Origin of the sequence: Allocatenococcus thiocycli, from assembly GCF_921292965.1 — a bacterium.
GTDB classification, from domain to species: Bacteria; Pseudomonadota; Gammaproteobacteria; order Enterobacterales; family Vibrionaceae; genus Vibrio; species Vibrio natriegens.
Genome location: NZ_CAKLCK010000041.1, coordinates 57,672 through 115,342 on the forward strand (window position 1 = coordinate 57,672; position 57,671 = coordinate 115,342).

At 47.2% G+C, this 57,671-nt stretch carries 53 protein-coding genes (2 of these 53 cut by a window edge); 27 read left to right on the top strand and 26 right to left on the bottom strand.

The window, feature by feature from the left end:
• Positions 1 to 169 carry the start of an ABC transporter permease gene (locus tag L9Q40_RS16620; protein WP_014230570.1) on the bottom strand. The gene continues 875 nt to the left of window position 1, outside the view, so only the first 169 of its 1,044 coding nucleotides appear in the window; its start codon is at positions 167 to 169; its stop codon lies off the left edge, out of view.
• Between the two features lies 1 nt (position 170).
• Positions 171 to 1,196 carry an ABC transporter permease subunit gene (locus tag L9Q40_RS16625; protein ID WP_014230569.1) on the bottom strand — a complete coding sequence of 342 codons (1,026 nt, stop codon included), beginning with the start codon at positions 1,194 to 1,196 and terminating at the stop codon, positions 171 to 173.
• Positions 1,197 to 2,015: 819 nt separating this feature from the next.
• Between L9Q40_RS16625 and L9Q40_RS16630 the strand changes: the two genes are divergently transcribed.
• The 13 genes from L9Q40_RS16630 (at position 2,016) to L9Q40_RS16690 (ending at position 17,773) form a co-directional block, all read left to right on the top strand.
• Positions 2,016 to 4,616, top strand: a complete 2,601-nt coding sequence (locus L9Q40_RS16630; RefSeq protein ID WP_498793999.1) for a TonB-dependent receptor plug domain-containing protein — start codon at positions 2,016 to 2,018, stop codon at positions 4,614 to 4,616.
• 72 nt (positions 4,617 to 4,688) lie between these two features.
• Positions 4,689 to 5,453, top strand: coding sequence for a DUF3450 domain-containing protein (locus L9Q40_RS16635; protein WP_014230567.1), 765 nt, complete (start codon positions 4,689 to 4,691; stop codon positions 5,451 to 5,453).
• A gap of 3 nt (positions 5,454 to 5,456) precedes the next feature.
• Positions 5,457 to 6,818: a MotA/TolQ/ExbB proton channel family protein gene (locus tag L9Q40_RS16640; RefSeq protein WP_020335707.1), complete on the top strand. Its 1,362-nt coding sequence runs from the start codon at positions 5,457 to 5,459 to the stop codon at positions 6,816 to 6,818.
• A 9-nt stretch (positions 6,819 to 6,827) separates the two neighbouring features.
• On the top strand, positions 6,828 to 7,355 hold the full coding sequence (locus tag L9Q40_RS16645; protein WP_005458945.1) for a MotA/TolQ/ExbB proton channel family protein: 528 nt from the start codon (positions 6,828 to 6,830) through the stop codon (positions 7,353 to 7,355).
• Positions 7,356 to 7,380: 25 nt separating this feature from the next.
• Positions 7,381 to 7,788: an ExbD/TolR family protein gene (locus L9Q40_RS16650; protein WP_014230564.1), complete on the top strand. Its 408-nt coding sequence runs from the start codon at positions 7,381 to 7,383 to the stop codon at positions 7,786 to 7,788.
• Positions 7,789 to 7,792: 4 nt separating this feature from the next.
• A complete protein-coding gene (locus L9Q40_RS16655) occupies positions 7,793 to 8,425 on the top strand; it encodes an energy transducer TonB (RefSeq protein WP_498794000.1) in 633 nt (210 codons plus the stop codon).
• Positions 8,426 to 8,437: 12 nt separating this feature from the next.
• Positions 8,438 to 9,649, top strand: coding sequence for a tetratricopeptide repeat protein (locus tag L9Q40_RS16660; protein WP_498794001.1), 1,212 nt, complete (start codon positions 8,438 to 8,440; stop codon positions 9,647 to 9,649).
• A gap of 334 nt (positions 9,650 to 9,983) precedes the next feature.
• Entirely contained in the window at positions 9,984 to 10,607 is a 624-nt protein-coding gene (gene gmk / locus L9Q40_RS16665; RefSeq protein WP_014230561.1) for a guanylate kinase, read from the top strand.
• 195 nt (positions 10,608 to 10,802) lie between these two features.
• Entirely contained in the window at positions 10,803 to 11,075 is a 273-nt protein-coding gene (gene rpoZ / locus L9Q40_RS16670) for a DNA-directed RNA polymerase subunit omega (RefSeq protein WP_005379346.1), read from the top strand.
• Between the two features lie 39 nt (positions 11,076 to 11,114).
• The gene (gene spoT / locus L9Q40_RS16675) at positions 11,115 to 13,235 is read left to right on the top strand and encodes a bifunctional GTP diphosphokinase/guanosine-3',5'-bis pyrophosphate 3'-pyrophosphohydrolase (protein WP_014230559.1); all 2,121 of its coding nucleotides are present in this window, start codon (positions 11,115 to 11,117) and stop codon (positions 13,233 to 13,235) included.
• Positions 13,236 to 13,291: 56 nt separating this feature from the next.
• Positions 13,292 to 13,975, top strand: a complete 684-nt coding sequence (trmH, locus tag L9Q40_RS16680) for a tRNA (guanosine(18)-2'-O)-methyltransferase TrmH (protein ID WP_498794002.1) — start codon at positions 13,292 to 13,294, stop codon at positions 13,973 to 13,975.
• A 109-nt stretch (positions 13,976 to 14,084) separates the two neighbouring features.
• The gene (recG, locus tag L9Q40_RS16685; RefSeq protein ID WP_065301834.1) at positions 14,085 to 16,166 is read left to right on the top strand and encodes an ATP-dependent DNA helicase RecG; all 2,082 of its coding nucleotides are present in this window, start codon (positions 14,085 to 14,087) and stop codon (positions 16,164 to 16,166) included.
• Positions 16,167 to 16,384: 218 nt separating this feature from the next.
• Positions 16,385 to 17,773, top strand: a complete 1,389-nt coding sequence (locus tag L9Q40_RS16690) for a uracil-xanthine permease family protein (RefSeq protein ID WP_498794003.1) — start codon at positions 16,385 to 16,387, stop codon at positions 17,771 to 17,773.
• Positions 17,774 to 17,859: 86 nt separating this feature from the next.
• Here the strand turns inward: L9Q40_RS16690 and envZ are convergent, their stop codons facing one another.
• The 5 genes from envZ to L9Q40_RS16715 all read right to left on the bottom strand — a co-directional run bounded on the left by envZ (position 17,860) and on the right by L9Q40_RS16715 (position 23,093).
• On the bottom strand, positions 17,860 to 19,152 hold the full coding sequence (gene envZ / locus L9Q40_RS16695; RefSeq protein ID WP_014230555.1) for a two-component system sensor histidine kinase EnvZ: 1,293 nt from the start codon (positions 19,150 to 19,152) through the stop codon (positions 17,860 to 17,862).
• A 127-nt stretch (positions 19,153 to 19,279) separates the two neighbouring features.
• Positions 19,280 to 19,999: an osmolarity response regulator transcription factor OmpR gene (gene ompR / locus L9Q40_RS16700; protein ID WP_014230554.1), complete on the bottom strand. Its 720-nt coding sequence runs from the start codon at positions 19,997 to 19,999 to the stop codon at positions 19,280 to 19,282.
• 183 nt (positions 20,000 to 20,182) lie between these two features.
• Positions 20,183 to 20,482, bottom strand: coding sequence for a DUF1090 family protein (locus L9Q40_RS16705; RefSeq protein ID WP_014230553.1), 300 nt, complete (start codon positions 20,480 to 20,482; stop codon positions 20,183 to 20,185).
• Positions 20,483 to 20,580: 98 nt separating this feature from the next.
• Entirely contained in the window at positions 20,581 to 21,084 is a 504-nt protein-coding gene (greB, locus tag L9Q40_RS16710; protein WP_498794004.1) for a transcription elongation factor GreB, read from the bottom strand.
• Between the two features lie 128 nt (positions 21,085 to 21,212).
• A complete protein-coding gene (locus tag L9Q40_RS16715) occupies positions 21,213 to 23,093 on the bottom strand; it encodes a putative ATP-dependent zinc protease (RefSeq protein WP_498794005.1) in 1,881 nt (626 codons plus the stop codon).
• Positions 23,094 to 23,301: 208 nt separating this feature from the next.
• On the opposite strand from L9Q40_RS16715, the gene L9Q40_RS16720 reads away from it, so the two are divergent.
• Positions 23,302 to 25,632 carry a Tex family protein gene (locus tag L9Q40_RS16720; RefSeq protein WP_409391506.1) on the top strand — a complete coding sequence of 777 codons (2,331 nt, stop codon included), beginning with the start codon at positions 23,302 to 23,304 and terminating at the stop codon, positions 25,630 to 25,632.
• Positions 25,633 to 25,714: 82 nt separating this feature from the next.
• Here the strand turns inward: L9Q40_RS16720 and L9Q40_RS16725 are convergent, their stop codons facing one another.
• Positions 25,715 to 26,179, bottom strand: coding sequence for a hypothetical protein (locus L9Q40_RS16725; protein ID WP_020335700.1), 465 nt, complete (start codon positions 26,177 to 26,179; stop codon positions 25,715 to 25,717).
• Positions 26,180 to 26,290: 111 nt separating this feature from the next.
• Positions 26,291 to 27,058, bottom strand: a complete 768-nt coding sequence (gene bioH / locus L9Q40_RS16730) for a pimeloyl-ACP methyl ester esterase BioH (protein WP_024372767.1) — start codon at positions 27,056 to 27,058, stop codon at positions 26,291 to 26,293.
• 84 nt (positions 27,059 to 27,142) lie between these two features.
• Between bioH and L9Q40_RS16735 the strand changes: the two genes are divergently transcribed.
• From L9Q40_RS16735 to cysQ, 4 genes are all read left to right on the top strand, one after another.
• Entirely contained in the window at positions 27,143 to 27,865 is a 723-nt protein-coding gene (locus tag L9Q40_RS16735) for a phosphoribosyltransferase family protein (protein WP_498794006.1), read from the top strand.
• A gap of 96 nt (positions 27,866 to 27,961) precedes the next feature.
• Positions 27,962 to 28,546: a Fe-S biogenesis protein NfuA gene (gene nfuA / locus L9Q40_RS16740; protein ID WP_014230546.1), complete on the top strand. Its 585-nt coding sequence runs from the start codon at positions 27,962 to 27,964 to the stop codon at positions 28,544 to 28,546.
• A gap of 158 nt (positions 28,547 to 28,704) precedes the next feature.
• Positions 28,705 to 29,268 (top strand): ADP compounds hydrolase NudE, encoded by a 564-nt coding sequence (gene nudE, locus L9Q40_RS16745; RefSeq protein ID WP_498794007.1) that lies wholly within the window; start codon positions 28,705 to 28,707, stop codon positions 29,266 to 29,268.
• A gap of 44 nt (positions 29,269 to 29,312) precedes the next feature.
• The gene (gene cysQ / locus L9Q40_RS16750; RefSeq protein WP_498794008.1) at positions 29,313 to 30,140 is read left to right on the top strand and encodes a 3'(2'),5'-bisphosphate nucleotidase CysQ; all 828 of its coding nucleotides are present in this window, start codon (positions 29,313 to 29,315) and stop codon (positions 30,138 to 30,140) included.
• Between the two features lie 283 nt (positions 30,141 to 30,423).
• Here the strand turns inward: cysQ and L9Q40_RS16755 are convergent, their stop codons facing one another.
• The 12 genes from L9Q40_RS16755 to gspC are packed head-to-tail and all read right to left on the bottom strand — an operon-like array spanning position 30,424 to position 41,715.
• On the bottom strand, positions 30,424 to 31,185 hold the full coding sequence (locus L9Q40_RS16755) for a type II secretion system protein N (RefSeq protein ID WP_243975602.1): 762 nt from the start codon (positions 31,183 to 31,185) through the stop codon (positions 30,424 to 30,426).
• Position 31,186: 1 nt separating this feature from the next.
• Positions 31,187 to 31,678 (bottom strand): type II secretion system protein M, encoded by a 492-nt coding sequence (locus L9Q40_RS16760; RefSeq protein WP_020335694.1) that lies wholly within the window; start codon positions 31,676 to 31,678, stop codon positions 31,187 to 31,189.
• A gap of 7 nt (positions 31,679 to 31,685) precedes the next feature.
• On the bottom strand, positions 31,686 to 32,885 hold the full coding sequence (gspL, locus tag L9Q40_RS16765) for a type II secretion system protein GspL (RefSeq protein WP_498794009.1): 1,200 nt from the start codon (positions 32,883 to 32,885) through the stop codon (positions 31,686 to 31,688).
• Positions 32,854 to 33,864, bottom strand: a complete 1,011-nt coding sequence (gspK, locus tag L9Q40_RS16770; protein ID WP_065299013.1) for a type II secretion system minor pseudopilin GspK — start codon at positions 33,862 to 33,864, stop codon at positions 32,854 to 32,856. The genes gspL and gspK overlap by 32 nt, the downstream gene beginning before the upstream one ends.
• Positions 33,857 to 34,522 carry a type II secretion system minor pseudopilin GspJ gene (gspJ, locus tag L9Q40_RS16775; RefSeq protein ID WP_020335689.1) on the bottom strand — a complete coding sequence of 222 codons (666 nt, stop codon included), beginning with the start codon at positions 34,520 to 34,522 and terminating at the stop codon, positions 33,857 to 33,859. The genes gspK and gspJ overlap by 8 nt, the downstream gene beginning before the upstream one ends.
• Positions 34,509 to 34,898 (bottom strand): type II secretion system minor pseudopilin GspI, encoded by a 390-nt coding sequence (gspI, locus tag L9Q40_RS16780; RefSeq protein WP_176290579.1) that lies wholly within the window; start codon positions 34,896 to 34,898, stop codon positions 34,509 to 34,511. Before gspI ends, gspJ begins: the two co-directional genes overlap by 14 nt.
• A complete protein-coding gene (locus tag L9Q40_RS16785) occupies positions 34,885 to 35,484 on the bottom strand; it encodes a prepilin-type N-terminal cleavage/methylation domain-containing protein (protein WP_498794010.1) in 600 nt (199 codons plus the stop codon). The genes gspI and L9Q40_RS16785 overlap by 14 nt, the downstream gene beginning before the upstream one ends.
• A gap of 32 nt (positions 35,485 to 35,516) precedes the next feature.
• Complete coding sequence (gspG, locus tag L9Q40_RS16790) at positions 35,517 to 35,960, bottom strand: type II secretion system major pseudopilin GspG (RefSeq protein ID WP_014230536.1); 444 nt, start codon at positions 35,958 to 35,960, stop codon at positions 35,517 to 35,519.
• Positions 35,961 to 36,020: 60 nt separating this feature from the next.
• Positions 36,021 to 37,238 carry a type II secretion system inner membrane protein GspF gene (gene gspF / locus L9Q40_RS16795; RefSeq protein ID WP_014230535.1) on the bottom strand — a complete coding sequence of 406 codons (1,218 nt, stop codon included), beginning with the start codon at positions 37,236 to 37,238 and terminating at the stop codon, positions 36,021 to 36,023.
• A complete protein-coding gene (gene gspE / locus L9Q40_RS16800) occupies positions 37,238 to 38,740 on the bottom strand; it encodes a type II secretion system ATPase GspE (RefSeq protein ID WP_014230534.1) in 1,503 nt (500 codons plus the stop codon). Before gspE ends, gspF begins: the two co-directional genes overlap by 1 nt.
• Positions 38,740 to 40,761, bottom strand: coding sequence for a type II secretion system secretin GspD (gspD, locus tag L9Q40_RS16805; protein ID WP_014230533.1), 2,022 nt, complete (start codon positions 40,759 to 40,761; stop codon positions 38,740 to 38,742). The genes gspE and gspD overlap by 1 nt, the downstream gene beginning before the upstream one ends.
• A 36-nt stretch (positions 40,762 to 40,797) precedes the next feature.
• Positions 40,798 to 41,715: a type II secretion system protein GspC gene (gene gspC, locus L9Q40_RS16810; RefSeq protein ID WP_498794012.1), complete on the bottom strand. Its 918-nt coding sequence runs from the start codon at positions 41,713 to 41,715 to the stop codon at positions 40,798 to 40,800.
• Between the two features lie 250 nt (positions 41,716 to 41,965).
• On the opposite strand from gspC, the gene hslR reads away from it, so the two are divergent.
• The 4 genes from hslR (at position 41,966) to L9Q40_RS16830 (ending at position 47,428) form a co-directional block, all read left to right on the top strand.
• Positions 41,966 to 42,352: a ribosome-associated heat shock protein Hsp15 gene (gene hslR / locus L9Q40_RS16815; protein WP_264903390.1), complete on the top strand. Its 387-nt coding sequence runs from the start codon at positions 41,966 to 41,968 to the stop codon at positions 42,350 to 42,352.
• A gap of 31 nt (positions 42,353 to 42,383) precedes the next feature.
• Positions 42,384 to 43,259, top strand: a complete 876-nt coding sequence (hslO, locus tag L9Q40_RS16820; protein WP_014230530.1) for an Hsp33 family molecular chaperone HslO — start codon at positions 42,384 to 42,386, stop codon at positions 43,257 to 43,259.
• Between the two features lie 336 nt (positions 43,260 to 43,595).
• Positions 43,596 to 45,224 carry a phosphoenolpyruvate carboxykinase (ATP) gene (pckA, locus tag L9Q40_RS16825; protein WP_498794013.1) on the top strand — a complete coding sequence of 543 codons (1,629 nt, stop codon included), beginning with the start codon at positions 43,596 to 43,598 and terminating at the stop codon, positions 45,222 to 45,224.
• A gap of 143 nt (positions 45,225 to 45,367) precedes the next feature.
• A complete protein-coding gene (locus tag L9Q40_RS16830) occupies positions 45,368 to 47,428 on the top strand; it encodes an AsmA family protein (RefSeq protein WP_498794014.1) in 2,061 nt (686 codons plus the stop codon).
• Here L9Q40_RS16830 and L9Q40_RS16835 read toward each other — a convergent pair.
• The 3 genes from L9Q40_RS16835 to L9Q40_RS16845 form a co-directional block, all read right to left on the bottom strand.
• The gene (locus L9Q40_RS16835; RefSeq protein ID WP_014230527.1) at positions 47,414 to 48,331 is read right to left on the bottom strand and encodes a bifunctional GNAT family N-acetyltransferase/hotdog fold thioesterase; all 918 of its coding nucleotides are present in this window, start codon (positions 48,329 to 48,331) and stop codon (positions 47,414 to 47,416) included. The genes L9Q40_RS16830 and L9Q40_RS16835 overlap by 15 nt on opposite strands.
• Positions 48,332 to 48,437: 106 nt before the next feature.
• The gene (gene dtd, locus L9Q40_RS16840; protein WP_237315998.1) at positions 48,438 to 48,872 is read right to left on the bottom strand and encodes a D-aminoacyl-tRNA deacylase; all 435 of its coding nucleotides are present in this window, start codon (positions 48,870 to 48,872) and stop codon (positions 48,438 to 48,440) included.
• Complete coding sequence (locus tag L9Q40_RS16845; RefSeq protein WP_498794015.1) at positions 48,844 to 49,788, bottom strand: virulence factor BrkB family protein; 945 nt, start codon at positions 49,786 to 49,788, stop codon at positions 48,844 to 48,846. Before L9Q40_RS16845 ends, dtd begins: the two co-directional genes overlap by 29 nt.
• 35 nt (positions 49,789 to 49,823) lie before the next feature.
• Here L9Q40_RS16845 and L9Q40_RS16850 point away from each other — a divergent pair, with 35 nt between their 5' ends.
• The gene (locus L9Q40_RS16850; RefSeq protein ID WP_498794017.1) at positions 49,824 to 50,465 is read left to right on the top strand and encodes a DUF2959 domain-containing protein; all 642 of its coding nucleotides are present in this window, start codon (positions 49,824 to 49,826) and stop codon (positions 50,463 to 50,465) included.
• 22 nt (positions 50,466 to 50,487) lie between these two features.
• Here the strand turns inward: L9Q40_RS16850 and L9Q40_RS16855 are convergent, their stop codons facing one another.
• The gene (locus L9Q40_RS16855) at positions 50,488 to 51,045 is read right to left on the bottom strand and encodes an AAA family ATPase (RefSeq protein ID WP_498794018.1); all 558 of its coding nucleotides are present in this window, start codon (positions 51,043 to 51,045) and stop codon (positions 50,488 to 50,490) included.
• 79 nt (positions 51,046 to 51,124) lie between these two features.
• On the bottom strand, positions 51,125 to 52,954 hold the full coding sequence (typA, locus tag L9Q40_RS16860; protein WP_498794019.1) for a translational GTPase TypA: 1,830 nt from the start codon (positions 52,952 to 52,954) through the stop codon (positions 51,125 to 51,127).
• A 537-nt stretch (positions 52,955 to 53,491) separates the two neighbouring features.
• On the opposite strand from typA, the gene glnA reads away from it, so the two are divergent.
• The 4 genes from glnA to glnG form a co-directional block, all read left to right on the top strand.
• Positions 53,492 to 54,901, top strand: a complete 1,410-nt coding sequence (glnA, locus tag L9Q40_RS16865) for a glutamate--ammonia ligase (RefSeq protein ID WP_014230521.1) — start codon at positions 53,492 to 53,494, stop codon at positions 54,899 to 54,901.
• A 195-nt stretch (positions 54,902 to 55,096) separates the two neighbouring features.
• Complete coding sequence (locus tag L9Q40_RS16870) at positions 55,097 to 55,678, top strand: DUF4124 domain-containing protein (RefSeq protein ID WP_498794020.1); 582 nt, start codon at positions 55,097 to 55,099, stop codon at positions 55,676 to 55,678.
• A gap of 130 nt (positions 55,679 to 55,808) precedes the next feature.
• A complete protein-coding gene (gene glnL, locus L9Q40_RS16875; protein WP_014230519.1) occupies positions 55,809 to 56,855 on the top strand; it encodes a nitrogen regulation protein NR(II) in 1,047 nt (348 codons plus the stop codon).
• Between the two features lie 50 nt (positions 56,856 to 56,905).
• Positions 56,906 to 57,671 carry the 5' portion of a nitrogen regulation protein NR(I) gene (gene glnG / locus L9Q40_RS16880; protein WP_014230518.1) on the top strand. 638 nt of this gene lie beyond the right edge of the window, so 766 of the gene's 1,404 nt are visible here — the first part of the coding sequence; the start codon lies at positions 56,906 to 56,908; its stop codon lies beyond the right edge, outside the window.

The window sequence follows — 57,671 nt, forward strand, 5'->3', positions numbered from 1 at the left end:
AGTAGAAACTGCCGTCATACTTCACGACGAGAGCTTTACTGTTGATCAACAGCTCTGCAAACAGAGAGAGGATCAACATGATTGATAACACCACGAATGACCAGTAACCACGTTTGATCTCTTTAAAGTGGCGAATTTTCTTTTGAGTTAATGGACTGACTGTAAACATCTTACGCTCCAAACTTCACACGAGGGTCGACTAAAGCAACACAGACATCTGAAATGATGTTACCGATCAACAACAAGATCGCGTTGATGGCAACAATGCCCATTACTACAGGATAATCACGCTCCATGATGGACTCGTAGCCCAGCAGGCCAATACCATCGATGTTAAAGATAACCTCGATCAGGAATGCGCCCGTCATAAAGAAAAGTAAAGAGTTACCGAAATGGCTCGCAATCGGGATTAAACTGTTACGCAAAGCATGTCGGCGAACGGCTTTCTTGAACGGCAAACCTTTTGCGATTGCAGTACGGATGTAATCTGATGACAAGTTTTCCATCAGGTTATTTTTCATCGTCATTGTCAGCGTGGCAAAGTCACCAATCAGATAACAAATCAATGGCAACACAGCATGCCACATGATGTCCTTGGCTCGCTCAAAGAAGGTTTCATAGTCATCGAAGTCATCGCCAACAAAGCCTCCCATAGGGAACCACTCGAGGTGATAACTGAACAAGGTAATGAGAAGCACGCCCACTACATACCCAGGTAAGGCATAGCCAACAAATATCAATATCGAGGAAGAGGAATCAAACACGGAGCCATGCTTGAGCGCCTTGTAATAACCGAGAGGAATGGAGATGAAGTAACTGATAAAGAACGTCATCCCTCCGTAAAACAGAGAAACAGGCAGGCGTTCTGCAATCATCTCAGATACTGGCTCGTAGTAACGGGTTGATTCGCCAAGATCTAACGTGACCAAACGGCTTAACCACTCGACGTACGCTTCCATTACTGGCTTGTCCAAACCATAGAAAGCATTTAACTCTGCGATTTGATCGTCAGAAAGCGCGGTGTTACCACCCGCAGACGTCATAGAAGCGGCGCCATCTCCCTGTGATTGCATTTGAGACAACATACGCTCAACAGGACCACCCGGTACAAAACGAGTAATGGCGAAAATAAGAATGGTAATTCCGAGAAACGTCGGAATCACTAACGCTAAACGGCGTAAAAAGTACGACAGCATATACAACTTGCTCCTTGTCTACTGTCCAATTTAGACCGGCGTAACAGAAAAAATACCGGCCCCAAATGGTGCATATCTATCTTGCAGAAATTCAAATCACTGAAGCACGTTCCATGTGGGTCAATAACTTGTTTTTTATCACTGCAATAATGTCAGCGTCATATTTAGCTTGAATCCACATTGGCTTCAAGTGTTTAAAAACAAAACATGACGCACTTCGTCCACTATCAAAAAAAACGCAATATTTTGGTAAAAAATGATAAAAAACCACAAAAAATAATTCATACAGAATATCAATCTGACTAAATTAGAGCCAAAACCCTACATAAAAATGCAGAAATTAAGAATAATAAGACAATCCCTAACCAAGCATATTGACTCGAAATCACGAGTGAGCCCTTTGGTAGCAACGGGTATCATATTTTGATACCACCCTACGTGCTAGAGCTAACTTGATTAGCTTTACATATAAAACCCATGTCAGAATTATTCACTGGAAAAATACTTTTTTTCAGATTCAATTACCCGCTTAAAAACCATACACAACATAACCCATTAAAGTTTACAAGAAAGACAAAACACGGTGTTTTATCGAGGTTTAATGTCATTTTTTTATTATTACTTGGTTAATTATTCTGCAATTCACAATCCCTTCAGATTTTTACATCTTTTTTACATTTGACCATCCTAGTTTACCACTGGTTTGACTTCCTTTTTTGACCTCGGTTATACATTGGCCGCACGTTAACGAAACATTAACGTCACATTTGGTCGTTTACGACCAGACACAGGAAATAATAATAAATTGGAGCAACAAGGATGTATAAAAACACAACAGCTTTATCTGTTGCGATCAGCCTTGCTTTGGGTACGGCGACGGCTTTCGCACCTGTAGCAGCTCAGGCAGAAGAGCAGCAAGTTGAAAAACTTCAAAAGATGAAAGTTACTGGTTCGCGCCTTACGCGCGCATCAATGGAAGGAAGCACTCCGATAGCAGTGATCGGTCGTGCGGAGATCGAACGTGCTGGTGACGTATCGATTGCAGACGTTCTACGTAAATCTTCATTCAACTCATTTGGTTCTTATAGTGAAAGCTCTGGTAGCTCATGGCAAAGCCAGGCAACCATGTCTCTGCGTGGTTTAGGCGCTTCACGTACTTTGGTTCTTGTTAACGGTAAACGTCTTCCTGGTTCTGCAACCATGGGTGGCGGCGCTGCGAACATCAACGCAATTCCATCTGCGATTGTTGAGCGTGTTGAAGTAATGGCCGACGGTGGCTCTGCGGTATACGGCTCTGATGCGGTTGCTGGTGTCGTTAACATCATCCTGAAAGAAGAGTTTGATGGCATTAACGTAACGGTTGGTTCAGGCATCCCTAGCCAGGACGGCGGTGATGAAGGAAACGTTGCGCTTGTGATGGGTACCAGCGGCGAGAAAGGTAACATCATGTTCTCGTTTGAGCATGACAGCAAAGATGAAATCTACCAACGCGATCGCGATTACCTAAGCTCAACGAATACTGACGCAGCGAACTACTTCGATATGTCTGGCGTAAGTATTTACGGCCGTAACGTGTACCATGACGGCGAACTAAAAGCGCTAAACGGTTACAACACTGACGCCTCATGTACATCAAAAGGTTTTGTTGGTCTAACAAACTACCCAGGTCTGGGTGACATTTGTGGTTACGACTACACTGGCGAAGCGGCTCAAACTGCCTCTCTAGAACGTAACACGGTATTTGTTAACGGTAATATCTTCCTGACTGACGACACTACGTTTAACTCACAGTTACTGTTGAACCGTAACGAAAGTTTTGGCCGTTTTGCACCTGCTGCAGGTTACTTTACCGTTGATCCTACAACTAGTGGCGGTGCTGATTTCTTCACTGAAAATGGTCTTGATCCAACGAAAGGTCCAGCTGCAGTCTACTACCGTTTCAACAACGTTGGTACACGTGATAATACCGTTAAAGATTTCCAGGCTGACTTCAAAGCAGGTTTAGATGGCACGCTTTACACTGACACATTCGGTGACGTGATTTGGGAAGCTGGCTACCATATGAACTACTCCAACGGTAGCGAAACAGGTACTGGTTATGTCTTTGGTTCAGCAGCATCACAACTGGCTGAGTCAGGCCAATTTGTAAATGGTGAGTTCAGCGCAGACGCGACAGACCAGCTTTCTGCAGGTACTGGCCGTGAAACAGAAATGGAAATGCACCAATTCTCTGGCGGTCTTCAGTTTGACCTTGCGCAAGTGGGTGACGTAACGATTCCACTGTACCTTGGTGCCGAGTTCACAACTTACGATTACTCAGACATCTACGATCCACAAAGTGAAGCGGGTAACATCATCGGTAGTGCGGGTAACTCTGCTGCAGGTGATCGCGAAACTTACGCATTCTACGCGGAATCTTTGATCGCATTCACTGATGAGCTAGAAATGAACATCGCGGCTCGTTACGACCACTACAGTGACTTCGGTGATGAAATCTCGCCAAAAGTATCATTCCGTTACCAGCCTCTTGATAACCTGATGTTCCGCGCTGGCGCTGGCATGGGTTTCCGTGCTCCAACACTATCTGACCTTTACGCGGCTGACAGCTACTCGTCAGACTTCGCAAAAGACTACAGCTACTGTTCAGCGAATGGCATTGCATATGCAGACTGTCCAGAAACTCAATACGATGTGACTCGTACTGCAAACGAAGATCTGGAAGCAGAAACATCAGTATCGTTTAACTTTGGTGTGAGCTACTCACCAATCGAAGATCTAGACGTAACAGTGGATTACTACAACATCAGCATTGATGACATGATCACACTGAATACACTGCAAAGTATGATCGACGAAGAGCGTAGCTCTGGCGTTTCTAACCCGAACATCATTCGTGATGCAAATGGCCGTATCGTAGAAGCAACAGCGGGTCTTCAGAACCTAGGTACACTAGACACTTCTGGTATCGACCTGAAACTGGGCTACCGTTACGACTTCGATTACGCGACTGTTCGCTACGACTTTATGGGTAGCTACGTACTTGACTACAGCACACCTGAATACGTTGGCGGTCCAACAAACAACCAAGTAGGCCGCAACGGCTTGCCTGAGTACCGCTTCAACTCTGGTGTTGGTGTGAGCTTCCTTGAAGATCACGACATCTACCTATCTGCAGACCACATCGCAGACCAGGCGCAAGATGTTGATGACAACTACAAGAAAATTGGCCACATCTCTTCACAAACAACGTGGAACGTGGCGTACAACTACCTAGCTCCATGGGATGCAAAATTCACAGCGGGTGTACGTAACCTGACTGACGAAGATCCAGCATTTGAAGCTGATGGCGTGACTTATGAGTCAGACCTATACAGCATTCAAGGCCGCGTTTACTTCTTGAAATACTCTCAAAACTTTTAATTAAGACCTTTGGCGCAGGAGGATTTCCTGCGCCCTATTCGACTGACTTTATACACTAACAAGGATGCTACTATGACGTTAAAGGAATTTGGCGTAAGTGCGTTGACTGCCGCGATCCTGTCGGTAAGTGGTGCAGCAATGGCTGCTGACTCAGGAACCGTAGTCTCTAATCAAGCACAAACCACTAAGTCTTCACAGGCTTCACAAGAAAAAATCGACAACTATGCTGAAAGCACTGAAGGCATGTTGGCTGAATACAAAGGCTTACTTCGTCAAATCGACAGCATGAAAGTCTACAATGAGCAAATTAACCGTATGGTTCAATCTCAACAAGGTGAGTTGGATTCATTAAACAATCAGATTGCTCAAATCGATCAAACGGCAACCGAAGTTGTCCCTCTAACACTAAAAATGATCGATGCACTAGACGAATTCGTGACGCTCGACTTGCCGTTCCAAAAAGAAGAACGTAACAAACGCGTTCAAGAATTACGTCGCCTGATGGATCGTGCAGACGTAACGACTTCAGAGAAATTCCGTAAAGTAATGGAAGCTTACCAAATCGAAGAAGGCTTCTCGCGCTCTATCGAATCTTACAAAGCTAGCCTTGACCGTGGCGGCGAAGTTGTGACTTACGACTTCTTGCGTATTGGTCGTACGGCACTTCTATTCCAATCTCCAGACGGCGGTGAAACGGGTATGTGGAACCAACAAACTCGTCAATGGGAAACATTACCTGAAAGCTACCGTATTGCTGTACAGCAAGGTCTGCGCATCGCTAAGAAGCAAGCGCCACCATCGCTGATCAAACTGCCTGTATTTGCTGGGGAGGAATAAGAGATGAAAGGATTCAAAACTCTAGCCGCTGGCCTATTAGCTAGCTTATTTATGGTTTCTGGCGTTCAAGCAGAAACCCCACAAACACTGTCTGAACTACTGAAAAACGTAAAATCAGAAAGTATTGTTGAATCGAAAGAAAACAAAGAACGCGAAGCAATCTTCAAGCGCGATCGTGATCAACAAGCCGTGTTGCTACAACAAGCGCGCGATGAGCTTGCCTCACAACAAGCACTGGGTGATCAGCTAAAAGCAACATTCGACGAAAACGACAAACAACTGACTGAACTAACCGAAACACTGCGTGTTCGTTCAGGTACCTTGGGTGAAATGTTTGGTGTAGTTCGTCAATACGCAGGCGAATTTAAAGGTCTGTTTGCCGCTTCGCAAAATGCCGTTCAGTTCCCAGAGCGTGATGCACTGCTGACGAAACTGGCAGAAAGTAAAGAGCTACCGTCAACTCAAGAGCTAGAAGCATTCTGGCACACCATTCTTCAACAAGTTGTCGTATCTGGTGATACATCAACAACACAAGCAACCGTTGTTTACGGTGAAGGTAAAGAAGCCGTTCGCGACGTAACGCTAGTGGGTGAGTTCAACGCAATTGCAGATGGCAAATACGTCATTTACGTACCTCAAACTGGCAAGTTCGAAGAACTATCACGTCAGCCAAGCAAGAACATCACAAGCCAAGTTGCTGGTTTCGAATCAGCAGAAGGCACATACGAGCCGCTGTTCCTTGACCCGTCTCGTGGCGTAATCCTATCGCTACTGGTACAGAGCCCGACCGTTCAGGAACGTATTGACCAAGGTGGTATCGTTGGTTACGTCATCCTAGCTATGGGTGCTGTCGGTGTCATCATTGCACTGTTCTGCTTCCTACGCCTTCAGGTTATCGGTGGCAAGATGCGTAAACAGGCGAAATCTGACACGGTTATCCCTGGTAACCCACTGGGTGAAGTTATCCAAGCTTACCAAGAGCACAAAGGCGACAACCTTGAAGATCTTGAAGCGAAACTGGACGAAATCATCTTACGCAATGCGCCAAGCATCGAACGCTTTGTTAGCTCAATCAAACTGTTTGCTTCAGTTGCACCGCTACTAGGTCTATTGGGTACAGTAATGGGTATGATCGGTACATTCCAGGCAATCACGCTATTTGGTACCGGTGATCCGAAACTAATGGCTGGCGGTATTTCTGAAGCATTGGTAACCACCATGCTAGGTCTGGTTGTCGCAATTCCTCTACTGTTCCTTTACACCATCGTACACAGTAAAGGTCGTCGTTTGGTTCAAACTCTTGAAGAACAGAGTGCAGGTTTCATCGCTCGCTATCAGGAAAAACTACATAAAGCCGAAAGCTAAGGAGGCGTTATGTGGTGGTTAGTTGGAGAACTTGAATCAATTAGGCGCTTCTTGGGAATGGGTGGCGATGTACTCGTCGCCATCTTCATCCTCAGCTTCATGTTGTGGGCAGTGCTGCTAGAACGCTGGTTCTACTTTGCCGCCGTCGCTCCGAGAGCCGCGAAAAAAGCCGTGACTCTTTGGAGTGAGCGTTCAGAACATCAAAGCTGGAACGCAAAGATGATCCGACAAGAAATCGTTTCTCGTCAGGATATTGAGAATAAAAAGGGTCTGCCAATCGTGAAAGTACTGATTGCGCTTTGTCCCCTACTCGGCCTGCTCGGCACCGTTGTCGGCATGATCCAGGTATTCGACATCTTAGCGGTAACAGGAACAGGAAGCCCTCGAGCAATGGCCTCGGGGATCTCAAAGGCAACAATCCCAACGTTAGCCGGGATGGTGGCTTCTCTATCAGGACTGTTCTTTAGTTCACGTCTTGATCATTTAGCCAAAGTCACAACGCAAAAGCTGGAAGATAAGCTAAAGCATATTGCCTGAGTAAATGGAATTAGAGGTATAGGTCATGAAAAGACGCTATAGCAGTGATAGCAGTGATGAAACCGCTATCGATATGACACCGATGCTCGACATCGTATTCATCATGTTGATCTTCTTTATCGTAACAACATCGTTCGTTAAAGAAGCTGGTATTGAAGTAAACCGCCCAACGGCAAGCTCAGCACAAACCGTGAAGAAAGGTAACATCATGGTTGCCGTTGGTGCAGCTGGTGACGTGTGGGTTGATAAACGACGCATTGAAGTCGACGCCGTTCGCGCCAACATCGAGCGTCTTCGCGCAGAAAGCCCTGATGGTGCTGTTGTTATCCAGGCGGATACAGAAGCCAACGCAGGCGTAGTCGTGAAGGTTATGGACCAGATCAAGATGGCAGGTGTAGAAAGCATCTCCATTGCCGCAACCGGTAAGGATTAAGCTTATGCGGTATCTGGCCTCAATTGCACTGGCGCTCATTGTCTCCCTCGGATTGTTCTGGGGGATGGACAAGCTGGTAAACAAAGAGCGCCACGAGCTAGTGTCGAATGATGATCAGCGTATGGTCGATTTCATTCGCATTAAACCAGACGAAAAAGTACAGGAGAAAAAACGCGAACTCCCGAAACCACCACCACCTAAGCGTCCGCCGCCACCACCAGAAATGAAGGTGACGTCGACCGTGAAACCGGTGATGGATCAAGTTCCAATGAACATGCCTAATCTAGACCTTCCTGTTAACGTAACAGGTGGTTCAGTACTGGGTCACTACACACAAGGTGGTGGAGCTCAGGTCATTGGCGGCGGAGGCCCGGTTCCTCTGGCCACGTTCCAACCGCAGATGCCTCGTAAAGCGGCACGCTCGGGACTTGAGAAAGGTATCGTACTTGTAGAGTTTACCGTTAACGAACGCGGTGGCGTCGAAGACGTAAAAGTCTTAAAAGAAACACCACGTAAGTTAGGCTTGGGACAAGCAGCGAAAACCACGGTAGCCAAATGGACCTTCAAACCTAAGATGGTCGATGGTAAAGCGGTAAGTTCTCGTCTTTCTCAAGAAATTGAGTTCTCTACCAACTAAGGAGTCGCAATCATGAAATCATATACAAAATTGTTGGCTTCTCTGGTGTTACTGGCGGGCGCGTACGGCGCGCCTGCTTTCTCCAGCACTCCTGAGTTGTCAGACAAAACATTCAGAACCGTCAATAAAGTTCAGGAACTGATCGCAACGGAAAAGTATTCGGAAGCGATTTCGAAACTGAACTCAGCGTTAAGTAGCAGCAAACGTGAATATGACCGCGCCGTGTTATTGCAACAAATGGGCTTCTTGTACTCGTTGCAAGATAACTATCCCAAAGCGGTCAAATACTTTGCTGATGCATTGAGTTTGAACGCGCTGCCTGTCCCTGTTGCTCAACAGGTTCGCTACAGCGTGGCTCAACTTTATCTTGCTGAAGGTCAGTTTAAAAAGTCCGTCTCTACTATGAAAGAGTGGTTCAAAATTGCCGAGACAACGGAAGAAAAACCGCAAGCTCATGCCTACATCACGCTGGCGAGTGCTTATATTCAGCTAGAAGATTACAAAAATGCGATTCCGCCGACTAAACAGGCCATCGCAATGAGTAAAGACCCTAGCGAATCCTGGTACCAGCTGCTGATGTCTGCGCATTATGAACTCAAACAGTTCAAGAGCGTGGCCGGTGTTCTGAAGATTTTAACGACCAAGTACCCGAAAAATAAGCGTTACTGGACGCAATTGTCTGGTATCTACATGGAGTTAAACCAAGAGCGTAATGCCCTTTCTACTCTGGAGATGGCCTATAAATTAGGTCTTCTGGAAGATGAAAAAGAGTACCTGCGCTTAGTGAACTTCCAGGCTTATCAAGGCGTACCATTCCGAGCAGCAAAAACGCTTCAAACGGCCTTTGACGAAGGTCATGTAGAGCGTAACGCGGAGAATCTAGAAAAGCAGGGTGCATTCTGGCAGCAAGCGCAAGAGCTTGGACGTGCAATCGACGTCTACCAACAAGCTTATAACTTGGCTCCAAAGGCGAAAACTCAAATCAAAATCGCTCGTCTGATGATTTTAGACAAGCAATATTCAGAAGCGACGAAGTTTACTCAAAACGCCGCTCCTGATGCCAAGCGCGATCAAAAAGGCGAATTAGCCTACATTCGTGGCATGGCATATTTTGAGCTGAACCAGCCAGACAGTGCTCTTAAAGCAATGCAAAGTGCCGCTCAGTCTCCTGACTTGAAAGCCGTTGCGAACCCTTGGATCACTTTCTTAGAAAGCCAGGGCTAAGCTCAGACAAGTCAATAAACTTAAAAAATTAAGTGTGAGTCAGTCGCACGCCTGGGGAAGTGAAAGCTTCCCCTTTTTTCCGTCTATTTAGAAACCGAGTCCGAATAAGGCACATCAGCATAAATTGCTCTTTTATTAACAGTGAGTACAGATAGAAAGATCAACTGGCAACAATATAGAGATCATGATACTCTTCGCCTCCATTTTTCTGGCGGGATTATCACCAATATCCATCCCTTTGGTGGTAAATTCAACAACGCCAGTGCTATCGTTATAAGACTGTCGCGACTTTCCGTCGGCACTCAATCAATCCAATCAATAGTGGAACAGTACAATGGGCAAAGGTACTCTCTATATCGTATCTGCACCTAGCGGCGCAGGTAAATCTAGCTTGATCTCAGCAATGTTGGAGCGCAATCCGACATACGCAATGAAAGTGTCTGTGTCTCACACCACTCGCGACATGCGCCCTGGTGAAGAAAATGGTATCCACTACCACTTCGTAGCAAAAGAAGAGTTTGAAGCTCTTATTGCGAAAGGTGACTTTTTGGAATACGCCGAAGTATTCGGTAACTACTATGGCACTTCCCGCGTCTGGATTGAAGAAACACTAAACAAAGGTATCGACGTATTTTTGGATATCGACTGGCAAGGTGCACGACAAATTCGTGAGCAAATGCCTGAAGCAAAAAGCATCTTCATTCTTCCACCATCCAATGGTGAGCTAGAGCGTCGCCTGAACACTCGCGGCCAAGACAGCGATGAAGTCATTGCCAAGCGCATGGCAGAAGCCAAGTCAGAAATCTCGCATTACAACGAGTACGATTACGTGATTGTAAACGACGATTTCGATACAGCGCTGATGGACTTTAAAGCGATTCTTCGAGCTGAAAGATTGAAGGAAGAAAAGCAAGCTGCTAAATATAAAGGTATGCTTGACGCGTTGTTAGCAGAGTAACTTCAATATAAAGTCACGCTGTAAAACATAAAGAATTCTTGCTTCTTTGCTCTTAATTTTCCGTAGCAAAGAGCAGACAATAAAACACCGGAGAAAGCCCGCTTACAGTGGCACGTCTAATCGCTAGTAAATAAAGCAGTTAGACTGTATACTTTCTCGTCATTCTAATATTTTAGTTAACTATTTGGAGTCCTCATGGCACGCGTAACTGTTCAAGACGCTGTTGAAAAAGTTGGCAACCGTTTCGACCTAGTACTGATTGCGGCTCGCCGCGCTCGTCAAATGCAAACTGGCGGTAAAGATGCACTAGTGCCAGAAGAGAACGATAAGCCAACGGTTATCGCACTTCGCGAAATCGAAGAAGGTTTAATCACGAAAGAAGTTCTAGACGCTCGTGAACGTCAAGAACAACAAGAGCAAGAAGCGGCAGAGCTAGCGGCAGTAAGCAGCATCGCTCACAACCGTTAATTCTGACTCGAGAATTCAACAACCTCCCGGGCCTATAATTTGTATCTATTCGATAGCCTCAAAGACGTTGCCCAAGAATACCTAACAGAGCCTCAGATTGAGGCTCTGCGTCAATCTTATGTGGTAGCGCGAGATGCCCATGAAGGGCAAACCCGTTCTAGCGGTGAACCATACATCATCCACCCTGTCGCTGTGTCTCGAATCCTGGCAGAAATGCGTCTGGATATCGAAACCCTCCAAGCTGCTCTATTGCATGACGTCATTGAAGATTGTGATGTCAGTAAAGAAGATCTCGAAGAGCAATTCGGTAATACCGTGGCTGAGCTGGTTGATGGTGTATCTAAACTGGACAAACTCAAATTCCGTGACAGGAAAGAGGCTCAGGCTGAGAACTTTCGTAAGATGGTTCTGGCTATGGTGCAAGACATCCGCGTAATTCTGATCAAACTGGCTGACCGAACGCACAACATGCGTACGCTTGGCGCACTTCGACCAGACAAAAAACGCCGTATCGCTCGTGAAACTCTAGAGATTTATGCGCCACTCGCCCACCGTCTTGGTATTCACAATATCAAAACCGAGCTGGAAGAGTTGGGCTTTGAAGCGCTTTACCCAAACCGTTATCGCGTTCTAAAAGAAGTCGTGAAAACGGCACGTGGTAATCGTAAAGAGATGATCCAACGTATCCACAGCGAGATCGAAGGCCGCCTGCAAGATGTCGGTCTGAGTTCACGCGTTGTTGGACGTGAGAAGAACCTGTTCTCTATCTATAACAAGATGAAAACCAAAGAACAGCGCTTCCACACCATTATGGATATCTACGCCTTCCGAGTGGTTGTTGATACTGCAGATACGTGTTATCGCGTTCTGGGCCAGGTGCACAGCTTATACAAGCCACGCCCAGGCCGCATGAAAGATTACATCGCGGTTCCAAAAGCCAACGGCTACCAATCGCTGCATACTTCGATGGTCGGCCCTCATGGTGTTCCGGTAGAAGTACAGATCCGTACTGAAGATATGGATCAAATGGCGGATAAAGGTGTTGCTGCACATTGGTCTTACAAAGACAAAGGCGATACCTCTGGCACGACAGCGCAAGTGAAAGCTCAACGCTGGATGCAAAGCCTGCTTGAACTGCAGCAAAGCGCGGGTAACTCGTTCGAATTCATTGAAAACGTAAAATCGGATCTGTTCCCAGACGAAATTTACGTCTTCACACCAAAAGGTCGTATCGTCGAATTGCCACTTGGCGCGACAGCGGTTGACTTCGCCTACGCGGTGCATACTGATGTCGGCAACTCTTGTGTTGGTGCTCGTGTTGATCGTAACCCTTACCCACTGAGTAAGGCACTGAAAAACGGTCAAACAGTTGAGATCATCAGCGCACCTGGTGCACGTCCAAACGCAGCATGGCTAAACTATGTCGTGACTTCACGTGCTCGCACCAAGATTCGCCAAGTACTGAAAACCATGCGTCGTGAAGAGTCAATCACACTCGGTCGCCGCTTGCTGAATCACGCACTTGGTCGCCACTCTATCGACTCCATTTACCCAGATAACGTCCAGGAAGTCCTGACTGACCTTCGTTTGGAAAGTACCGATGACTTGTTGGCTGCAATTGGTTTGGGTGAGTTAATGAGTATCGTCATTGCGCGTCGTCTGCTAGGTGATACCGAAGAACTGACCACAACCAGTTCGATTCCTGGTGATTCGAAGAAGAAGCTGCCAATTCGTGGCGCGGAAGGTTTACTGCTGACGTTTGCAAACTGTTGTCACCCAATTCCGGATGATCATATTATTGCACACGTATCACCGGGTCGTGGATTAGTTGTTCACCGCGAAACCTGTCCAAACGTACGTGGTTACCAGAAAGAACCGGATCGCTACATGGCGGTTGCCTGGTCTGACGATTACGATAAAGAGTTCATCGCTGAACTTAAAGTCGACATGCTCAACCATCAGGGTGCGCTCGCTGAGCTAACCAACGTAATTTCGAAAACAGGCTCGAACATCCATGGCTTGTCAACGGAAGAACGTGATGGTCGCCTGTATACCGTCACCGTACTGCTGACCACCAAAGATCGTGTTCACCTTGCTGGCATCATGAGAAAAATCAAAGCGATGCCACACGCGACTCGAGTCCGACGCAGAAGAAGATAATAACAACCATCGCCACCTACTCCGCTAGGTGGCGATTTTTTATATCCCTATTTACTATGAACCTAGAACGCTACCACCGTATCCACCAAGTCCTGAAAGCACGCCAGACCGACCTAACGCTATGCCTTGAAGAAGTTCACAAGCCGAATAACGTCTCAGCGGTTATCCGCACTGCCGATGCAACTGGCTTACACAAAGTCCACGCCATTTGGCCAAATAAAATGCGTACCCTGAGCCACACATCAGCGGGCGCACGCAACTGGGTAGAAGTGGACACTCACGATTCAATCGAAGACGCCGTGACCGAGTTAAAAGCGCAAGGCATGCAGGTGCTGGTGACTAACCTATCGGAAACAGCTGTCGACTTTCGAGACATCGACTACACAAAACCAACCGCCATCATTTTAGGCAGTGAGAAAACAGGCGCTTCAGAACAAGCCAAACAGCTCGCTGATCAAGACATCATCATCCCGATGATTGGCATGGTGCAGTCTCTCAATGTTTCTGTCGCAAGTGCGGTGATTTTGTATGAAGCTCAGCGTCAACGTGAAGCCGCTGGTATGTACGAGCGTGAAGAAAGCTCTCTGCCGAAAGAGACGATTAACCGAATTCTGTTTGAGCGAGGTCACCCGGTTCTGGCTAAAGTTGCGAAACGTAAAGGTCTCGCTTATCCGCCACTCGACGATGAGGGTCAAATCATCGCCGATGAAGCGTGGTGGAAAGAGATGCAGCAGAAATAATAGCGAGACTAGGATCCTAGTTCCTGGTCGCTCCTCTTATTTTTTCCTGTACAAAAACACAGCTCCATGGTTAACATATTGCAATGTTAACCATTTTTTTGAGCCTTCTATGTCTGCCCAACTGCTATCTGCTGTTCCATTAACTTCCCTTTCAGGGGTTGGCGCGAAAGTCGCAGAAAAACTAGCCAAAGTTGGCTTGCATTCGGTTCAGGATTTACTGTTTCACCTGCCACTTCGTTACGAAGATCGTACCCGTATTTATCCTATTGCTAAGCTCCATGCAGGGCTGTGGGCCGCAGTACAAGGCAAGGTGATGGCCGTAGATACCATTTTCGGTAAACGCAAAATGCTCACGGTAAAAATCAGTGATGGTAACGGCACCATTACGCTGCGTTTTTTCAATTTTACCGCGGCGATGAAGAACAACTTTTCTCAAGGTAAGTTAGTACACGCTTACGGGGAAATAAAGCGTGGTGGAATGGGTTTGGAAATCGTCCACCCAGATTACAAGTTCTATATCAGCGAACAAAAGCCAGATGTAGAACAAAGCCTGACGCCCGTTTATCCAACCACAGATGGCCTACGACAAATCACCTTGCGTAACCTGACCGAGCAGGCATTAGCGTTATTGGATAAAGCCGCCGTACAAGAGTTACTGCCAGCGGGTTTATACGATCACCAAATCACCATGTCTCAGGCGCTGCACACCATTCACCGACCGCCCCCAACGATCAACTTGGATGAGTTTGATGAAGGTAAGCATCCGGCACAAATCCGCCTGATCATGGAAGAACTGTTGGCTCAGAACCTCTCTATGTTGGCAGTGCGCAGTAAAGGACAGCAAGATATTGCTTTGCCACTTGCTCCTTGTGAAAAACTGAAGAACCAACTTCTGGCACAACTGCCGTTCTCACCAACCAACGCTCAAGCACGAGTGGTAAAAGAGATTGAAGCCGATCTGGAGAAACCTCACCCGATGATGCGCCTTGTCCAAGGCGATGTAGGCTCAGGGAAAACCCTCGTCGCGGCACTGGCTGCGGTTCGAGCTATCGAGCACGGTTATCAGGTCGCACTAATGGCACCCACTGAGCTGCTAGCCGAACAGCATGCCATCAACTTTGCCAACTGGTTTGAATCAATGGGAATCCAAGTGGGCTGGCTGGCAGGTAAGTTAAAGGGTAAAGCCAAAGAAGCAGAGCTCGCACGCATTGCCAGCGGTGAAGCACAAATGGTAGTGGGTACTCACGCCTTGTTTCAGGAACATGTTGAATTCCATCATCTGGCGCTGGTTATTATTGATGAACAGCACCGCTTTGGCGTCCACCAGCGATTAGAGTTACGTGAGAAAGGAGCCAAGCAAGGCGCTTACCCACATCAGCTCATCATGACCGCAACCCCTATCCCACGTACCTTAGCGATGACTGCTTACGCCGATTTGGAAACCTCAGTAATTGACGAATTACCACCGGGCCGAACTCCGATTCAAACCGTCGCGATTCCCGATACAAAACGCGACGACATAGTAGAAAGAGTTCGCCATGCCTGTCTCAACGAAGGTAAGCAAGCCTACTGGGTGTGTACACTGATTGATGAATCTGAGGTATTGGAGGCACAAGCTGCCGCTGATACGGCTGAAGAACTGCAACGCAAGTTGCCTGATGTAAAAATTGGCTTGGTTCATGGCCGGATGAAGCCAGCGGAAAAACAAGCGGTGATGCAGGATTTTAAAGACAACAAACTGCACCTACTTGTTGCTACGACAGTCATAGAAGTCGGCGTGGACGTACCAAACTCAAGCCTGATGATCATCGAAAACCCGGAGAGACTCGGTTTAGCTCAGCTCCACCAGCTGAGAGGCCGTGTTGGACGAGGCTCTGTCGCCAGTCATTGTGTTCTGCTCTATCATTCACCGCTATCAAAAACCGCACAAAAGCGACTCGGCGTTCTGCGTGAAAGCAACGACGGCTTTGTCATTGCGCAGAAAGATTTGGAGATCCGTGGCCCTGGTGAGTTATTAGGTACCAAGCAAACCGGTCTGGCAGATTTTAAAATTGCGGACTTGGTTCGTGATCAGCGCTTAATACCCGAAGTTCAACGCATAGCTCGCCATATTCACGACAATTACCCTACTAATGCCACGGCGATCATCGATCGTTGGTTAGGCGAACGGGATATTTACTCCAAAGCTTAAGCTTAAAATAGTCCGAATAATTGATTATCAACGCCTCATGGCAATCGTTTGCTTTTTAAATAAATCGCTCTATAATCGCGCACAAAATTAGGGTATTTACCCCAACCAATCTGAGTTGACACTGATTAACAGCAATCACAGATCAAAACGTCAGCTCCTCCCAGTACTCCCATTCAGCGAGCGCTGGGTAATAAATATTGCGACAAGCGAGACAAACCATGACAACTTCAAACCGATCTTCGGAACTGGTCTATCAATTAAATGATCGCCCACCACTGCCACAAACAATTTTCGCCGCCATTCAGCACTTGTTAGCGATGTTCGTTGCGGTTATTACCCCTTCGTTGATCATTTGCCAATCCTTGGGCGTACCAGCCGATCAGACAAATACGATTATCAGCATGTCTCTATTTGCTTCTGGTGTGTCGTCATTTATTCAAATTCGTACCTTTGGCCCGATAGGCTCTGGCCTGTTATCCGTGCAAGGCACAAGCTTTAACTTTTTAGGCCCAATCATTGGTGCCGGCTTGTCATTGAAAGCGGGCGGTGCAGACATCAGCACCATGATGGCCGCGATTTTCGGCACGATTCTGGTCGCTTCATTCGCGGAAATTCTACTGTCTCGAGTGCTTGAGCACGCTCGCCGCATCATCACTCCGCTGGTTTCAGGTATTGTGGTAACTCTGATTGGTCTGACATTGATTCAAGTTGGATTAGTCTCAATGGGCGGTGGCTATGCTGCGATGGGTGACGGCACGTTCGGTAGCCTGGACAAGTTGGCACTGGCTGGCACTGTACTGGGTCTGATCGTTCTTTTGAACCGCTCAAACAACCCTTACATTCGCGTTGCTTCGATTGTCATTGCAATGCTGGTTGGCTATATCATGGCCTACTTTATGGGTATGGTTGACACTTCACAGCTAAGTGAGACCAACCTGGTTGCGCTGCCAATTCCGATGCAATACGGCTTAGCGTTTGACTGGTCGCTATTTATTCCTCTAGTACTGATTTTCTTTATTACTGCGCTAGAAGCCATCGGCGATATTACCGCAACTTCTGAAGTGTCCGGTGAGCCAGTAAAAGGGCCGGTTTACATGAAGCGCATCAAAGGTGGCGTGTTGGCTGACGGTTTAAACTCAGCGATCGCTGCAGTCTTTAACAGCTTCCCGAACTCTACTTTCAGCCAAAACAACGGCATTATCATGCTGACTGGCGTCGCAAGCCGTTACGTAGGTTACTTCATCTCCGCTATGCTGGTTTTACTTGGTTTATTCCCTGGTGTGGCGAGCTTTGTTCAGCTGATTCCTGAGCCTGTGCTTGGCGGTGCAACCATCGTGATGTTTGGTACGATTGCCGCGGCAGGTGTGCGTATTATCTCTCGTGTTGATCTCGACCGTCGTGCGATTCTGATCATGGCGCTGTCGTTCTCGATGGGCCTTGGTATTGCTCAGAAGCCTGAAATTCTGCAATTCATGCCCGAATTTATTAAGAGCATCTTTTCTACGGGTGTTGCTGCGGGCGGTATTACTGCAATTATCTTGAACCTGTTATTGCCAGAGAAACTGGAAGACGAAGAACCAGAAGTTCAAGAGGTCAAAGAATCCTAAACTGATCAATAGGATAATAAAAAAGCCCAACTTAGGTTCTAAGCTGGGCTTTTATTTTGCTCGTTGGTGACGCTTTAGCTGTTGGGTTACTTAGTCGGGAAGCTAATTTGGGCGATTAAGCCACCTTCACTACGATTACGCATCACGACCGATCCCGAATGCTGGCTGACAATGCGCTTGACGATCGCCAGACCAAGTCCAGTCCCTTCACTGCCTCGTGCCGTATCTCCACGCGTAAACGGTTCAAACAACTTACCTACCTGATCAGGTTCAATACCGGGGCCGTTATCTTCCACCGTGACCCAAACCAGTTGGTTATCTGCGGTCATACCCGTCGACACTTTGACCCAGCCATTGCCATAGCGAACCGCATTGACCACTAAGTTCGTCACTGCGCGTTTAATCGCAATCGAATTACCCAGAGCGGGTTTGATGGACGCTTCAATTTTGGTCTCAATTTCCCGCTCATCACTGCCTTCTGAGCTCGCGACATCGCATACTATGTCGTTCAGAGACACCGCCTCAAACGTCTGGTTATTCACCGGCTTAAGGTAATCCATAAACTGGCTGATGATTTCATTACACTCTTCCGTGTCGCTGATGATGCCTTCAGCGAGATAGCTTTCCTCTGGTGACATCATTTCTGTCGCGAGACGAATTCGGGTTAACGGTGTTCGTAAATCGTGGCTGATCCCCGCCATCAACAAGGCGCGGTCTTCTTCCAGCTCCTGAATACCCTTCGACATCTGATTAAAAGCACGGGTCACCGCTCGAATTTCTAACGCGCCTTTCTCTGGTATCGGTGGCGGTATCTCACCACGACCAACCCCCTTAGCTGCTTTTTCTAACGCCAGTAACGGGCGGTTTTGAAAACGAATAAAGAGCCAGCCACCAGCGATAATCAGCAATGCCATGATCAGGCTGTTACGAAATAGCGGCGCAAAATCCTCTTCTTGCAGCTCTGAGAGCGGGATACGAATAAGCGAGTTGGGCAGCTTGTCGATGTGCATCCACAAGATGTAACTCTCCTCGCCCAACATCAAACGTACTTCAGTCGGAGAATCCAGTTCTTGAGTCATTTCTTCAGACATCAATTCAATCGACATCGCGTGATTAAACTCGTCCGCTCTTTCACTATCAATACTGTGAACCGTTACGCCCAGCCTTTCTAATAACTGACGCCTTATTGGTGCCTCATACTGAAGCTCTCCGTCGGCATCAAGCACCAGGTTGAGCTCATGAGCGAGAATTTTATTGAACTGCTGCAGGCTCGGCATCAACGCATAGTTGAAAACGGCGTAATAAGAGAAGACTTGGCTAGCGAGAAGCAAAGAAATGAACAGCAGAATAGATTGAGTGAGAGAGCTTCGGATTCGCATGGACAGTTCCTGGTGATCCTAACAGAGTATTGCTAAAAGAATGTGCCTAATCGCGATTTTCCGCCCCCATACAGGAGATGCAAGAGGACGGAATGTACAGACAACTATCGGAGTGCAGTTACGCGAATTATACTTCTTTGCCGTCTGGGACAAATACGTAGCCCAAGCCCCATACCGTCTGAATGTAACGTGGTTTGCTCGGGTCATCTTCCAACATGCGACGAAGACGAGAAATTTGGACGTCAATAGAACGTTCCATTGCCGAATATTCACGGCCACGGGCCATATTCATCAGTTTGTCTCGCGACATTGGCTCACGTGCGTTGGTGACTAAGGCTTTTAGTACGGCAAACTCACCAGATGTTAACGGCATCGATTCTTCGCCACGGAACATTTCACGCGTTCCGAGGTTTAAACGGAATTCGCCAAATTCCACCACTTTTTCTTCCGTGCTTGGTGCGCCCGGCAGTTCGATGGTTTGACGGCGCAATACCGCTTTAATGCGAGCCAACAACTCACGCGGGTTAAACGGTTTTGGCAGGTAATCGTCTGCCCCGACTTCTAAGCCAACAATACGATCAACTTCGTCCCCTTTTGCAGTAAGCATCAGGATAGGTAACATGTTGTTCGCGTTACGTAAGCGGCGACAGATAGATAAACCGTCTTCACCTGGCAACATCAAATCGAGCACCATTAAGTGAAAGTTTTCACGCGTCAGTAAGCGATCCATTTGTTCGCCATTGGCAACGCTACGAACCTGAAAACCTTGCTCAGAAAGGTAACGCTCCAATAGAGCACGTAAACGAGCATCGTCATCAACCACTAAAATTTTATGATTTTCCTGCATTGAAACATCCTTTCAGAAGCATGTATTGTCGAAAATGTATCACTGTTTTTTCAAACGTGCTTGTGCAAATTGTTACTCTTTTTATCTTAGCCGCTCTTTTGACACATTATTTCGAAGATACAGCGCTAATATTGAGCGAAGTGATTGCTTAGATTAGCAAAAATATCGCCTATCAACCGGAGGTTACTGGCTCAGTTCCCACTCTGTTTCACTGCTGGCTTGCAACTTTTCCTTTTGAGTACTTTTTTCAATTTCTGCATGTAATTTCTGGCGCTGCTCCTCTCGAATACACTCACTTTGTACCGAAGCTAACGCACGTTCGAGGCCTTCAATATGCTGCTCTTTACCTTGCACTTTGGCGTATTCAAGTTGCTGCTCGACAGCAAACTCTTTTGCATCACACCCTTTTAGTTCTTCTTGGGAAAACGCAGAAAATGAACATCCTACGGTTAATACGGTGCCACTAATCACTGCTCTCATCATTTATGTGCTCCTATAAAAGCGCTCAATGCCTTTTCTTCTCAGGATGAAGAGGATGTCGGTTAAACATGGTCGGAACATTCACTCACCGACCAGTCACCCTAGCTAGGGTTTGTCGCATCTGGGCTGGATAGGTTGTACTCAATCGAGTTAATGAACCACTCTTTATCGCCATCGGGCGTCCTAACCGTAAACTCTTCATAGACTTGTTTTTTTAGCATCGCGCGTGCCATGGGTGAGTCGATAGAGATATAGCCTTTCGCATCGCCATAGATCTCTTCCGGCCCGACAATACGAAACTTCTTCACGTCACCCGCTTCATTTTCGATCTCGACCCAAGCTCCGAAGAAGACCTTACCTTCTTGCTGAGGTGAGTAATCCACGATGGTCACTTCAGGTAAAAACTTTCTGAGAAAACGAACGCGACGATCGATTTGGCGCAATAATCGTTTATTGAAGGTGTAATCTGCATTTTCAGAGCGATCGCCCAGACTGGCGGCCCAGGTGACTATTTTGGTGATCTCAGGTCGCTTTTCGTTCCAGAGGTAATCGTGCTCTTGTTTGAGTTTGTTATAGCCTTCACGCGTAATCAGCTTAGTTTTCAATTTTTCTCCTTGGAAGACGGGTGATTTTCGTTTGGTTTATGCCCCGGATCTAATTCTGAGATTATACCAATCACAGTACGTAAAACACGGGGCGAAGTTGGCGTTCAGCCTACAAATTGACTGAGTTTTTACTTTTTGACATCCGATTTTTTCGTCACGATGTAATTGGTATCACTCGACACCACCACACCATGCTTCAAAAAGTTTTTACCCAAAATCATGCTGTACTTAAAACGTTCTCTGTCCTGAAGGTTGACCTCTATTTTCTTCTCCAGATCACCCAGTTTCACGTGCATTTTAACCACTGGCCTGACATTGGTTTTCTCGCCCTTCTTCGCGGTAATGTGCATCACATTGACCACTTCACGAGTCAGCTGTTTTTTCACGCCATAATCGTTTTCATAAGTGAAGCTCACCATGTCTTTGCCGTCTTTCTGAAATTGCTTAATATCAGTAGCGCTGATTGAGCTGACGTCAGCCCCCGTATCCAGTTTCACCGGGAATAACATGCCTTCCACTTCAGCCACTTCAATATGACCAGCCCGGAATAATGGTTTGGCATCCAAGAGGTGATCCGCACGCGTATTCAGCAACACACCGCCTTTTGCCATATCATGGCCAAACACGAAAAACGGTTGAGTTTCTTCGTTCTCCAACACATCAATGGCAAATTCGATGCTCTTCTCTGTGTTCCCAAATACAAAATCCCCTTCAACCACAGGGCGCACCATATCGCCCACTCTTAGTTTTTTCACAACGGGTTTAGTGATTTTTTCCTCTTTGTCCTGTTCATTGGTTAAGTAGTAGGTCGCCACTTCATCTTTGCCTTTTTCGCTGAGCTCAAAGCCATGCACGCGAAGAAGCGGAGTTTTGACGGTAAACGTTGGATAGGCTGGTACGGAGTAGCCATCAATATTGAGAGTCTCCTCAGGAGAAATCACCAGAGGTTTGGCTTTCAGAGCACTCTTAAAGGTCTTTTCAACACCACCAAGCAGGTTTTCTTTATCGGTATCGACCACAAAGTGCTGGCTAACCACATCATTGCCTAAGCGCAGCTGTGAGCTAAAATTGCTGCGATCACGCAAATACACCAACCAGTGCTGAGTTTCACTTTCCGACACTTTCACAGGTAAATATACCAGTGGTCGCTCACCCTTGGTCGTTTTAAGCATACGAATCAGCGGCAGTGTCATCGGGTGTCGCTTACCGTTTTCGCCCTCTAAGGTGAAGGACACTTGCTTGGCCTTCTTATCTACTTTGATGTCCAGAGCATGCGCATTGGTGTAGCGACTGCTGGTCGAAATACTCACCTTGTAAGGAACGCCTTCTACAGAGACAAGCTCTTGCTTACCAATCATTTTGGCCTTGGGCTGCTGCTGCAGGTAGTCATATCCGGCAAACACCCACGCGTTATCTTTCAGATAGGTTTTTCCAATCAGAATTGGGGCAGAAAACTGCTTACGTGCGGTTAAGTTCACAACGGTATCAACGGTATGACCCGCTATCGTCATCGGCATTTTTACGTTTGGACGCAATATCGGTTTTGTACTGGTACGGCTGCGAATCGCACTGATACGTTCCAGATCATCGGTGACGGTGATCTGTTTGCCCGTGTAAGGGTGCTGAATGGTAAAGCTCACTTTGACTTGATACGGCTCGAAAGTCCCATCATCCCACTTGGCTTTAGTACCACCCAGATCATCGATGATCGCCCAAAGTAACTCGTTATCTTTCAGGTTAGAGAACTCTGGGTTCGAGCTGGTGACGTGAATATTCTCGGCATGCATCGAGGTGGTATCGGCACCCGTGTCAATCTTACCCATAAACGGCACGTCACTTAGCTCTGGAATCTCGCTGTAATAGACATTTTCAACCCGGCCTAACACCAGTTTGTCATCAAGTTGGTAAATTGGATCTTGAGTGGTTGCGGAAAGAGATTGCGCCCAGCTAAATGGCGCAACAAGTAAGGCACTGGTAAGCGCCAAAGCCAAAGACATTTTTTTCATCATGATTATCCCTATGAGCTAAGGTATGTACTTTAGTTGATAATCGAGGATATAAGTTCTCAATTTAATTAAAGTTTTGACACAAACCTGACTGATGTCCACCAGCGCCCGGTAAATTTTTGCACTGCTCGCGGAAAACATTGCAAATTCATCGAATGACCCCAATGTTTATACCTAACGAAACTCAACTGAATAAAAAGAGAATACACGGATGAGCCAAGCTATCTGTCGCATGATTGCTCAAGAGCTGAATGTTCGCCCAGAGCAAGTCAACGCTGCTGTCACCCTGATTGATGACGGTAACACCGTTCCTTTTATCGCACGTTACCGTAAAGAGGTGACGGGTGGCCTTGATGACACCCAACTGCGTACGCTGGACAGTCGCCTGTCTTACCTTCGTGAACTGGACGACCGTCGTCAAACCATTCTGAAGTCTATTCAGGAGCAAGGTAAGCTGACGCCTGAACTGGAAACAGAAATCACTCAGGCAGACAGTAAAACTCGTCTGGAAGATCTTTACCTGCCTTACAAACCAAAGCGTCGTACTAAAGGCCAAATCGCAATTGAAGCAGGTTTAGAGCCACTCGCTGACGCCCTGTGGAATCATCCGCAAACTGAACCAGAAAGCGAAGCAAGTAAGTACCTTGACGCAGACAAAGGTATCGCGGATACCAAAGCGGCACTGGATGGCGCGCGTGCCATCATCATGGAGCGCATCGCCGAAGACGCCAACCTGTTAGAAAAGATTCGTACGCATCTGAACCGTAATGCAGAGCTCGTTGCCCGTGTTGTCGAAGGCAAAGAGAACGAAGGTGAGAAATTTAAAGATTACTTCAGCCACAATGAGCCACTCAGCAAAGTGCCATCTCACCGTGCCCTTGCGATGCTCCGTGGCCGTAACGAGGGTTTCCTAACCTTGGCGATGAATGCCGACCCAGAACAGGAAGAAGGCGTTCGTCAGTCTTACTGTGAAACCATCATTGCAGACCATTATGGCGTGACACTTAGCAATGCACCCGCAGATACGTGGCGTAAACAGGTAATCAGCTGGGCATGGCGCATCAAAGTGTCAATGCACATGGAAACCGAGCTAATGGGTGCGATGAAAGAGCGCGCAGAAATCGAAGCGATTGATGTGTTCGCCACCAACCTGAAAGATTTGTTGATGGCGGCTCCAGCTGGCCCTCGTGCCACGCTGGGCCTCGATCCGGGTCTACGTACTGGTTCAAAAATCGCAGTAGTCGACTCCACTGGTAAGGTACTGACGACCGAGACCATCTACCCTCACCCGCCGCAAAAACAATACGATAAATCGGCTCAGATTGTGGACCAACTGGTACGCAAGTTTAACGTTGACTTGATCGCCATTGGTAACGGTACGGCTTCTCGTGAGACAGACAGTTTTGTCGCTGACGTCATTAAGCGCGGCAACCTGAAAGTACAAAAAATCATGGTCAGTGAAGCCGGAGCTTCGGTTTACTCAGCATCAGAGCTGGCAGCGAAAGAGTTCCCGAATATGGACGTTTCGCTGCGTGGCGCTGTTTCTATCGCACGTCGTTTGCAAGATCCTCTGGCGGAGCTGGTGAAAATCGATCCTAAATCGATCGGTGTGGGTCAATACCAGCATGATGTCAGCCAATCGATGCTGGCAAAACGTCTTGATGCAGTGGTAGAAGACTGTGTTAACGCCGTGGGTGTGGACGTTAACACTGCATCTGCCGCACTGCTGACTCGAGTGGCTGGCCTTTCCAGTACCATCGCGCAAAACATCGTTGATTTCCGTGATGAAAACGGCCGCTTTGATGCGCGTACGACTCTGAAAAAAGTGCCTCGCTTAGGGCCAAAAGCCTTTGAACAGTGTGCTGGTTTCCTGCGTATCATGGATGGAAAAAACCCGCTGGATGCCTCTTCGGTTCACCCGGAAGCCTACCCAGTGGTCAAAAGCATCGCAGCGAAAAACAGCAAAGACGTTAAAGCACTCATCGGCGATACCACTTTCCTGAAAAGCTTGCATGCTGTGGATTACACTGACGACAACTTTGGTGTTCCGACAGTGACTGACATCATCAAAGAACTGGATAAACCGGGCCGTGACCCTCGCCCTGAATTTAAAACCGCGACCTTTGCTGACGGAGTTAACACCGTAGCAGACTTGGAACCCGGCATGATTCTGGAAGGTGTGGTATCGAACGTCGCAAACTTTGGTGCATTCGTTGATATCGGTGTCCATCAAGATGGATTGGTACACATCTCAGCACTGACGGATCGCTTTGTCTCTGACCCGCGTGAAGTGGTAAAAGCGGGCGACATCGTCAAAGTCAAAGTGATGGAAGTGGATGTTCAGCGTAAACGTATCGCTCTGTCGATGCGTCTGAACGATGAACCGGGCCAGGACAATCGCAGCCAGCGTTCTGATGCGCCGCGTCGTAATGATCAGCAACGTCGTCAACCACGTCGTGATAATTCCTCATCAAATAATGCATTAGGAAATAACGCAATGGGTGGCGCTTTTGCCGCGGCTTTTGCCAAGGCGAAAAAGTAAATTCCGTTAAAAACAAAAAAGAAAACGCTCCAGTCAGTTCGCTCTGACTGGAGCGTTTTTATTTGAGTAGAGTGTTGAGTTATTACAATACTGCTATCACGTCTGACGGTGTATGAGGCGCGACCGAATGACCATAATGAAACTTGATCACTTTCCTGCGCCTTTCCATCAATCCTTGATAGATCGCAGCATCCAGAATGCGCTTAGGTAAGCGAAAGCGTATCGTATAGCCTTTACCCTGTTCTTCACTGTACGACTTGAGTGCGAGTAATCCGAAAAGCCGTTCTAACGTATCGGCGGGTTCTTCAGAGTAACGAGCGTCAACTTCAGGCTCCCTTTCATAACTGGGGTGCTCAGAAGGATCCCAAGCAGACTGGCGTCGCCGCTTGTCATCTCCTTTTACTTTGCGCTCTGCACTGGTTTTAACCAATGCAGTCGTTGGCGTCACAGGCTCCCGGACTTTGTTGTCACGAGCCGCTTGCTCCGTTTGCACATTCACGGACGGGGCGATCAATGGCACACTTACGTTGGTCGGTGACACAATCATTGCGAACCCTCCTCGGAGTCGCCACTCGTCTATGCCGCTAGCAAATACAGCCTAGCTCAAACCTTTATCGACCACTTTTTAAACAACTTAAGTTTTTTGCGCCGCGAACCGTTAGCGAACCGCAAATTCTCGAACTTGCGCACAAAACGCGTCATGTTCAGTCATAAACGGCGCATGGGAAGACTGGCTAAAGATGCCATGCTCAGTGTGTGGCAACTGCTCATTGAGATCGCTGGCGACCTTAATCGGTACCAGCCCGTCTAGTCGTCCATACAAACGTAACATCGGCATGGTCAGCGACGTAAGCGCATCGCGCAGATCAACGTCCGCTAAGATATTTAAACCCACCAGCAGTGAGTCTGGATTCGGCTGAGGGCGAGAGAGCACCGCTTGCTTAAGCAATTTTACGTCTTTGCGTGCTGATGGGCTGCCCATTGCTTGCAGCGCCATAAAACGCTCGATTGTGAGTGAAAAATCTTCCAGCAACTGCTCGGTAAAAGCACTCAAAACCTTAGGCTGAATGCCACGCCATGTTTTCTCTGCCGCAAATTTAGGAGAGCTCGCCACAGTGATGAGTTTATTCACGCGCTCTGGTGCGTTAAGCGCAATATGAGTCGCCACCAAACCGCCTAATGACCAGCCCAGCCAAACCGCTTTTTCTGGCGCGTCTTCAAGCACCATCTGAGCAATATGAGCTAAATCTTCGCCATGATGTTCAGCGCTGTGGCCGTATCCTGGAAGATCAACCACGTGCACCCGAAAACTGCACTGAAGGGACTCGATGGTTTGTTGCCAAACCGCGCCATTCATTCCCCAGCCATGCAGTAACACCAAATCTGGTCCCTGACCAAACGACTGCCAGTGTAAATTCGTGCTCATGCTCTCAATCTCTCCCACTTAACTTATTCCTTACGCTTACATCCCGGCGTTAGTCTGTGCAAAACCTCTACCTGAATAAGTTGTATGTTATCTCATCACTGGCAAAACATCATGCATCGCGTGCTCGGTAGTCAATGTGGTTTGTGCAGGCTGCCACTGAAAACAGCACAATCACCGAACGCTCTTCGTTGGTGTAGCCATTGTTTTCAGTATCTTAATCCGATTAGAAGGTGCCAACATTGCGGTTTGGCTATGCAGGAAACAGAAAGGAGCGACACGGTGTGTGGCGAGTGCTTGGCCGAACCACCGCCCTGGCAGCGACTCATTACTCTCGGTGACTATGCGTTTCCTCTGTCACGCGAGGTTCAGCGCTTTAAGGATCATGGCGAGAGTTGGCACATCGACGCGCTGACTCAGTTGCTTGCCAGTCGTATTTCTTCTCCAGCGACACTGATTACCAGCGTTCCACTGCACTGGCGACGCTATTTATCGCGCGGATTCAATCAAAGTGATGTGCTTGCCAGACACTTGGCAACCCATCTGGATAGCCATTTTGACCCCAAGTTATTTCGTCGAATCAAATACGCAGATTCCCAACGAGGCCATAAAAAATCTAACCGGGAGCAAAACTTACAAGGGGCATTTGTGCTCAGTAAGAAGCCGATATTTGAACATGTAGCGATTGTCGATGATGTCGTCACAACGGGCAGTACGGTACGACAATTATGCCAATTACTACTTGAAGTTGGTGTAGAAAGCATCGATATTTACTGCATCTGCAGAACACCTGCTCCTACTTCGCTCTAGATCGCTTTACTATGCCTTATCAGCAAAAAAACTAGATCCATACGCCAACAAGAGTAGAATAGCAGCAGTAACCTACAAATTTACTCGGGTATTGTCGTGTCAAATATTACTATTACAGAAACTGCGCAAACGCATTTCGCTAATCTTCTCGGTCAACAGCCAGAAGGGACTAACATTCGTATTTTCGTTGTAAACCCAGGTACACAAAACGCTGAGTGTGGTGTGTCTTACTGCCCACCTGAAGCGGTGGAAGGAACCGACACAGTGCTCCCATACAGCGGCTTTTCAGCATACGTTGATGAGTTGAGCCTGCCATTCCTTGAAGACGCTGAAATCGACTTCGTTACAGACAAAATGGGTTCTCAACTGACGCTAAAAGCGCCAAACGCTAAAATGCGCAAAGTGTCTGATGATGCACCGCTTGTTGAGCGTGTTGAATACGCTATCCAAACTCAGGTGAACCCACAGCTTGCTGGCCACGGCGGTCACGTAAGTCTGGTTGAAATCACTGATGAAGGTGTGGCTATCGTTGCATTTGGTGGCGGCTGTAACGGCTGTTCAATGGTCGACGTAACACTAAAAGAAGGCATCGAAAAAGAGTTACTAAACCAGTTCTCTGGTGAACTAACTGCGGTTCGCGATGCTACAGAACACGATCGTGGTGACCACTCTTACTACTAAGGTAAGTACTGTCATTGAAAATGGGAGACTCAGGTCTCCCGTTTTTGTATCTAGCATTCGCTAAAGCGATAAATTCCAGCTAGCAACTCAGGCAGACTTTTCATATATTAAGAATCTTACGCACCTCGTAAACCCAACGACACCAAGGAGCCAGCGCTATGTCGAAAAGGACCCCACCAGAGATTCTCTCTTGCCAGACGGTCGCAAAGTCTAAGCTGTTTGCAGTGGAAGCCCTCGACCTTCGCTTTTCTAATGGAGAACATCGCACTTACGAGCGTATGAAACCGAGTGGTCGAGATGCCGTAATGGTTGTGCCTGTGACAGAGCAGGGGGATCTTCTGTTGGTACGCGAGTACGCGGCTGGCACAGAACGGTATGAATTGGGCTTTCCCAAAGGTCTCATCGATCCGGGAGAAACGCCACATCAGGCAGCAGACCGAGAACTGAAAGAAGAAATTGGTTTCGGCTGCAACCAATTGACTCCGTTAAAGCAAGTTATCCTCGCGCCCTCTTACTTTTCGAGCAAAATGACCCTGTTTTTAGGACAGGCGCTATATCCGGAAAAACAAGAGGGTGATGAACCCGAGCCACTGGAAATTGTGCGTTGGCCACTGGCGCAAGCTGAAGAGCTGATCACACACATGGATTTCTGTGAAGCGCGCAGCATCACCGCATTGATGTTAGCGCTGAAACATTTACGCAATACCACTCACAACCAATAACAACAACAGAGCCAAATCATCGTTGTGAGGAAGGACAATCACCTATGCCAATGACAAAAGATTTATCTCACCTACTCCCTCAAGTTATTGAGATCGCCCGCAGTGCCGGACAGTTGATTCTCGATATCTATCAAAAGAAGCAATACGAAGAATTCACCAAAAGTGATGAAACCCCGGTCACCAGCGCAGATCTTGCCGCACACAAATTCATCATAGAACGTCTGAGCGAACTAACGCCAGATATTCCTGTATTGTCTGAAGAAGACGCTGACATCAGCCTGGAAAAACGTGCCCAATGGCAGCGTTATTGGCTGGTCGACCCTCTCGATGGTACTCAGGAGTTCATTGCACGCAGCGGTGACTTTGCGACAATTATCGCCTTAGTCGACAACAACCAACCGACGATGGGTGTCGTGTATGGCCCTGTCTCCGGAGTCACTTATTATGCCTACAGCGGAAAAGGAGCCTGGAAAATTCCAGATATGTCCGAGAGCGTAAGAATTCACACGCATAAACACGAACGTCCCGGACAAAACATTGCGATTGCGATCAGTCGTCGCCAGGACATCAACCGCATCACCAATCGCATGAGCAGTGCCTGGAATTACGAACTGATCCCTCTCGGTTCTGCAGCATTAAAGGCGTGCTTAGTGGCTGAAGGTGCTGTGGACTGTTACCTGCGTTTGGGCCCAACTGGTGAGTGGGATACCGCCGCGACACAGTGTATTGTTGAAGAGGCGGGAGGTCGCATTCTAAGCACTCAATTAGAACCGTTGTCTTACAATGAACGCGAAACGTTGGAAAACCCTAACTTCATCGTCTTAGGTGATGAAACGCTGCCTTGGAATGAGATTCTTCAGCGTAAAGATTAATTTTCTCGTTCCAACAGAACGAACTTCTACAAGGTCACGAATCTAATTCGTGGCCTTTCTTTTTATTACTGTACAGCGATTAGGGTATTTGGCCTACTATGATCCAAAAGCTATGCAAGCTGCACACAAACTAAGAGATAACTTTAAAATCAATTAGTTATTTCATTTTGTTTGGATAAGGCATTTTCTCGTACAGCAATTGGAGGGTTTGGCCTACCATGATCCAAAAACAAAAAGAGCTGCACATTGGCAGCTCTTTTCTTTGTCTGTTTTAGGCTTTTATTTAAAAGCGCCCTTTGTAATCAAACTCATATTGACCTTGTGCGTTTGGCTTACCGAGCCATTGCAGCTGATCTCCCATCGCTGAAGGGAATTCAGCGCCCGGTTTAAACCATGCTGTCGTCGAGTAACGCTGATTCGGCATTAACTCCGCTGAAAACGCCGCAGAGACTTGCGGGCTATTTTGTTCACCGGATGCGGTCAGCACGCTGTCTTTACAGTTCAAATTGGCTACGACCGGACCGAGCTCTAAGCGCCCTAATGGACTTTGTATGCCACTCGCACTCCAAACCAGAGTGCCATCTCCTTCGCTACACCAAGGAGAAGCATACGTTGCATGGTGGATATTGAGCTCCAACTGCCCGTCGACACCAACTGGGACTGGTAGGCGCGCCTGCTCAACGACTTTTATCGCCGGAACAGAGGCGACTAAGTCTTTTGCGTAGGCATCACCAAACAAACCATAGCCCACTAGGCCACGTCCTCGCACATCCATATCGCTGCCACGACCAAATCGTACGGCAAATTCTGCTTTACCAGTAAACAAAGCAGACCATTGGAAATCCCAGTTAACTTCACCTAGGTTTTGTCGTTGCCAACGAACATTAGACGCCTGACCTTGCCATATGGTGCCCTGAACGCCCTGAATATCGAGCCCACTTACCTTTGGACTTTGTTTAACAACCCAGGAAACCGGCAGGCCCATTAATAAACTCACAGAAAAGCAGACAATAAAGATGCCTGCATAAAGTACAACTCGCTTCAATTTATCCTCGCTTAAACTGCAGGCGATTCACCTCGATCATGCCCGCCTGTTCGGTTCGATCAATATCTAAGAACTCCACCTCGATGCCTTGCTGCTCTTTCAAATAGCGTAACCAATCTACCAACTGGTTAAAGGCTAAAGGTTTGATCCACACCTGAACACTCTCGTTGCGGGGTTGTACGCGGATCAGCTCAACCTTATAACGGCGAGCTGAAGAAGACACCAACTGATTAAGAGGCTGATTCGAGTAGGTTACACCACCGCTCTTACGCAGTGCCGTGATGTCGTCTGCTTTTTCTTGCACCCAGGCAAGAAGCTGTCTTTCACTCTGTATTCTTGACTGTGCCAATTCTGCTCGCTGGCTCATCGGTTGTAATATGCCCCAGTAAACGAGACCGACAATTACGAGAACTCCACAACCCATCATCATACGCTGTTCACGTTGTGAGATGCCGCTCCACCAAGTTTGAACTTGAGAGATTAAATTCTTCATCACCACCTCACAAACGTTTCAATACAAAACTGCCCATCACAACTTTGTCGTTGCGATTAAGCTGGCCTTGCTCGACATTAAACTTTTCAGCAAGTTTTACTCGAGCTTGCTCGAAAGGCTGAAAGTCAGAGCTGCGAGCGTGGATTCTTACTTCTCCACGCTGGCCATCATATTTGAAGCTGGTAATTTCCAAATCCTCAACCTGACTCAGCGCAGAAGGAAGCGCGGCCAGCCAAACCAACATCACTTCGTCACTAGAGCCACCAGACAAGCGACGCTCTTCATCGGTCATTTGGCGTTTAAGGTAACTGACGGTTGGAATGCGATTTTTACCCGGAAAAATCTGGCGGAAAATGCGTTCACTTTCTTCGCGGTACGTCTGAGCCTGAGCTTCATACTTATGTACCATTAGCAACTGTTGAGCGACCAAGACCACGAGCAAAACACCCGCAGCGATAGCGGTTTTTTGCCATATTTTCCAGTACTTACCCCAAGACGATTTCGGTTTAAATGCTCCGGTGAGTAAGTTGGTTTTGCTTTCAGCCACACCTTTGGCTAACAACGCCATTGTCATTTCTTCTGGCTGAGGTACCCATACTTCACTGACGGCAGACTCCGGAACCGAGCTGTAACAGTCGAGTTTCCAACCTTCATGGTTTTGTAGATAAGATGAGAGATAAAGGTCTAACCATGAAACATCCACCACCGCGCCTTCGGTTTGTGAGTGACGAATCAGCCACTGATCACCCATAAGTGCTGCGCTGCTGTTCTCATTCACTGGTAATGCCAAAACATCTGGCAAAACACGTTTAATTGTCATTCCCTGGCTCAAGAAGCGCTGCAATACGGTTTCCAGCCACACTCGCTCAACCGCACACACGTGCGCTTTCCCAGATTGCTTGCTCAATACCGTGAAGTGAAGACTGTCGACATCTTGTGCCACTTCGTCTTCCACTAAGTACGGCAGCATGGTGTCGAACTGACGTTCTGCGCCTGCGGGGATATCCACTTGAGTGAGTACGACATCGTTACTTGCCAGTAAAGCAAACACCGGACGCTGGTTAGCGTAAGACACTAACTCATCCAAATGTTCCCACCCGGCAATTTCGCCGCTGGCAATCACTTCCTGCTGCTCTGTCGACCACACCACCCAAGGAATGGTACTTTGTTGTTCGCTACTCAGCCGAACGGTCAGAAACTCGCTCACTGATCCCTCCAAAACGACGGCGTACTACCGTCACTGTGTCTCTGTTTGTACTTTGCAAAAGGCTGCGGATACGCACGCGTGAATCATCCACCAGCACCTGTGCATCTAATTCGAAGAAAGCGCTATCGACGCCTAAATAAGCTTTGGCTTCCTTCGTGATATTTTCATTTAAGCCAGCTAATTCTGACTCGGCTAAAAACGCTTCAATATTGTCCCAGCCATCGAATGGGCGCTTTTCTATCAGCTGTACCGCATCACTGTTGCTCAAACCGGGTGAGAACATCGCGACTAAAATTGGCGCTTGTTCCACTTCAATAGTGTTCACGTTCAGACGCCAGTCATCGCTTGGCAAAGCGCAGACTAACGGCGCTATTTTTTGATAGAACTCGCCACTCACCTGATAGACTGAACGTAACTCCGTTTTATCCGCCATCCAGCTGTTCGGCGGCAAATAAGCCGGGCTCATCGCTTCATAAGTACTGTCTTCGACCCCGGTCGTCGAACGAACCACAGAGTCGCTGTCTACGTACTCCCAAGTCGAATCTGCAATCACTTCAGCTTGATAAGGATCCACTTCCGACTCTTCCAGTAAGCGTTGCAGAACCTGCACCAAATAAGGTCTGACCGTTTGCTGGCTGGTCGACTGTACACGGCTCAACACGTTGAGGTTAAAGCACGCTTGTTTATCTACAATCCGTCCGGTCGCCTGACCGTAATCAAGTGGATAAACCTGATCTTTTATCGCCCACGGCTGGCTCAGGTTAATGGTGTCGGTATCCTCATAGCTTTGTTCAATACCCACTTTTGCCAGAGCTTCGACGCCTAAACTATACCAATAAGCCTGTTGGAAATTGATTTGGTTACCACCACGCTGAAACTGAGCAAATAGACGCTCAGACATGCTTGCTGCTACCGTCGTCATTATCGCCAGCAACATCAGGACAATGAGTAGAGCGACACCACGCTGACTTTTAGCCATTGTCACTCCCCTCTGACTCACCCAGTTTGCCATCTGGCGTAAGATAAGTGCGCGTGATTTTGCCATAGTCCTTCAGCGTCAGAACCACCGATACGGCTTTAGGCAATGAGTCACTACTGTCCCAATCACTTTTCCACTGATTACCATCATAAAAGCGAATGTCGAATGCTTCGACTTGCGTCAGCAGAGGCGTCACAATCCCTTCCTGTCCAACAGGTGTATCCGGATAGCGCCACCAAATGCGCTGCAGCGTCTCGCCCTTAATTCGATAACCCACTTTCGTTACCTCACCGCGAGGAAACTGCTGTTGCGGATTGTGCCAACCCAAGCGAGCAAACATCACGCCTTTGGCATCCGAGTCCAGTAAGTAGTCTGACCAAAAGATGAGCTGGCTCGCCACCTCCTCTCCATCGGTACGCGTGCGACGCAAGGCCATCTGACGAAAGTCATTGTCCATCATTACCATCGTGCGCTGCAGCTCATTCAAACGCGCCGTGCGTTCCTGAGAGAGCAGGTTGCTGCGCTGTATCTGCGACACTACCTGATAGGCTGCAACACTTAAGCTGGCGAAGATCGCAATCGACACCAACACTTCGATAAGTGTAAAACCTTTTTGCTTGTGGTGCTTAGCCACGTTGTGCCCTCTACTGCGCCACATAGCTTCGTACCGTCACAACTGGGCTTGCGTCTTTTGCTGTCGCGACGCTTACATCAAATGCTTTCAGCAATGGCTGCGTGGTAGCCACTGGCGAAACTTTCCAGTACCACGTGCGTCCAGCGAGATCCTCAGTGCCATTTTTCGCTTTGAGTTCACCGGTGTCTAACATCACATTAGCCATTTGATTATCCACAACCATTGCTGCAAACATTTTTTCTTCTAAGTAGCTGACCGTATTAATGTGTTGGCTTACTGAGCGAATCACACTAATGGCCGCTGTCGCAAAAATCGCCAGTGCAACCAGCACTTCTAACAAGGTCATGCCTCTGGTTCGGCGACCCGTTAAGCTCAGGTGAGTTCGCTTAAAATTGCGCATTCTCATCCTCTTCTGCTTCTTCACCCGGTGCTAATAACAAAATCTGACCGGACTCTTTACCTACCACACGCCAGCCATCATTCAATGCGTCACCATTTTTAGGAAAGAAAGACAACGTAAACGGCGTCAATTCAGCACTGGAAAACACAAACACTTGTGGCGGCTTGCTCTTTACCTTTTTCTCCTGCTCGGCAAACATATCTTCATCAAACAGGGAACCGGGTTCAAACAAGCGATCATCGTCATCCCAGGCGCCACCGCCTAAGTCCAGTTGCAACGTGATGTCTTCATCCAGCGTGGTTTCACTTGGTATCTGTCGCATTTCTAATAGCTGCCAGCCCTCTTCCCCAAGGCTCAGTAATGCATAGGTCGATTTTACGTCGTCAACTCGAACACCAAAATCTTTGCCGCTCAATACGGCCTCTTCATTGAGTAGTAGTAAGCGCTGAAAAAAGCTTTGGGCGTATTGTTTTGAAAGGTCTTTCTGACTGGTAGGCAATGTCGTAACTACCGCTAAAGCGGTCAGAGATAATAAAACCAGCACCAATAGAATTTCTATTAATGTAAACGCTTGATGTTTTCGCATTTGCTTCCTTGGCGCTGGTTTAACGATCACGGTTATTGGAAATCTTGCATATTCCAGTTGCCGATATCTGCAGCTGGACCTTCACCACCTTCTTGACCATCCGCACCCAAGGTAAAGATATCAATCGTGCCATTGTCACCAGGGCTCAAGTATTGGTATTCATAACCCCAAGGGTCATTAGGAAGACGCTTAATGTAGCCACCATCACGGTAGTTACGTGGCTCAGGGTTTGACGGTTTGTTTACCAATGCATCCAAACCTTGATCGGTCGTTGGGTAAACGTTGTTATCTAACTTGTACATATCCAAGGCATTTTCTAATGCCACAATATCTGTGATCGCTTTTTGTTGGTCTGCCTTTTCTTTGTTACCAAGTAGGTTTGGTACAACAAAACTTGCCAAAATACCTAAAATTACAACCACCACCATTACTTCTAACAGTGTGAAGCCACGTTGTTTACTGCGCTTAAAGTTCATTTTTTTCTCCGAAAGTTAGATTAAAGGAACACCCTTAGTAGACATCCCTTAACCCGAATATTATCCGCTCATTAAGTTATTCATTTCTAGCATTGGCATCAAGGTCGCCATCACTATGAACAGTACAAGGCCAGCCATTAAAGCAATCAATACCGGGGTGAAGATACCCAATGCGATATTAACGGTTGATTCAAAATTCTGGTCTTGGTTATCTGCGGCACGAGTGAGCATGCTTTCCAGCTCGCCACTCTGCTCACCACTGGCGATCATGTGCAACATCATTGGCGGGAACAGGCGAGTCTGATCAAGAGCACGACGCAAGCTTGACCCTTCACGCACATTGTCCGCAGCCACCAACACCTGTTGCTTCACGTAGCGGTTCGACATGACGTCCACCGCGACACGCATCCCGTCTAGAATAGGGATGGCGCTGGAAGTACAAATCGAAAGTGTACGAGCGAATCTCGCTGTGTTGATACCTTTAGAAATCTTACCTAACAGCGGCAAGTTAAGAATTTTTTTATCCCAGGCAAGGCGGAAATCCGGCTTTTGCAATGCCAGCTTTAGACCATAGAAAAACACCACTAAGACAACAAAGATAATCAACCCCCACTCCTGAACAAACTCACTGGCTGCCAGAAGAACTTGGGTTGATTGAGGCAGTTCTTGTCCCATCTGAATAATAGGATCGATGATTTTCGGCACGACTGTCGCCAGCAAGAAAGAGACGATAGCAACCGCGAAGACGACCAAAACCACAGGATAAATCATGGCTTGCAGCAATTTAGAACGCATTTTTTGACGATTTTCTACGTAATCTGCCAAACGCTCCAATACCGCATCCAAATGTCCCGATTTTTCTCCCGCCGCAACCATCGAGCGAAACAGTTCATCAAATACATGAGGATAATCCGCCAGGCTATCTGCCAGAGCGTAGCCTTCAGTCACTTTAGAACGCACCGCTGCCATCATGGTTCGAATGCGAGGTTTGTCTGCTTGCTCAGAAACGGCGCGCAAACATTCTTCAAGAGGCATGCCTGACTGAACGAGGGTGGAAAGCTGGCGTGTAATCAACGCTAATTCTGCGGTCTTAATACCACGCTTAAAACTGACTGAGCCTGAAGATTTGGCCGCTTTTGCTTTCGCTTCCATCACTTCAATTGGGATCATGCCCTGCTCTTTCAGGCGTTGGCGGACCTGGCGTCCATTATCCCCTTCGATGGTGCCTTTCTTTTGCTTCCCTTTGGCATCCAGCGCTTTGTACTCAAATGCCGCCATTATGCTTCCTTCGTCACTCGCATCACTTCTTCAAGTGACGTAATACCACGACGTACTTTGCTCAGCCCATCACTGCGGATACAAGGTGTATGCGCACGTACCGATTTCTCGATTTCCAGTTCACCGGCTTCTTTATGAATCAGTTCTTGCACTTCCTCATCGACCAGTACCAACTCATGAATACCAGTACGGCCACGGTAGCCTTTCTGATTACATAGCTCGCAACCCTTAGCACGATGAAGAACTAACGATTCAGATTCACTCATTCCAAACAGCTTTTTCTGCTCACTGTCTGCTTCATAAGGCTGTTTACAGTCCGGGCATAGCGTACGTACAAGGCGCTGAGCCAATACGCCTAGTAGCGAAGAAGAAATCAGAAACGGTTCAATACCCATATCACGCAGACGAGTAATCGCACCCACCGCGGTGTTGGTGTGAAGCGTCGACATCACCAAGTGACCGGTCAAAGACGCTTGCACGGCAATTTGTGCGGTCTCTAAGTCACGAATTTCCCCGACCATCACCACATCTGGGTCCTGACGCAAAATTGCGCGTAGGCCGCGGGCAAAGGTCATGTCCACTTTAGTATTGACCTGTGTCTGACCAATGCCATCGATATCAAATTCGATCGGGTCTTCTACCGTCAGAATGTTACGCTCGTTGCTGTTGATTTCTTGCAAGCCAGCGTACAAGGTGGTCGATTTACCAGAGCCCGTCGGACCGGTAACCAAAATAATGCCATGAGGGCGCTGGATGAGATGACGGAAATTGTCATGCACCGAGGTCGTCATACCCAAACTGTGCAGGTCAAGACGCGTGGCGTTTTTGTCCAATAGACGCATCACCACACGCTCACCATGTGATGACGGCATGGTCGAAACACGCACATCAACAGCACGACCACCGATACGCAAGGAAATACGTCCATCCTGAGGAACACGTTTTTCTGCAATATCCAGTTTGGCCATGACTTTGACACGGGAAACCAGCAGGGGTGACAGCTTGCGACTTGGCGTGAGAACTTCACGCAGAACACCATCAACGCGGAAACGAATCGAGAGTTTTTTCTCGAACGTTTCGATGTGAATATCTGAGGCACCTTCTTTGATAGCCTCGCCGAGCATCGCGTTGATTAACTTGATGATCGGCGCATCGTCTTCGGACTCTAACAAGTCTTCATCATGCGGCAACTCTTCTGCAAGAGAGAAGAAATCATCACTGTCTGCACCGATGTCTTCCATCAGCTGACGCGCTTCAGAGGAGTCTCGCTGATACGCTTCAGTCAGCTTCTTATCGAACGTTTCCTGATCGATAGGCTGAGGCACAAAGCTCTGCTTAATCACGCGACGGACTTCAACCAGAGCCGCTGGGTTAAGCGGCTCAACGTAAAACAGAATTGGTGGGCGCTCAGGATGTTCAGTCTCCAGCACCAGTTTAAAGCGATTGGCAAAACTGAATGGCAGACGACGCATGCTTGGCGCAGTGTCTAACATATCTACCATTAGTTCATACTCATCTGATCAAGGAAGGCTTGGATCTCAGCAGGGTGCTCACGGTCCTTACCAAACTCAGGCATCAGTGGGATCTTATCATCCGACATCAGCTTCAAACCTTGCTCTGCTTTGTAAAGCTGTTCAGCACGAATAAAGTTGTACTTACGCTGAGTGATGCCATCCGCCGTCATTCCATCACGGATAATCGTTGGTTTGATAAATACCATCAGATTGCGTTTTTGCGTTTCTGTAGTGGTTGATTTGAACAAGTAACCTAAAACGGGAATATCACCCAATAGAGGTACTTTGGCTTCACTTTCCAGTGCTCGCTCATCTACCAAGCCACCCAGCACTAGCATCTGACCATCTTGAACCATAACAGACGTATTTAACTGACGCTTGGCAAAGCGAACGTCCACCGCACCATTAGCACCTAAAACGTTCGATACTTCTTGTTCGATATTCAGTTGAACAGAATCACCTTCGTTAATTTGTGGCACCACTTTCAGTTTGATACCCACTTCTTTACGATCAACAGTCTGGAATGGGTTGTCGTTGTTTGAGCCAGCAGTCGAGCCAGTAATAACCGGCACTTCTTCACCAACAATAAATGACGCTTCACCGTTATCCATCACCGTAATGCTTGGAGATGACAGGATGTTAGAGTTTGAATCCGTTGCCACTGCGTTAATCAGTGCTGTCCAGTCACCCATCACGATGCTCATAGCCGCGCCGTTTACACCACTTAATGCAGATGCCAATGTTGAGTAATCACCTTCTTCGGTGTACTCACGGGTCTGCCAGCTACTTGAATCGCTATCCCAGTAGCTTTCTGTCTGCGTAGTGTTTTTCGCTTCTTCCAGACCGACCATGACTTCGCCGATTTGCGCGCCAGAACCGTACTGAATAACTGCGCCAGTCTCTAGCGAGCCCCATTGAACGCCAAGGTTAATACCATCACCTTCCGACATTTCAACAATCAGCGCTTCAATCAATACCTGTGCTCGGCGGATATCAAGCTGGGCAATAACATCTTGCAACGCCATCATGATATCTGGCGGCGCAGTCAATACGAGTGCATTGGTTGCCGGGTGAGCTGCGATAACGACTTCGCCACGCTGCGCGCTTGCTCTTTGGCCTTGACCGGCTTGTTTTTCTGCTTGTAGATTGTCAGAGACACCTTTCAGTACTTCGACTAAATCTTCCGCTTTGGCATTTTTAAGGTAAACCACTCGGTTATTGCCTTTCGTTGCCATCTCTACATCAAGCTGACGGATTAAGCGTTTAAGACGAGCACGTACTTTAGGGTCACCGGAGATAAGAATCGCATTGGTGCGATCATCAGCCACGATTTTAGGCTCTAAGAATTCTGGCGTGCTTTTCTGGTTAGTGCTTTTATTTAAAGCTTCCACAATACGCACCATCTCTGCTGCAGACGCATTACGCAGTTCTACCAGCTCAATTTCTTTGTCACCTGCCTGGTCAACACGCTTAATGATTTCTGCCAAACGATTGACAACCGCCGCACGACCTGTAATCAGAATGATGTTGGCTGGATCATAGTGAACTACGTTACCAGCACCGGCATTGTCGATAAGCTGACGCAACAATGGAGATAATTCACGTACCGATACATTACGTACAGCAACGACTCGGGTGATAACGCTGTCGCCTTGCGCGCTACTATCACCTAAAACGGGGATTGCAGAAGTCTTCGAGTCTTTCGCTTTAATAACTTTCAGTACGCCATTGTCCATTTCTACAACTGCGTAGCCGTACACTTCAAGTACGTTAAGGAAAAAGCTGTAGTATTGCTCTTCATTCAGCACGTCATAACTACGGACGTCGATTTTTCCGCGTACCGATGGATCAACAATGATGGTCTTCTCTAAATTACGACCAACGATGTTAATGAATTCCTGAATATCAGTGCCTTTAAAGCTGGCACTAAATTCATTTGCTATCGCACCAGGGGCACAGAGTAGGCTCCCTGCCAATAACCAAGCACTTTTGCTTAACCAATGTTTCACGTATTTCTCCCTGCACTTACGCTGATAGCCTAAGTATTACAATTGGATATAGATTTCGTACTGCTGGCCTTCACGCTCAACAGTCAGATTCAGCTCTTGCGGATCGTTCATGATTCGCATCAATTCAGCTGAAGAAGAAGGATCACTCAAGTCGATCCCATTAAGTTGTACTGCAATATCACCAGACTCTAAGCCCACATCATTAAATAATGCAGCGTCCCGCCCCGGAGCAACTCGGTAACCCACAATGTCATCACCATTCTTAACCGGTGAAATGCTGATGTATTTGAAAACACTTTTCGGATCTTGAGCTATTTCCTCTCGGATTTGCTCCAATTTGTCACCAGCTACAGACTCTGGTTGTGCTGCTTGCGCACGTCTTAATTGAGGCGATTCAGATAACTTGTTGTATTCAATCCCCTGCATCATCAGGGTTTCGTCACGGCCTTGGTTTTCGATGATCACACGATCGACTAATACAGCTTTCAATGTCGCACGTGTGCCTTCGATTTCTTCACCGATACCATAGGTTGACTGTTTACCTCGATTGGCAATAACCGCTAAACTGCTTTGCACCTGATTACTGGCCACAGCCCCAACGAGAGTCAAGTTCAGACGAGTCTTAGGTGCATCTTTGACAACAGGTTGATCGATAATGACAGGTTTGTTTTCAGTGTATTGACCGAATAAGTGAGCATTTTGAAGGGCGTTGAAATCAATTGCGTTGTCGTTATTGCCAGCAATAACATTACCTGCTGTAGGTCGCCATGGCGTTATTTCCGCCGTTTGTGGTATCAGTAACCACACTACTTTTCCGAGCAGCCATCCGACTAGCGCGATAAATAAACAAGTAAATAGCAAACTAAGCTTGGTTTGAATCGCGTAGTTATTGGATTTCATCTGAGCCAGTAGTGGGCTGCTCGATAATCCAGCACTCAGCTCTATTCGCTTCACTAAATTGATTCCTTTCTTTCGATATAGGTCGAACTGGCTATTAAAAAACATCGACTCTATCTTTCTAAAATGACAGTAAAATTACTAATAAACAAATAGCAGTGAACTATATCACAACAGATATGGCATACCTTTTTCTTCTTCAGTTTTTGCCAACTCCCTTGAAAAAATTAGACCTTGGCTCCATCTGTAGGTGAATAATCCATCACTCACTGCGGTTAATGGCAGTGGTTAGATAGCGTAGTGTTCTATGAGTTCCGTTAATGAAGCCGTTAGGCTAGATAAATGGCTTTGGGCCGCAAGATTTTATAAAACCCGCTCCATCGCTCGTAACATGGTCGATGGCGGTAAAGTCCACTATAATGGCCAACGAAGCAAACCAAGTAAAATAGTTGAGTTGGGTGCCGAAATTAAACTTCGTCAAGGCAACGAAGAAAAAACGGTGATCATCGAGAAAATCTCTGATCAACGTCGTGGGGCACCAATCGCACAGACTCTGTATCGCGAAACTGAAGACAGTATTACAAAGCGAGAAGAACACGCGACTCAACGGAAACTTAATGCCCACAACCCAAGTCCGGAACGCCGCCCTGATAAAAAGCAGCGCCGTGACATCATTAAGTTCAAGCATCAATAAACGCCGGAAATACCAACGAGGAAATCACTCCATGGCAAATAATGTTTTAAACCGCTACCTATTTGAAGACCTTTCAGTTCGTGGCGAGTTGGTACAATTGGACGAAGCGTACCAGCGTATTATCTCCAGCAAGGAATATCCGGCAGCAGTACAAAAACTGTTAGGCGAGCTACTCGTATCAACCACACTTTTAACCGCGACGCTTAAGTTCGAAGGCTCAATCACTATTCAGATTCAAGGCGACGGCCCGGTTTCTCTTGCTGTCATCAATGGTGACCACAAACAAAGAATTCGTGGTGTTGCGCGCTGGGAAGGCGATATTGCCGATGATGCAAGCCTTCACGATATGATGGGTAAAGGTCATATGGTGATCACCATCGAACCTAAAGTAGGCGAGCGCTACCAAGGCGTTGTTGGCTTAGAAGGTGACAATCTTGCAGAAGTTCTGGAAGGCTACTTCGCTAACTCTGAGCAGCTAAAAACGCGTCTTTGGATCCGTACTGGTGAATTCGAAGGTCAACCGCATGCAGCAGGTATGCTGATTCAGGTAATGCCGGATGGTACTGGCTCTCCTGATGATTTTGAACATCTGGAGCAACTGACTGACACAGTAAAAGAGGAAGAGCTGTTCGGTTTAGAAGCCAATGAACTACTTTACCGTCTTTACAACCAGGACAAAGTGCGTCTTTACGAACCTCAACCAGTTTCATTCCAGTGCGGTTGTTCTCGTGAACGCAGTGGTGCAGCGATCGTCACTGTTGAGAAAGCGGAAATTTATGACATTTTAGCCGAGGTTGGATCAGTTTCGTTACATTGTGATTACTGTGGTACAACTTATAGCTTCGATGAAGCTGAGGTTACTGCGCTCTACGAACAAGCTTCAACGGACAAAAAAACGCTGCATTAATTTTCATAGCTTACCAAGCACGTAATTCCCCCTTCAAAAGGCCAGCTCAATGCTGGCCTTTTTGTGACCTAAGCCCCGTAAACCCTAGCTTTTACCGTAATAAAATAACCGCTTAATTTTAAGTAATTAATAATCGTTTTGCCCTAGCGTAAAGGATTGCGCCCACGATAAACTATTCCAACCAATATGTGACGGGTCACCTAAAACCCCAGCAAAATCATGGATAAATTTTGAACTACATCCCTGTTTTCTCCCAGTCCCGTTGCTAGCATGGTGAGCAGATAAAAATTAAAACATTCTTACAAAATCCCTACAAAATCCTTATAAGGAGCACCTATGACCGTTATGGAACATACAAAGGCTGCAACACTTGATCTAACCAGACATGGACTGCACAACGTAAAAGAGGTTCTGCGCAACCCAAGCTATGAAGTGCTGTTTGAAGAAGAAACGCGTGAAGAACTGACCGGTTATGAACGCGGTGTGGTTACTGAATTGGGTGCGGTTGCTGTTGACACAGGCATCTTTACTGGTCGCTCACCAAAAGATAAATACATCGTTAAAGATGCGACGACAGAAGAAAACATGTGGTGGACTTCTGACGCAGTCAAAAATGACAACAAGCCAATCAACCAAGAAGTTTGGAATGAGCTAAAAGAATTAGTGACAAACCAACTTTCTGGGAAACGCCTGTTTGTGATTGACGGTTACTGTGGTGCAAACCCTGATACACGCTTGAGCATTCGTGTTATCACCGAAGTTGCATGGCAAGCACACTTCGTGAAAAACATGTTCATCCGCCCAACAGAAGAAGAACTGGCAACATTTGAACCAGACTTCGTTGTGATGAACGGCGCGAAATGCACTAACCCGAAATGGGAAGAGCAAGGCCTGAACTCTGAAAACTTCACTGTATTCAACTTGACTGAACGTACTCAGCTTATCGGCGGTACATGGTACGGTGGTGAGATGAAGAAAGGCATGTTCGCAATGATGAACTACTTCCTTCCTCTGAAAGACATCGCATCGATGCACTGTAGTGCGAACATGGGCGAAGATGGCGATGTCGCAGTCTTCTTCGGCCTATCTGGTACAGGTAAAACAACACTTTCAACAGACCCTAAACGTGCGCTAATTGGTGATGATGAGCACGGCTGGGATGACGACGGCGTATTTAACTTCGAAGGTGGTTGTTACGCGAAGACCATCAAACTATCGAAAGAAGCCGAGCCTGATATCTACAACGCTATCCGCCGCGATGCACTGCTAGAAAACGTAACGGTACGCAACGATGGTTCTATCGACTTTGATGATGGTTCTAAGACAGAGAACACTCGTGTTTCTTACCCGCTTTACCACATTGAAAACATCGTTAAGCCAGTATCGAAAGGCGGTCATGCAAATAAAGTGATCTTCCTGTCTGCTGACGCGTTTGGTGTGCTTCCTCCAGTATCGAAACTGACACCAGAGCAAACCAAGTACCACTTCCTGTCTGGCTTTACTGCAAAACTAGCCGGCACAGAGCGCGGTATCACTGAGCCGACGCCAACTTTCTCTGCGTGTTTTGGCGCTGCGTTCCTAACGCTTCACCCAACTAAGTACGCAGAAGTACTGGTTAAACGTATGGAAGCAGCAGGTGCAGAAGCTTACCTGGTTAACACTGGCTGGAATGGTAGCGGTAAACGTATCTCAATTCAGGATACACGCGGTATTATTGATGCAATCCTAGACGGTTCAATTGAAGATGCAGCAACGAAGCAAATCCCAATCTTCAACCTTGAAGTTCCGACTTCACTACCAGGTGTTGACCCAAGCATTCTTGATCCACGTGATACTTATGTTGATCCACTGCAATGGGAAAGCAAGGCGAAAGATCTAGCAGAACGCTTTATCAATAACTTTGATAAATACACAGACAACGCAGAAGGTAAATCTCTGGTTGCTGCTGGTCCACAGCTTGACTAATGTTGTGCGAAAACCCGGTCGAGAGTGACTTGGTTACCAAAATATTCTACAAGCCCCTCTTTTGAGGGGCTTTTTATTGAATCCCACCCAAGATTGATACAAGCTAAAGCAGACTTCCATACTTTACGTAGGTTCTGGCAAGGATGAAAACAGCGCTTCGAATTCTAATTCTGTTACTTGTATTACTGATTGCTATCCCTGCAACCGTTATTGCGCTGCTTACCACTTCCTATGCTAACCAAACCTGGGCTTTTATTTCAGAGCACCTGAACTTGCCTATTCAGGCAGAAAAGGTGTACTACGACTTTCCTTATCACCTCACCGCGCAAGGCATTCGAACGAATAGCGAACATATATCCAGCATTGAGCAAGTCGATGTATGGCTAAACCCAGATGTGCGCCGCGATGGTAAGTGGATTGTCGATAGCTTACTTATCAACGGTGTGAGCTTAAAACAAGGACTGCCGGATTTCGCCAATCTAGAATCTGTCCAGTTCCACCAAGTTGCGATTAAAAATCTCGATTACGCGAACAAACAGTTAGTGATCAATGGGCTGAATGTTCAAATCCAATCACCAATCTGGCAGAACAACTCGTACGTGCTGCCTTATGGCGAGATTCAGTTGTCTGCTGCGCAAATCTACTGGAATGGCGAAGCTTTCGATAATGTGTTGCTTGATATGGATTATCGACCAGAAAACAGCACTCTCTATGGTACGTCGTTTAAGTGGAGAGACAGTCTGATCTCGGGTCAGGGCGAGCAATACCCTCAAGGCTGGTCTTTGGTCAATGTCACCGTCGACAAGCTGAAAATGAACAATGCCCAGCTGCAATCGCTGCTCGCTAAGCCATGGAATGCCATACCTTTCAAAATTAACCACATTAATAGTCTCGACCTGTTAAACGCTGACATTGAATGGGGAGACTGGCATTGGCAAAATCTGGAACTTTCGCTCGAGGATGCTTCACTTCCGCTATCACCTTGGCAGACACAAGCTCAGATCTCTTTGCAAGCAGACAGCGTTAGCTTTCAGGAACAAACTGCAATAGAGCCACGTTTAAGCGCGGTAATGACGCCTAGTCAGATTGAACTGAAAGAACTCTATCTGGACTGGCAACAAGGTCGTGTTCAAATTTCGGGACAGTTCCAACCAACTCAATGGCAAATAGACAATGCCTCAATTTATGGCTTGAAATGGGCAATGAAGCCTGACGAAAGTTCAGACTGGTGGCAAGCGGCAACAAAAGCGCTAAACGAAGTGACGATAAATCAGCTCGACATTGAGCACAGCCAAATCATACAAATATCACGACAGCCCTATTGGCAGGTTTCAGGCCTGAATTTGGAAGGTCGTCAACTTGCCGTCAAACGCCTAGGAAATCACTGGGCAGTGTGGAATGGTAACCTGGACGTTAGCGTCGTCAACGCTAGCTATGATCAGGTGATTGCCTCTCACGCCGCGCTTTCAACTCAAAGTGACAATGGTCTTTGGCAATTGACTCGTTTATTTGCGCCATTAGAGCAAGGCTATATCGAAGGTTACGGGCAGATTGATGTCAGCACCACCAGCCAACCATGGACGCTGAACATCAATGCAGATGGCATTCCTCTGCGCCTCTTTCACTCATACCTACCTCAAGTATTAACCGTAGAAGGCTTGTCCGATCTGAATCTTGAACTGCAAGGTCTGGCTGGCGATCGTAATATGCTGGCGTACAGCTTAACCGGCGATATCGAAGCCAACTTCCGTGACACGATGTTGCTCTCTCAAGCCGATCAGTCACTGAAGTCGATCACATTCTCTCCTGTCCGTCTGCAAGCGCGACGTGGTGAGGTTTCAATCCAACCCATCACCATTTTGGGAAGCGACATTAAAGGCAAAATCAGTGGTGCGTTTGATCTGGCTAACAACCCATTAAGTGGGCTTGAGTATCAGCTAAAAGAACAGTGTGGCGTCATTAGCGGCGATATTTTCAGCCATGAGCCGACGAAAAATGACTGTATCAAGCCCGCAGAGAGCGAAGGACTGGAATCAACAAAAGACACTCAGCAACCAGAGTTAACTGTAGAAAAAGCGCAACCTACAGCTCCTATCGCGGAAATCAATATAGAGCTGCAGGAAGAAGAGTTGGTTGAAGAGATTGTGGAAGAAGATGAGCCAACAATAAATGCTGTTGCCGACGAAGCGCTAACAGCTGAGTAATTGCGAATAATTAGGTATCAGCATGTAAGTCCCGACAAAATCGACGGCTGGCGTGTCACCACTATAAATCACCACATGAATCACGATTCTCGCTTTACGGCCCGACTTCAACCGATCCAAGTCACCACTGATGCCATCAAGTGATGTGCTGGCAACAGGGTTTTGCTCAACGGGCTGGCGATAACGAATGGAACTGTCCGCGAGAACAATATCACCGTGCAGGCCACGCTCTTTAAGTAGTAACCAAGTCATTCCCCACCCAGTCAATGTCGCCAAGGTAAAAGCAGAGCCAGCAAACATCGTATTGTGAGGGTTCAGGTTAGGGTTTAGCTGGGCGCAGCATTCAAATTGATAACCCGTGTATTGATTAATCTTAATCCCCATTTTGTCACTGATCGGGATTTGTTCTTCCCATCGCTTCTGGAGCTCCGTACACCACTCAGGACGGCGAAGAACATTAGCCATCGGGTCTAAGGGCTTAACCATTTGTTGGTGACGGACCGGGCCACGTTCATCAGTCAACTCACCACGGCGCTCAAAACCACTTTTCTCATAGAACGCAATCGCATCTTCACGGGCATTACATACCAAGCGTTTCGCACCTTCCTGGCGCGCAAGTGACTCCAGTGCCACCAACACTAATGAACCCATGCCTTTGCCACGGCGATTACTTTTTACCGCCATGTAACGAATCTGACCGTCATTGTCTGGCGTGATATAGAGACGCCCAATCGCCATCGGCCGGCCACGACCATCCACAATCATCCGGTGGTGACTCATACCATCGTATTCATCACGTTCCGACCCGATCGGCATTCGCCACGGCTCACGTAACATCTGCCAGCGGAACTGATAATACTTGTTAAGCTGGTTTTCAGTTTTTGGAGTAATGAGTTTGAACATATCAATCCTTTGAAAGTACAAAACAAATAAATGTCAAAGAAACAAGGCTAAGCTATTTCCCTACACTTGGAGTTAAAGCTTAGCCTATGAAGATTGCGTTACCAGATTAGACCTGTAACCAGAAAGTCACTGGGCCGTCATTAATTAATGACACTTTCATATCGGCAGCGAAACGGCCACGCTGGGTAGGTAGCACCTGTTCGCATAAGTCAGAAAAGTAATCATACAGACGTTCTGCATCGGCAGGGTGAGCACCGCGCGAAAAGCCGGCGCGAGTCCCTTTTTTAGTATCGGCTGGCAGAGTGAACTGAGAAACGACTAACACCTTGCCTTCCACCTGTTTGACGTTGAGGTTCATTTTACCTTCCTCATCTTCAAACACACGGTAAGTGGTCACACGCTCCATCAAACGCTTGGCTTTAGCTTCATCGTCGTCCTTCTCTACGCCAAGCAGAACAAGAAGACCCTGATCGATTTCACCAACTACTTCACCGTCCACACGGACGGCAGCTTCACTGACCCGTTGAATTAGAGCTATCACTACGCTCGTTTCCTTTATTTGCTAACTGAGATTCTGCGACCGAGTGTATCATGTCTAGGTCTTCACTCCAGTGCTCTCGTTCACCCATCGCCGCCGTCACTTCCGCTCCTAACAGCACAATCATCCAGCACAAGTACACCCAAACAAACAAGATAGGAATCGCGGCCAGAGCGCCATAGATAAGCTGGTACGACGGGAACTGAGTAATATACAAAGCGAAGCCTTTTTTACTCAATTCAAATAATACCGCAGCCAGAGCGGCCCCCACAGCCCCATGGCTCAGGTATACTTTTTTATTTGGCACTAAGATGTACAACCCTAAAAAAGCAAAGAAAGACAATAGCAAAGGCAACCAACGCAAAAACAGGTTAAACGCACCCGATAGGGTTTCGTTCTCTAGGATCTGAAGTGATGTCACATACGACGTGGCGGCAATACTGGCGCCGACCATAATTGGTCCGAGCGTCAACACCATCCAATACATAGAAAACGAAAACACAAAACGTCGCTTGTCTTTCACTCGCCATATATAGTTCAGATTCTTATCGATGTTAGAGATCAGCATCAGTGCCGCGACAAATAAAAATGCACCACCAACCGCACTCATTTTACCAGTATTAGACACAAACTCTTGTAAAGCAGTATGTACAGCTTCACCAGACGCTGGCACAAAATTCTCGATAACATACCCTTGCAACACTTCACCGACATCCGAAAACACCGGGAATTTTGATAATATTGATAACAATACGGTGAGCATCGGCACGATGGACAACAGGGTGATATAGGCAAGGTAGCCAGCGTTTACATTCATGCGGTCGTGCGTCAAACGCTTAAGAAGATACTTAAAGAAAGCGACGCAACTTGGCAATAGATTGCTCAATCTCGCCTTGTAACTCTCTGATAACTGGTTCATAGTTCATCTCATAATTAGCATCTGGGACATAAAAAATGCCTTATTTATTAGCAATTGTACTATCAATTTTTACTTTAACAGGGTGTCAGTCTGCATATTATTCAGCAATGGAACAAGTGGGATACCATAAACGCGACATCATGGTCGATCGCGTTGAAGACGCCAAAGAATCTCAACAAGACGCTCAAGAAGAGTTCACCAGTGCGCTTGAGGCGCTATCCGCTCTGACCAACTTTGATGGTGGTGAGCAGGAAGACGTTTACAACAACATAAACGACAAATATGAAGACAGTGAGAAAGCGGCGCAAGATGTCCGCGATCGTATCGCTGCTATCGAAGATGTATCAGATGCACTCTTTGACGAATGGCAGGACGAACTCGACCTGTACACCAGTGCAAAACTGCGTCGTTCAAGTGAACAGAAATTGCGTGATACCAAGGCGTCTTACAAAACCATGCTCAGTGCGATGAAGCGAGCTGAACAAAAGATGACGCCAGTTCTCAATACATTACGTGACAACACCTTGTATTTAAAACATAACTTAAATGCGAGCGCAATTGGCTCTCTACGAGGTGAATTCTCGAATCTAGAGCAAGACATTCAATATGCCATCAAACAGATGAATGCAGCGATAGCGGAATCAGACAAGTTCCTGCAAAAGCTAAACCAAAAATAACCTACCCGAATTTAACACCTCTCTACGTGGAGAGGTGTTCGCTTTCTTCCTGCCTTACTAAACCGGTCACCCGTCGAACAAACCTTACCCTCTCCTCTACCGTTCCCCATGGCACTTCAACCACCTGATAACCAAGCTCAGCGTAGGTGGCAACTAGGGTTTGATGGATTACCAGTGCCTCTTCAAAACTGTGGGGACGCACTTCATCCTGCACATAAATCGAGGCTTCAGGTCGACAAGTCAGCACCTGACTATGGTACCCAGCACTTTCTGTCACAAAGTCTAAGTCTACATCACAATCGCCAACTCGCAGGTAAGCAATGATGTCTGGAATCGCGCGATCAACAAATGCCACTTCGTGACTCTGCGCCTGCTGTTTCTGCTCACTCATGAGCTCAAGGCACAATCTGGCAAACTCAGGTAAGTTGTTCCAAGGTAAGATACCGCCTTCCAACTGGCTTTGTTGCTCTATTATGGTGCGAGAGCTTTCGGCGAAAGTTGCAAAGCCCTGCTCACCCAAAGCGTTCAATAACGTCGTTTTGCCAGCGCCTGGACCACCCGTAATCACAATCGGTTTCATCAAAGTCTTTCCTTTCCCTGAATACAAAAAGCCCCGAGCATAACTCGGGGCTTCTTATTAACTTAAACGTTACAGCAGATTATTTCGCTGAACGTGAAGCACGCTTACGATCGCTTTCCGTTAGGAACTTCTTACGGATACGGATGCTTTCAGGCGTTACTTCTACTAGTTCGTCATCATCGATGAATTCTAGTGCTTGCTCAAGAGTCATCTTGATTGGCGGAGTAAGAACCTGTGCGTCATCAGTACCAGAAGCACGAACGTTAGTTAGCTGCTTACCTTTCAGTGCGTTTACTGTAAGGTCGTTGTCGCGGCTGTGAATACCGATAACCATGCCTTCGTAAACTTCTACACCGTGACCGATGAATAGGCGACCACGCTCTTGAAGGTTAAACAGTGCGTTTGTTAGCGCTTTACCCATCGCGTTCGCGATTAGTACACCGTTCACACGCTGACCAATGTTACCGCCTTTGTGAGGGCCGTAGTGATCAAACGTATGGTAAAGAAGACCAGAACCTGAAGTCAGCGTCATGAACTCAGTTTGGAAACCGATCAGACCGCGAGATGGCATAACGAAGTCCATACGTACACGGCCTTTACCATCTGGAGACATGTCTTTCAGCTCACCTTTACGTAGGCCGATGTTCTCCATGATGCCGCCTTGGTGCTCTTCCATTACGTCGATAGTTACCGTTTCGAACGGTTCCATCAACTGACCATCTTCTTCTTTGATGATTACTTCTGGACGAGATACCGCTAGCTCAAAGCCTTCACGACGCATGTTTTCGATCAGGATAGACAGGTGAAGTTCACCACGGCCTGATACGCGGAATTTATCTGGATCGTCAGTTTGCTCTACGCGTAGTGCAACGTTGTGTACCAGTTCCTTCTCTAGACGCTCAAGGATGTTACGTGAAGTTACGAACTTACCTTCTTTACCCGCGAATGGAGACGTGTTTACCTGGAACGTCATCGTTACTGTTGGTTCATCAACAGAAAGTGCAGGTAGCGCTTCTACCGAGTTTTGAGCACAGATAGTGTCAGAGATTTTTAGCTCGCCAAGACCAGTAATTGCGATGATATCACCCGCGTTAGCTTGCTCAATGTCGTGACGCTCTAGGCCAAGGTAGCCCATTACTGTACCAACTTTACCGTTGCGAGTTTTACCGTCTGCACCGATAACTGTTACTTGTTGGTTTGGCTTAACGCTACCACGAGTTACACGAGCAACACCGATAACACCAACGTAAGAGCTGTAGTCAAGCTGAGAAACTTGCATCTGTAGTGGACCGTCTAGGTCAACATTTGGCGCGTCAACAACATCAACGATAGTTTGGAATAGTGGTTCCATGTTCTCGCCAGTTTCGCCTTCTTCTAGAGAAGCCCAACCGTTAAGTGCTGATGCGTAAACCACTTTAAAGTCTAGCTGGTCATCAGTTGCGCCTAGGTTGTCGAATAGGTCGAACACTTGGTCCATAACCCAGTCAGGACGCGCACCAGGACGGTCGATCTTGTTGATTACAACGATTGGCTTAAGACCATGAGCAAACGCTTTTTGCGTTACGAAACGAGTTTGCGGCATTGGACCGTCAACTGCGTCAACGATAAGTAGTACAGAGTCTACCATCGACATGATACGTTCTACTTCACCACCGAAGTCCGCGTGTCCCGGAGTATCTACGATGTTGATACGGTAATCGTTCCAGTTAATTGCTGTGTTTTTAGCAAGAATGGTAATACCGCGCTCTTTCTCGATGTCGTTCGAGTCCATGACTCGCTCTTCAGCTTCACCGCGAGACTCAAGCGTGCCTGATTGTTGTAGCAGCTTGTCAACCAGCGTTGTTTTACCGTGGTCAACGTGCGCGATAATCGCGATATTTCTTAATTTATCAATCTGTGGAGTAGCCATGGATATTGATTCACTTAGATAGATGAAATGCCACCACGCTAAGAACGGGTGCTCTCTGGCGACATTTGCTGATTAAAAAAACGGCCATAATGTACCAGATTTTAGCAAAAAGCCTAGAAATATGTGATCTACTCCCGAGCATTTCTGCGATTTATACGCTTAATGCACGCTTTCGTCTTCTAAGCGGTGCCGTGAAGTGAACTTTCTTTACTTCAACGTTCAATACAAATTGACTATTGCTTAAAAAATGGGCTGAATAAGCGATGTGGCTGTCACATCGTGGTGCAATAAAAATAAATTGCACCACCAAGGTGCAGATAAGGATCATTATGGTGCAATGATTTGCACCAAACTAGTATCCGAAAACACAATCCATTGAAATTAATGGAATATTTTTTTTGGCACGGTTCTAGCTTTAGAAAAAACAGCATCGGTTAATGAAAGTTTAGTTTGATTAATCAATGCCGAATTTCACATTTAAAGAATAGTTCCTAAATCGAGCTTTTACCGCTTATTTAACACTGGAGGTTATCCAAGATGTCAGTAGAAAACGTTCTATCGCTGATCCAAGAAAACGAAGTTAAGTTTGTTGACCTACGCTTCACAGATACAAAAGGTAAAGAGCAGCACATTTCGATTCCTGCTCACCAAATCGACGCAGACTTCTTCGAAGAAGGTAAAATGTTCGATGGTTCATCAGTTGCTGGCTGGAAAGGTATCAACGAGTCAGACATGGTAATGATGCCAGACGCTGCCTCTGCAGTTCTTGACCCATTTACTGAAGATGCAACGCTAAACATTCGTTGTGACATCCTTGAGCCTGCAACTATGCAAGGTTACGACCGTGACCCACGCTCTATCGCAAAACGCGCTGAAGATTACATGCGTGCAACTGGTATCGCAGACACAGTTCTTGTTGGTCCAGAGCCAGAGTTCTTCCTATTTGACGACGTTAAATACTCGAACGACATGTCAGGTTCTTTCTTCAAGATTGACGACGTAGAAGCAGCGTGGAACACAGGTTCTGAAATCGAAGGCGGTAACAAAGGTCACCGTCCTGGCGTTAAAGGCGGTTACTTCCCAGTAGCTCCAGTTGACTCATCTCAAGACATCCGTTCTGCAATGTGTCTAATCATGGAAGAAATGGGTCTAGTTGTTGAAGCGCACCACCACGAAGTTGCAACTGCTGGTCAGAACGAAATCGCGACTCGTTTCAACACGCTAACAACTAAAGCTGACGAGATCCAAATCTACAAGTACGTTGTTCACAACGTTGCTCACGCATTTGGCAAAACAGCGACATTCATGCCTAAACCACTAGTTGGCGACAACGGTTCTGGTATGCACGTTCACCAATCTCTAGCGAAAGACGGTGTAAACCTATTCGCTGGTGACAAGTACGGCGGCCTATCTGAAACTGCACTTTACTACATCGGCGGTATCATCAAGCACGCTCGCGCAATCAACGCATTTGCTAACCCATCAACTAACTCGTACAAGCGTCTTGTACCAGGCTTCGAAGCACCAGTTATGCTTGCTTACTCTGCACGTAACCGTTCTGCTTCTATCCGTATCCCAGTGGTACCAAGCCCGAAAGCGCGTCGTATCGAAGCTCGCTTCCCAGATCCAGCAGCGAACCCATACCTAGCGTTTGCTTCTCTACTAATGGCTGGTCTTGACGGTATCAAGAACAAGATCCACCCAGGCGAAGCGATGGATAAAGACCTTTACGATCTTCCAGCAGAAGAAGCGGCTGAGATTCCAAAAGTTGCTGAGTCTCTAGAAGTAGCGCTTAATGCACTAAACGAAGATCGTGAGTTCCTAACAGCTGGCGGCGTATTCTCTGATGACTTTATCGATTCTTACATCGCACTTAAGTCAAAAGACGTTGAGCGCATCAACATGGCGACTCACCCACTTGAATTCGAACTTTACTACTCTGTATAAGGTTCAGACTGTGTAACATGTAAACACAGTAGCAAAATATTAGGCTCGCCTCGCAGGTGGGCCTTTTTTGTATTCGTCAGTCAAGAATCGCCGTTTAACATGAGGAAATAATTACAATACGCAGAGACTCTTATTATGTGAAACAAGGGACTCCGTAACCTAAACGTGAAAATATCAGTCAAAAGAAGGTGAGCCATGAAAGTTCAGCTTATTACACTCCTGTGCGCTCTCAGCAGTGCATGGAATACCCCCGTAATTGCACAAGTTGCCTATACCTGGGTTGATAAAGATGGCGTGATTCACTTCAGTGACACGCCTCGTCAGGGTGCAAAGGCCATCGCTCTACCTAACTTGGAAGCCTCACCTCCAGCGCCTGAAGTCGAAAGTACCGAATCGCTTGCACCACAAGTGAATAAAACGCCAGACGAATCACAGGACGCGCCTCAGACTCAACCTGAAAAACCCCAACCTTTACAGCTCACCATGCTCAGCCCGACACATGATGCAACATTACGCAGCAATCGTGGGCTAATTGATATTCAGCTTGAAGCAAACCGTAAGCTCGGTATTGGTGAACAGCTACAACTTCTGCTCGACGGTAACCCTTATGGGGCACCCCAAACGCACCTAAATTGGCAGTTAAGTGATATTGACCGAGGGACTCACACTCTTTCAGTTCATGCTAAACGAAGCGGCAAGCTTATTGCATCATCTAGCCCTATAACGGTGCATTTACACAGAGCAAGTATCAAGCCGACCGTAAACGGGGCAAAGTAGAATTTTTGGTGAAAATTTAGCATCACAATGAAGCTTTTCACTTTTTCTTCTTAGTTTTATTGGCCATACTCAATGTTCTATTGCACCATTATTGTGCGTCGCACGATCTTAACGCAAACAAGGACATAATGTGGATACCAATCTTCCAAGTGCCATTCTCAACAATATGGTTACAGCAACGCTGATTCTCGATGATGGGTTGGCGATCCGTTATGCCAACCCAGCAGCGGAGCTGTTGTTTTCACAAAGTGCTAAACGCATCATCGAGCAGTCGTTGTCTCAGCTTATCCAACATGCCTCGATGGATTTGGCGCTGCTCACTCAGCCTCTGCAAAGTGGCCAAAGTATCACCGACAGCGATGTCACTTTCATTGTCGACGGAAAGCCTTTGATGCTGGAAGTGACGGTGAGCCCGATAACCTGGGAAAAGCAGCTTATGCTTTTGGTCGAAATGCGAAAGATCGACCAGCAACGCCGCCTCACGCAGGAGCTCAACCAACACGCACAACAACAAGCAGCCAAGCTTCTTGTGCGTGGTCTGGCGCATGAAATTAAAAATCCATTAGGTGGGTTGCGGGGGGCAGCACAGCTACTGGAAAAGATGTTGCCAGATCCATCCTTAACGGAATACACCCATATTATTATCGAACAAGCCGATCGATTGAGGGCCTTAGTCGATCGCCTGCTTGGCCCTCAAAAGCCAGGTAAAAAGACACAAGAAAATCTCCATCAGGTTCTGGAAAAAGTCCGCCAATTGGTCGAACTGGAGTCGCAAAACTCTATCACTATCGAGCGAGATTATGACCCAAGCCTGCCTGAGATTTTGATGGATGCAGACCAAATAGAGCAAGCAATGCTGAACATCGTCAGCAACGCAGCACAAATTCTGGCGTCTCAAGAGCACGGCAAGATCACCATTCGCACCAGAACAGTGCACCAAGCAAATATTCATGGTAAGCGCTGTAAATTAGCCGCGCGTATTGAGATCACCGATAACGGACCGGGCATTCAACCTGAATTACAAGATACGCTGTTTTACCCAATGGTCAGTGGCCGAGAAGGCGGTACCGGACTCGGACTGTCTATTTCACAGAATTTGATCGACCAGCACAACGGAAAAATCGATGTTGAGAGCTGGCCTGGCCACACCAATTTCACAATTTATTTGCCGATCTGACCAAGTTTAGCTTTGGGTCAGTTTTACGGTTTTGCTGCAAGGACTAGTAGATGAGTAAAGGATATGTTTGGGTCGTTGATGACGACAGTTCAATTCGCTGGGTGATGGAAAAAACCCTTTCTTCAGCCAATATTAAGTGCGAAACCTACGCTGATGGGGAAAGCGTATTAATGGCACTAGAACGCGAAGTTCCTGACGTTCTGGTTTCAGATATACGTATGCCGGGCATTGATGGCCTTGAGCTTCTCAAACAAGTTCAGCGCGACTACCCGGACTTGCCAGTCATCATTATGACCGCTCACTCCGATCTGGACGCGGCAGTTAATGCGTATCAAAAAGGCGCATTTGAATACCTGCCAAAACCGTTTGATATCGATGAAACCCTGACTTTAGTCGAGCGCGCTATCGCTCACAGTCATGAAAATAAACGAGTGCAGATATCACCAGAAGATATCCCTGCCGAAACACCAGAAATCATCGGTGAAGCACCAGCGATGCAGGAAGTGTTTCGCGCGATTGGCCGCCTTTCCCGCTCTTCAATTTCAGTATTGATCAATGGTGAGTCTGGTACCGGTAAGGAGCTTGTGGCTCACGCGCTGCATCGACATAGCCCTCGAGCCAGCAAACCTTTCATTGCACTTAACATGGCAGCAATCCCGAAAGACCTGATCGAATCCGAACTGTTTGGCCATGAAAAGGGAGCGTTTACCGGCGCGAACAATGTTCGCCAAGGCCGATTCGAACAAGCGAATGGCGGTACGTTATTTTTGGATGAAATCGGTGATATGCCATTGGATATCCAGACTCGTTTACTAC

What these genes read in the sequence shown, in the direction of transcription:
- L9Q40_RS16720 (WP_409391506.1), top strand. Translation starts at nt 23,302, where the DNA reads ATGAGCCAAGCTATCTGTCGCATGATTGCTCAAGAGCTGAATGTTCGC.
- hslR (WP_264903390.1), top strand. Translation starts at nt 41,966, where the DNA reads ATGAGTTCCGTTAATGAAGCCGTTAGGCTAGATAAATGGCTTTGGGCC.
- L9Q40_RS16855 (WP_498794018.1), bottom strand. Translation starts at nt 51,045, where the DNA reads ATGAAACCGATTGTGATTACGGGTGGTCCAGGCGCTGGCAAAACGACG.
- L9Q40_RS16760 (WP_020335694.1), bottom strand. Translation starts at nt 31,678, where the DNA reads ATGAAGAATTTAATCTCTCAAGTTCAAACTTGGTGGAGCGGCATCTCA.
- L9Q40_RS16735 (WP_498794006.1), top strand. Translation starts at nt 27,143, where the DNA reads ATGTTATCTCATCACTGGCAAAACATCATGCATCGCGTGCTCGGTAGT.
- L9Q40_RS16725 (WP_020335700.1), bottom strand. Translation starts at nt 26,179, where the DNA reads ATGATTGTGTCACCGACCAACGTAAGTGTGCCATTGATCGCCCCGTCC.
- bioH (WP_024372767.1), bottom strand. Translation starts at nt 27,058, where the DNA reads ATGAGCACGAATTTACACTGGCAGTCGTTTGGTCAGGGACCAGATTTG.
- gspJ (WP_020335689.1), bottom strand. Translation starts at nt 34,522, where the DNA reads ATGTGGCGCAGTAGAGGGCACAACGTGGCTAAGCACCACAAGCAAAAA.
- L9Q40_RS16640 (WP_020335707.1), top strand. Translation starts at nt 5,457, where the DNA reads ATGAAAGGATTCAAAACTCTAGCCGCTGGCCTATTAGCTAGCTTATTT.
- gmk (WP_014230561.1), top strand. Translation starts at nt 9,984, where the DNA reads ATGGGCAAAGGTACTCTCTATATCGTATCTGCACCTAGCGGCGCAGGT.
- L9Q40_RS16835 (WP_014230527.1), bottom strand. Translation starts at nt 48,331, where the DNA reads ATGTTCAAACTCATTACTCCAAAAACTGAAAACCAGCTTAACAAGTAT.
- gspE (WP_014230534.1), bottom strand. Translation starts at nt 38,740, where the DNA reads ATGGTAGATATGTTAGACACTGCGCCAAGCATGCGTCGTCTGCCATTC.
- L9Q40_RS16785 (WP_498794010.1), bottom strand. Translation starts at nt 35,484, where the DNA reads ATGCGAAAACATCAAGCGTTTACATTAATAGAAATTCTATTGGTGCTG.
- cysQ (WP_498794008.1), top strand. Translation starts at nt 29,313, where the DNA reads ATGCCAATGACAAAAGATTTATCTCACCTACTCCCTCAAGTTATTGAG.
- ompR (WP_014230554.1), bottom strand. Translation starts at nt 19,999, where the DNA reads ATGCAGGAAAATCATAAAATTTTAGTGGTTGATGACGATGCTCGTTTA.
- rpoZ (WP_005379346.1), top strand. Translation starts at nt 10,803, where the DNA reads ATGGCACGCGTAACTGTTCAAGACGCTGTTGAAAAAGTTGGCAACCGT.
- L9Q40_RS16850 (WP_498794017.1), top strand. Translation starts at nt 49,824, where the DNA reads ATGCCTTATTTATTAGCAATTGTACTATCAATTTTTACTTTAACAGGG.
- L9Q40_RS16690 (WP_498794003.1), top strand. Translation starts at nt 16,385, where the DNA reads ATGACAACTTCAAACCGATCTTCGGAACTGGTCTATCAATTAAATGAT.
- L9Q40_RS16645 (WP_005458945.1), top strand. Translation starts at nt 6,828, where the DNA reads ATGTGGTGGTTAGTTGGAGAACTTGAATCAATTAGGCGCTTCTTGGGA.
- L9Q40_RS16630 (WP_498793999.1), top strand. Translation starts at nt 2,016, where the DNA reads ATGTATAAAAACACAACAGCTTTATCTGTTGCGATCAGCCTTGCTTTG.
- gspF (WP_014230535.1), bottom strand. Translation starts at nt 37,238, where the DNA reads ATGGCGGCATTTGAGTACAAAGCGCTGGATGCCAAAGGGAAGCAAAAG.
- L9Q40_RS16625 (WP_014230569.1), bottom strand. Translation starts at nt 1,196, where the DNA reads ATGCTGTCGTACTTTTTACGCCGTTTAGCGTTAGTGATTCCGACGTTT.
- L9Q40_RS16715 (WP_498794005.1), bottom strand. Translation starts at nt 23,093, where the DNA reads ATGATGAAAAAAATGTCTTTGGCTTTGGCGCTTACCAGTGCCTTACTT.
- hslO (WP_014230530.1), top strand. Translation starts at nt 42,384, where the DNA reads ATGGCAAATAATGTTTTAAACCGCTACCTATTTGAAGACCTTTCAGTT.
- L9Q40_RS16705 (WP_014230553.1), bottom strand. Translation starts at nt 20,482, where the DNA reads ATGATGAGAGCAGTGATTAGTGGCACCGTATTAACCGTAGGATGTTCA.
- L9Q40_RS16655 (WP_498794000.1), top strand. Translation starts at nt 7,793, where the DNA reads ATGCGGTATCTGGCCTCAATTGCACTGGCGCTCATTGTCTCCCTCGGA.
- L9Q40_RS16660 (WP_498794001.1), top strand. Translation starts at nt 8,438, where the DNA reads ATGAAATCATATACAAAATTGTTGGCTTCTCTGGTGTTACTGGCGGGC.
- recG (WP_065301834.1), top strand. Translation starts at nt 14,085, where the DNA reads ATGTCTGCCCAACTGCTATCTGCTGTTCCATTAACTTCCCTTTCAGGG.
- nudE (WP_498794007.1), top strand. Translation starts at nt 28,705, where the DNA reads ATGTCGAAAAGGACCCCACCAGAGATTCTCTCTTGCCAGACGGTCGCA.
- gspG (WP_014230536.1), bottom strand. Translation starts at nt 35,960, where the DNA reads ATGAACTTTAAGCGCAGTAAACAACGTGGCTTCACACTGTTAGAAGTA.
- L9Q40_RS16650 (WP_014230564.1), top strand. Translation starts at nt 7,381, where the DNA reads ATGAAAAGACGCTATAGCAGTGATAGCAGTGATGAAACCGCTATCGAT.
- L9Q40_RS16635 (WP_014230567.1), top strand. Translation starts at nt 4,689, where the DNA reads ATGACGTTAAAGGAATTTGGCGTAAGTGCGTTGACTGCCGCGATCCTG.
- pckA (WP_498794013.1), top strand. Translation starts at nt 43,596, where the DNA reads ATGACCGTTATGGAACATACAAAGGCTGCAACACTTGATCTAACCAGA.
- trmH (WP_498794002.1), top strand. Translation starts at nt 13,292, where the DNA reads ATGAACCTAGAACGCTACCACCGTATCCACCAAGTCCTGAAAGCACGC.
- gspK (WP_065299013.1), bottom strand. Translation starts at nt 33,864, where the DNA reads ATGGCTAAAAGTCAGCGTGGTGTCGCTCTACTCATTGTCCTGATGTTG.
- L9Q40_RS16845 (WP_498794015.1), bottom strand. Translation starts at nt 49,788, where the DNA reads ATGAACCAGTTATCAGAGAGTTACAAGGCGAGATTGAGCAATCTATTG.
- glnA (WP_014230521.1), top strand. Translation starts at nt 53,492, where the DNA reads ATGTCAGTAGAAAACGTTCTATCGCTGATCCAAGAAAACGAAGTTAAG.
- L9Q40_RS16830 (WP_498794014.1), top strand. Translation starts at nt 45,368, where the DNA reads ATGAAAACAGCGCTTCGAATTCTAATTCTGTTACTTGTATTACTGATT.
- L9Q40_RS16870 (WP_498794020.1), top strand. Translation starts at nt 55,097, where the DNA reads ATGAAAGTTCAGCTTATTACACTCCTGTGCGCTCTCAGCAGTGCATGG.
- typA (WP_498794019.1), bottom strand. Translation starts at nt 52,954, where the DNA reads ATGGCTACTCCACAGATTGATAAATTAAGAAATATCGCGATTATCGCG.
- gspI (WP_176290579.1), bottom strand. Translation starts at nt 34,898, where the DNA reads ATGCGCAATTTTAAGCGAACTCACCTGAGCTTAACGGGTCGCCGAACC.
- envZ (WP_014230555.1), bottom strand. Translation starts at nt 19,152, where the DNA reads ATGCGAATCCGAAGCTCTCTCACTCAATCTATTCTGCTGTTCATTTCT.